The sequence below is a fragment of the Janthinobacterium sp. SUN211 genome, from assembly GCF_030587315.1.
Lineage (GTDB): Bacteria > Pseudomonadota > Gammaproteobacteria > Burkholderiales > Burkholderiaceae_D > Janthinobacterium > Janthinobacterium kumbetense.
This window is the reverse complement of record NZ_JAPWIC010000002.1, coordinates 57,672-115,342: the sequence shown is the minus strand read 5'-3', so window position 1 is coordinate 115,342 and position 57,671 is coordinate 57,672. Positions and strand designations below refer to the sequence as shown.

Below are 57,671 nucleotides of genomic sequence, written 5' to 3'. Positions count from 1 at the left end.
ATACCGACTGGCAGCTGGAAGTACGCGCCAGCGAAGTGGCCGACGATGCCGAGATCTTGCCCAACTACCATATCGAACAGCCGCACCAGCAGATCGCCGCCAAGGGCTATGCGATCACGGGCCTGAAAGACATGTAAACAAAAAAAAGCCAAACCAGCATGTCTGCGGTTTGGCTTTGTTGCATGCGCCGGGCAGTACCGGTCAGTATTCGACCGCCACTTCTTGCGCACCCAGCATTTGCTCCAGCGCCATCTGCAATTCATCCGATGGTGCCACTTTCCATTCGTCCCCGAACTGCAGCACGCAACTGACGCCTTGCGGGCTGACCTTGGCGGCGATCGGCAGACCATCCGCAGCCCGGTGCGGCATGATCACGTCGCTGATGCGCTTCATGTCCAGCGTCGTGGGCAGAGTCAAGCCCAGCTGGCGGCCATACTGCACGCGCGCGGAGATGATGTCGAAGGCGCTCTCGGCCGTGATGCGCAAGCCGCCCGAAAAGCGGTCTTCCGACACCTTGCCCACGACGGCGAGGAATTCATCTTCCTTGAAAATTTTCCGGTTGGAATCGAACAATTCGCCGTACACCGTCACTTCCACCGTGCCGCTCTTGTCGTCGAGCGTGACGATGAGGATCTTGCCGCGCTGCGTCATCTGCGTGCGCAAGCCCGTAATGACGCCCGCCATCATGCGCGGTTCGCGCGACGGCGACAGTTCCGACAGTTTCGTGCGGGCAAAACGGCGTGCCTCGGGCGCATACGAGTCGAACAGGTGGCCGGACAGGTAGAAGCCCAGCGCGATCTTTTCTTCCGTCAGGCGCTGTTTGTCCGTCCATACGGGCACCTTGACGTACTCGGGCGGCGCCACCATGTCGCTGTCGTCGCCGCCGAACAGGCTCACCTGGTTCGCCGCCTTGGCCGCCTGGTCGGCGCACTCCATGGCGAACGCCACGGACGCAAGCAGGATGGCGCGGTCGACCTTCAGGCAATCGAAGGCACCGCTGCGAATCAGGGATTCGATGGTGCGGCGGTTGATTTGCTTTTTATCAACGCGCTTGCAGAAATCGAACAGGCTGGTGAATGGCCCGCCCGCCTCGCGCGCGGCGATGATGGCTTCGATGGCATTCTGGCCCGAGCCCTTCACGGCGCCCAGGCCATAGCGGATCTGCGTGACTTTCTTGCCGCTCACGGATGGCGCCGCGCCGCTCGGCATGAAGCGGTAATCGGATTCGTTGATATCCGGCGGCAACAAGGTCAGCTTGCAGATTTCCAGCGAGTCTTCCACCAGGATCTTGATCTTGTCCGTGTCGTCCATGGCCAGCGACAAGTTGGCGGCCATGAAGGCGGCCGTGTGGTGCGCCTTCAGGTAAGCCGTGTGGTATGACAGCAAGGCGTAGGCGGCGGCGTGCGATTTGTTGAAACCGTAGCCGGCGAACTTTTCCATCAAATCGAAGATCTCGTCGGCCTTTTCCGCCGTCAAGCCATCCTTCGCCGCACCGGCGCGGAAGATCTCGCGGTGCTCGGCCATCTCTTCGGCTTTCTTTTTACCCATGGCGCGGCGCAACATGTCAGCGCCGCCCAGCGAGTAGCCGCCGACGATCTGCGCCATCTGCATCACCTGCTCCTGATACACCATGATGCCGTAGGTTTCGGACAGAATCGATTCCGTACGCGGATCGGGATAATCGAAGCGTTCGCCGTGCTTGCGCTTGCAGAAATCCGGAATCAGGTCCATCGGGCCCGGACGGTACAACGCCACGAGCGCGATAATGTCTTCGAAACGGTCGGGACGCGCATCTTTCAGCATGCCCTGCATGCCGCGCGACTCCAGCTGGAACACGGCCACGGTCTTGGCCTTGGTCAGCAGGTCGTACGATGGCTTGTCGTTCAGCGGCAAGGTGGCCAGATCGAAATTGGCTTGCGCCGGATCAAGCTGCTTGATGTAGCGCACGGCGCGGTCGAGAATCGTCAGCGTGGTCAAGCCCAAAAAGTCGAACTTCACGAGGCCGACGGCTTCCACGTCGTCCTTGTCGTACTGCGACACGACGCCCGAGTCGCCACCCTGCGTGTACAGCGGGCAGAAATCCGTCAGCTTGCCGGGAGCGATCAGCACGCCCCCCGCGTGCATGCCGATATTGCGCGTGATGCCTTCGACTTGCTGCGCCAGGTCCAGCAGCTGCTTGACCTCTTCCTCGTTTTCCAGGCGTTCCTTGAGCAACGGTTCTTCCTCGATGGCGTCGGCGATCGACACGGGTTTGCCGGGCTTGAACGGGATCAGCTTGGAGATGCCGTCGCAGAAGTTGTAGCCGAAATCCATCACGCGGCCCACGTCGCGGATCGCGCCCTTGGCCGCCATGGTACCGAAGGTGGCGATCTGCGAGACAGCCTCCTTGCCGTACAAATCCTTGACGTGCTGGATGACGCGGTCGCGCCCTTCCTGACAAAAGTCAATATCGAAGTCGGGCATCGATACGCGTTCGGGATTCAGGAAGCGCTCGAACAGCAGGTTGTATTGCAATGGATCAAGATCGGTAATCAGCAGCGAATACGCCACCAGCGAACCGGCGCCCGAACCGCGGCCCGGGCCGACGGGCACGCCGTTTTCCTTGGCCCACTGGATAAACTCGGCCACGATCAGGAAGTAGCCGGGGAACTTCATGTTGCAGATCGTGTCCGTCTCGAATTTCAGGCGCGACTCGTAGCGCGGACGCTCCTTTTCGCGCTTTTCCGGATCCGGATACAGCTGCAGCAACCGTTTTTCCAGGCCCGCCTGCGATTCGGCGACGAGGAACTGGTCGATCGTCATGCCGTCCGGCGTGGGGAAGTTCGGCAATTGCGGCTTGCCCAGGGTCAAGGTCAAATTGCAGCGCTTGGCGATTTCCACGGAATTGGCCAGCGCGGCCGGCAAGTCGGCGAACAATTCGGCCATGTCGGCCTGCGACAGGAAGCGCTGGCTGTCGTTAAACCGTTTCACGCGCTTCGCGTTGGCCAGCATTTCGCCTTCGGCGATACAGGTGCGGGCTTCGTGGGCAATAAATTCCTCTGGGGAAATAAATTGCACGGGATGCGTGGCCACCACGGGCAAGCCCAGCTTGGCTGCCAGCGCCACCGCATGACGGACCTGCGCTTCCTGGTTGGCCTGGCCGCCGCGCTGGATTTCAACATAGAAATGACCGGGGAATATCTCGGCCCAGCGCTGCGCATTGCGCTCGGCCAGGGCCAGGTTGCCATTCTCGATGGCCGTGCCAACATCGCCGAAATGCGCGCCGGACAGGACGATCAAGCCATTGGCCGCGCTTTCGCCCGGATACAGCTCATAGGTATTCGTCGCCAGCGCCTGCAGCCATTCGATGCGCAGCTCGGCGCGGCCCTTGTACTGGTTCGTCAGCCAGGCCGTCGACAGCAATTCGCACAGTTGCAGATAGCCCATGCGGTTCTTCGCCAGCAGCAGCAGCCGCGACGGCTTTTCGCGGTTGTCGTCATTCGTGATCCACACGTCGACGCCGACGATGGGCTTGATGCCCTTGCCGCGCGCTTCCTTGTAGAACTTGACCATGCCAAACAGGTTCGACAGGTCGGTGACGGCCAGCGCCACCTGCTTGTCCTTCGCCGCCGCCTTGACCACGTCATCGATGCGCACCAGGCCATCGACGATCGAGTACTCCGAGTGCACGCGCAAATGGACGAAGGCAGGACCGGGCTGCATCGCTTGCTGTGAACCTGCCGGAGCGCCGGCCTCTTGCATTACCATTTCCATCCTGTGTACCGTTTCGTGCAAAATTCAATGGGGTCTATTCTACCGCGTCGCGGCCCCGGACCGGCGGTGCGACCCCCTATTGCGGGCAAGAAATTCCTGCCGTGCACAGCCCGCCGGCACGGCAAAACGTGGCTGGCCGGGTATCCCGCCAGGCCTGTCGGGCTTATAATATCGGCTGTTCAGTCTAAGCCGATCGCCATCATGCAAGCCATCACCCCAGCAACACCCGCCGTTTCCGCCGCCGTCAGTGCGCCCGCCGCCACGTTTGTCAATATCGCCGCGTATAAATTCATTACGCTCGACGATACGGAAGCCATGCGTCCCTTGTATCAGGAGCAATGCCTGGCGCTGGAACTGAAGGGAACGATCCTGCTGACACCGGAAGGCATCAACATGTTCCTGTCGGGCACGCGCGCGCATATCGATGCCTTCCTCGCCTGGGTCCGCAGCGACGCGCGTCTGGCCGATCTGGAATGGAAGGAAAGCTTATCGAACGAACAATCGCACAAGCGCATGCTGGTCAAGCTGAAAAAAGAAATCATCACCATGCGCATGCCGCTGATCAAGCCGGAACTGGGCCGCGCCCCGTCCGTCGACGCGCATACGCTCAAGCGCTGGCTTGACGCCGGCGTCGACGATGCGGGCAAACCTGTGGTCATGATGGAAACGCGCAACGCCTTTGAAGTGGACGTGGGCACGTTCAACAACACGCTTGATTACCGTATCGACAAGTTCACGGAATTCCCGGCCGTGGCTGCCGCGCACAAGGATGAGCTGGAAGGCAAGACCGTCGTCACCTTCTGCACGGGCGGCATCCGCTGCGAAAAGGCGGCCATCCACATGAAGGAAATCGGCTACGACAGCGTGTACCAGCTTGACGGCGGCATCCTGAAATACTTCGAAGAGGTCGGCGGCGAGCACTACACGGGCGACTGCTTCGTCTTCGACTACCGCACGGCGCTGAACCCGAAACTGGAACCGACGGAAACCGTGCAATGTTTCGTCTGCCGCGCCGTCGTCACGCCGCGCCAGCAGCTGGCGCCGGAATATGTGTATGAAGTGTCTTGCCCCCACTGCTACAACAGGCAAGGCAGCTAGTTATTGCCTTGTGTTGCCCGCTGCAATCCTGAAGCGGCGGGCTGACATGCTTAAGCTTTTGTCCTCACTGTCACTGTGAAATCCACCAGCCAGACCCAGATGCGATTTATCCAGGCATTACGCGGTTTGGCGGCGATTATCTCGCAACTCACCACACCACATCGCATGTGCCTGTCGGGTCTGATCATGCCACTTCACAGTGGTTTTTTGCATCCGAGCCCAAGGCCGTCGATCTGTTTTTCATGCAGAGCGGCTTTATCCTGGTGCTCTCCACACAAAACGCCGCCTCGCACTGGACAATACTTTCCAGTTCTGGACTATCGGTTTCTAAGAATATAGCCCATCTATTTCGCGACCACGCTGCTCTTTTGCCTGATAGAAGTCATTGTACGAAAATATATAAAGGCAAGTCTGATTGCAAACTGGAATTACATGCATGGACGGCGGCACAAATCATGCCCTCGCGCATAAGCACTATACGGCCCTGCATATAGTCCTCATGCCAAGCGGCGCAGAAACGACATTCCCCTCACACGGAGGGGAATGGGAAGGGTCTTCAAGTAGAGAAAGACCCGCAGGTAGCCCGGAAAGGCACATCAGCGAATCAACTTGCCGATCGTCATGAAAATGATACGTATGTCCAAGGCTAAGGAGCGCTGGCGCACATACTCTTCATAAAAGCGCAGCTTGACTGGCATGACTTCCTCGATATAAGTGCGCTCCGGATCGGCCGACTCACCCAGCAGGCGATTTTCATCACAATAGGTGATCGAGGCTAGATCCGTGATTCCCGGTTTGACGGAAAGCACCAGTTCGCGCTGCGCATGCGTATACAGCGCCACGTACTTCGGCACTTCCGGCCGCGGCCCGACCAGGCTCATGTCGCCGATGAACACATTGAGCAGTTGCGGCAACTCGTCAAGTTTATAGTGACGCAGCCGGTGGCCGACACCAGTAATACGCGCGTCGCGTCCGATGGTGATCTGCCCCTGCGCTTCCGTGCCGACCGTCATCGTACGGAACTTAAAAATGCGAAACAGGACACCATACTGTCCTACCCGTTCTTGGCGGAAAAACACCGGCCCTGTGGAGTCCACCTTCACCCACACAGCAATCAGCACCAGCAACGGCGCCAGCAGCAGCAAGCCGCACAGCGCCGCGATGACATCGAAAATACGCTTGATTAGCACAGCAACTCGCGCAGCGTGCGGATCACGCGTTCCTGATCCTCGTCCGTCATGGCCGTATACAAAGGCAAACTGACCATCGCATGATAGGCCGCCTCCGCCTCGGGGAACTGTTCCGGCGCAAGATGATACGTATCACGCCAGTAAGGATGACGGTGCAGCGGAATGTAATGGACGCTGGTGCCAATACCGTGATCGGACAGCTTCTGGATCAACTCATTGCGGCCAATCGGCGCCGCAGAGGTCAAGCGCACGACGTACAGGTGCCAGGCATGTTCGCCACCATCGGCAGCCTCTGCCGGCAGCAGCAACGGCATATCTGCCAATCCCTCAAAATAGCGCCGCGCGAGCTGCTGGCGGCGGGCCGAAAACGCATTGATCTTGCGCAACTGGTGAATGCCCATCGCTGACGCGATATCGGTCAGATTGTATTTGTAACCAGGTGCGACCACTTCGTAGGCCCAGGCCGGCGTCTTCGAAACGAAACGATCAAAGGCATCGCGGCTGATACCGTGAATACGCATCATTTTGATGCGGGTGGCGATGTCGGCGTCACGCGTGACGACCATGCCGCCCTCACCTGTGGTCATCGTCTTGTTGGCATAGAAACTGAACACGGTAACGTCACTATCCAGCGTGCCGATCAAGCGTCCTTTATAGCGCGTTGGGAATGCATGCGCAGCATCTTCAACGACACGCAATTTGTGCTCACGCGCCAACGTCAGGATGGCGTCCATATCGCAGGCCAGGCCGGCGTAATGAACCGGCATGATGACTTTCGTGCGTGGTGTAATGGCAGCACGAATCGCCTCCATCGACAGGTTCAGCGTGACCGGGTCGGTATCGACGAAAACCGGATCGGCCCCCATGTAGCGCACCACTTCCGCCGTGGCGGTAAACGTCATGGTCGGCACGATTACTTCATCGCCTGGACCGACGCCGAGCGCCTCCAGGGCCAGGTGCAAACCTGCGGTGGCCGAATTGACAGCGATCGCCTCGACGCCATCGCCGATATAGGCGGCGAAATCCTGTTCGAACTGCTTGGTCTTCGGGCCTGTTGTCACCCAGCCGGAACGCAGGCACTCGACGACTTCCTGGATTTCTTCATCGCCGATTTCAGGTAGGGCGAACGGTAAAAATTTTTGTTCGGTCATATAGGTATCAAAGTCTCTGGCGAAACCGCAGCGCCTTTAAGGGGTGCAGCGATTGTGGTTGGAAATAAAACGAATAAGGATTGTAATGCCATTATTCACGCGCCTCGGCCGACTGGCCGAACGCATGGACGAAGCGCCGTGCCAGCACCGGATAGGTATGGTTTTCCAATACGAATTGCCTACCCCGCTGCCCCATCGCGGTTCGTTCGTCCACGCTAAATTTCAGTAAAGCGTGGATGCCGCGCACGATCTCGCGCGGATCCTCAGGCGCCACGGTCAGGCCGCAACCAGCCTCGCCAACAGGATCATTTCCCGCTTCAACAGCATGCAAAATCGGCCGCGCGGCCATCATATAGTCCATCAATTTGTTCGGAGAAATACCGAAACGGTAAAGCGGCTGCCGATGCCAACCAATATAAGCAATATCGAACCACTCCAGCAAGGCAGGAATCTGCTCCTTCTTGACCGGATCGACGAAAAACACATTACTCAAGTGTTCCGCCGCAGCCCTTTGCCTGAGCGCTTCCTTGTCAGGCCCACCACCGACGAGTACAAACACGACGCGGTCGTCATCGATACACGCGGCCGCATCCAACAACACGTCCATCGCATTCGCCACGCCATGCGTGCCGGCATAACCGACGATGGACAAGCCACGTGCCTTGAAACCGGACAGTAGCTCATAAACGTTGGCCTGCAAACGGGGACTGTCGGCCTGCCATTCGGCCGGATCGATACCATTTGGCACGATATATAAGCGATCAGGCGGCATACCGCGCGACTCCATATACGTCCGCACTTTCGGCAGCATGGAAACGACGGCATCTGCATGGCGATAAGCATATCCCTCCGCCGCCGCCACCATCATGATGAAGGGGTGCCATTTCGACATTCCCCCCAGCTCCATCGGCGACAATGGCCATAGATCATGAACTTCGAACACCAGCTTGGCCTTGGCGCGTTGCGCGATACGCCGCGCCGGCCAGATATCCATGGGATAGGTGCTTGACGCGATCACCACATCGGGCGTAAACGAGGCGTCTATGTCACGGCCCCGCAAAAACAGGTCAGCAACGAAACGCATAATGTTCCAGACACGCTTCAAACCGTTACCAGCATACTGCGGACCGGAAAACCATAGATATTCAATACCATCGATGGTTTCTAGTCGTGTCGTAGCGCCTTCCAGTGCAGGCTGTCTGGCGCGCACATGGGATTGCGCCGAGGCCACGATGCGCACGCGGTGGCCCGCCCGCACCCATTCACGCGCCATATAATAGGGGCGATACTCCATGCCGTAATGAGGACTGCCGGCATAGTGATTGATCAATAATATATTCATGAAAGCGACCTAAAAACTCTTCTTGATCAGGAAATAAGCTGGTTTACAGACAGGGAATAGGGGAGTACCGATGGTTCCTCGGCTGAAATCGCCATATCTCACGTTAATTTAGTGCAATGATTCAGGAAGAATAATCAGCAAGATAGCCTCTCTATACAGTCCATTCCAGTCAAAATTACTGCTCAGTTTTGAGAAATTTCTATACGTGAGTGAATTTATCCCCAATGGTAGTGATGAGAAATTCGGCCTCCAACTGGTTGACCTCAGATTTTCTCCAGCCTTTCTTTAGCTGAAACATGTCTGCGAATTTATGGGTTCAAGACGAAAAAAAACCATTGAAAACAAGTGAGTCTGACAGAATTTATCACTTCCGATATTACGACGAGGCTCGCAAAGTTGCGCACTCCACCTCGATAAATTTCTTAATTTCAACAACAATACGTTCTGCCGCAAAACCATCGCCATAAGGATTATGCGACGATGCCATTTTCGCATAAGCAAGCGGTTCGTCGAGCAGCCTACCAGCCGTACCCTCAATCATATCAGCGCACGTCCCCACCAGTTGCACGGTACCCGCTTCGACTGCCTCCGGTCTTTCAGTCGTTTCCCGCATTACCAGCACCGGCTTGCCCAGCGATGGCGCTTCCTCCTGCACACCACCACTGTCGGTAATGATTAAATAGGAGCGGCTCATAAGATATACAAATGGAAGGTAAGATTGGGGAGGAATCAAATGCACATTATGCAAACCGCCTAGAATCCGATGGACTGGCTCGCTGACATTTGGATTCAAATGCACTGGATAAACAATTTGCACATCTTCGCGCTGGGCTAAACGCAATAATGCCTCGCAAATTTCATCAAAACTGGCACCAAAATTCTCACGTCGGTGACCAGTGACGAGAATCAGTCGTTTATTACTATCGAGGAACGGGAATAGCGCGCTCAAACTCGCATTCAATTCGACGTCAGTGCGTATTTTACGATCAGATTGCAACAGTGCATCAATAACGGTATTTCCCGTGACAAAGATCGAAGCGCCATCAACCCCTTCCGCCAACAAATTAAGGCGCGCCTGCTCGGTCGGGGAAAAATGCAACACACTGACGGCGCCGGCGATCTTGCGGTTCATTTCCTCTGGCCACGGCGAATAGATATTCCTAGTTCGCAATCCGGCCTCGACATGCGCTACCGGTATTTGACGATAGAATGCGGCAAGACTTGTTGCCATCGCGGTTGTAGTATCGCCATGCACCAAAACCAATGAAGGAAGCCAACGTGAAAATACATCTCGCATACCTAGTAATACGCCCGTAGTAACATCGGTCAGATCTTGATTGGGTCGCATCAAATTTAAGTCAAAATCTGGAACAATGGCGAACAATTCTAATACTTGATCCAGCATTTCCCTATGCTGCGCGGTAACGCAAACCCGCACATCAAATGCCGGATCGAGTTTCAGGGCTGCGACCACCGGAGCCATCTTGATTGCTTCAGGACGAGTACCAAAAACCACTAATATTTTTTCCACAGGAACTCCATTAAAAATAGGTGAAGACATATACAGCGGCAGAATATTACACGCAGCATGAGAAAATAATATATTTTATGCGCGATATATCGCCTATAGTAGTCATCAGTCAATCCGACATCTACGCGGCAAACCGTCTCAGCACCAGTAAAAAACAAACAATGGCGATCGTCAGACCGGCACCCAAGCCAAAACCAGAATAAAGGGCAGCCACTGCCAAGATCAAACCAGACAAGAGCAGAATGCGGTTAAGCAATGTGGTTCTTACCACTTGCGTGGTAATACCTGCCGCAAACAGGGAGAAAAAAAGCAAGGCCAAGGCAAACAATACGGAACTGTATTCCGTTGCATGTAATAAGAAACCAGCCAAGACAAAGCCCATACAAATCAAGATGCCAACATAAAAGAAACCGAATACTGATTGCGCATATTTTTTTCCATCAAAAGCGAGCGCTGCATAACGAAACCGCAATGCATACCCCATGATGCCAGCGATCGGATCATACAATATCAATACCGCCTTGCTCAGATCAGTGCCGATAACGAAACCAGTGGAGGATGCGAGTAAAGCCAGTGCTTTAACACGAAACACACCGTATAGCGCCAGGTAATCCAAACCACCAAGGCGCGCTAATAGTGCAACTACCCCTGGCATGGAAAACACAGGAAAATGCCGAACAGATCGGCGTGCAATCAAGAGCAAAAACAATATGATTTGTATCAACACGGGCCTAAGCAACGGCGATAACAATGTGGAATCCACCCAAAAGAAGGCAATACCGAAAATTGCCAATGCACTTATCACGGATCCGGATAACCCCGCCCATGACTCCAGAGTGGCCAATTGTTTGGCGTCTCGACGCTCCTCTGTAACCAATAACAAGATCAGGTAAGGAAAAATTAAGGCCGCACCACCCAAAATCAGCACAGTCGCCAGGTGAAAGTTAAACGTACAACTTACAACCACCACAACGGCAGCCAAAAGAACGCTGGTCGAGAATAACTCACCATCGCCTTCTGGTCTGTGCAATGCGCCAATACGCAACGTAAAAATGGCCATACCAAACAGAAAGTCGACAAAACCTAGCAAATATAGGTCGCGAACAAAACTACTGGCTGGAAGGTAACGCATTGCAACATAAGCGTAAAAAAACGAGCCAAATCCACGCTGAAAAAGCAGCCTTAATATAAGTAACACATCCCTCAAACGTTACTCCATTTTTCAGAGATGAAATCAACATCAAATACAGGAATGGCTGGGGCCGATATCGGTGTCCCTTCAGCCGACTCCAACGCTGCTACCACTGCATGCGGAGCATAAATTGCGTCGATGTACCCACGCCACTCCCCCATCAATGCTGGATTTTGATTACCTATGATCTTAATGCCGACATGAAGGTACTCCCAAATTTTTACTGGCGCGCAAATTTCGGTATTGCGTGAGGTATTCGAATAGCACAAAATGCCGTAACTGACCTCTTGATAAATTCGAAACACAATAGAATGATCAAAATTACCAAGATAGCTAGTTGATTTGAATTTTCTATCGGCGAAGTTTTCATATTCGCCCTTAAGGGTTCCAATTAGTACTAGGTGATACTTATCCTGCTGTTCAAATTCAGCAATAATCGGTGATAGTTCCCGCCCGGTCTGTATCGATCCCGAGTAAATGACAATAATCTTTCCGCGTTTCTGTAAATCGGTCAATGCGAACTGAACCGATTCAGGCAGATTCAATGCCGGTGTGGAAAAAACAGGAATGTTAGGTAAAATTCTGTATTTTCTCTGCAACCTTGCAAAAAGATATCGACGTATGCAAAACTCAGCACGTCCGACTGAAGGAAAAATTACAGAGCCGGAAAAAACAAACGCTGACCATGTGGCGAGACCAAAAAAAACATTACGAACAATATTACGAAAATTATTGTTCGGCAGCTGAAATTCGTATAGTTCGAATGCCCATATCCGCAAACGGGGAAATGGAACTTTAAAAATAAATCGCGCACACCAAAAAGCAATCGGATCATCGACCAATACAATATCGGAATCCCCAGGAATATCGACCAAATATATGATTCCAAATATTGTCGCACGCTTCGTCACAGCATTTTGAAGAGCACCTACCCGGTTCAAAAATGAACTCAGCATAATATGCTTATGCGGATCATTTCTAGTGATCATCTGCATATTTTTTCTCCGATATTGCCATCAAAAAATACCTACCCCAAAAATTAAAGAAAAGAAAAACAAAAAACGTAAAAATTAAATATAAAAAAGCATAGAATACGGCACCGCGGGCGACCAATCCTATGAAAATCATCACCCCGACGAACAAGATAGAGAAATATTCCTCATCACGATATGTATTGAAAATCCAATTCAACAACAAGACAATCAAACCTGGTATAAAAATTCCCGCGACAGAAAAGGAGGCAAAGGAATCACCATACAGGGAAGGATGTGCACTCCCACCTTCTACAAAAATTCCATTATTCTGTATCGTATAATAAGAATACATTGGATTATCCGGTGAAAACGACGTTCCTAAAATTGAGTCCATAGGCATCAGAAACAAACGCTGATATGAGGCTCCAAAACTTATCGAATGCACCTGAAAATATTCAAACACGGTGTGAAACTGATGATACATTTCTCTTTCCACACCAGCGGAAAGGACATCTTTAACCGTCGCAAGTAACTCATCCGGACCAACATTCTGCAAATCACCAAGCCACCGAAAAACCATGACTGACAGGTATAAAAGTGGGAATAGAATACCAGCCCACAAAATTCGTTTATTATTGAGTTTATATTCAAGCCGCGGCAGTAGCAATGTCAGAAACAAGGGCAACATGAATAGTTTAACGCGAATTGCCATAACGAACATAGCGATAAGAATTACGGGCAGCGCCAGTTTTACCTTAAACCCTTCGCGTATCAGTGCAGAACGTAAGGACGCGACAGCTATAATATAAAAAAACATTGCCATATTGCGCAATAGATTATTCCCATCCAGATCGTCCTTAATCTCCACCCAACTATTGAACAAAGCATTGACACCACCGATTCCCTGCACCAAATAAAATAGAGCGAGCAATGCGAATGCGACACTCCAGAAAAACGCAGAAGGCTGAGGTGGAGCAAGTTCACAAGAGAGTTGCCTGTGCCGGACTTTGCTCGTCAATAGTACAAAAAATACGCAGATAAAATTTGCGGCAGAGATAAAGATCAGGCCGTCATCAAATATTCCAAAGGCGATATAACCAGAAAATATCAACCAATTTACGAATAGAAGAGCGAGCAAATACAATTGGGTAAAGTAATTTCCAGCCTGCATGTATCCGTATGCAAGTATGGAAATATTCATGACTAAAAGAAAAATTACGAACGTAAGATCGATCACCAAATACTCCTCAACAACTATTCAAGCTTTTGATGGATCGGCTTGCTCAATTACACTAATCCAGGACCAACACATATCTAACCTGTCAACACATATGTTGGCAGGTCAGATAAAAGTAAATGAAAATGCTAATGGATGCATTCGGCGCTGAGCGAAAGATTCCCATCAAACATCACTGATGTATCTCGGCGCGGATCTGCAATAGACAGGACTAGCCGAGTGCGGCGACGATTACGACTTGTTCCTCCGCGCGCTGATCAGGCCCCATCGGCAGACTCATCACGCGCTGCGCAGCATGCTCGGCATGCGGATAGGCCCCCTTGTCACCGAAGCCGGCATAGGCCGGCTGCAAATGCATAGGCACTGGATAATGTACTGCGGTCGGAATTCCAGCTGCCTTCAAACGTTCCTGAACAGCGTCGCGCGACTCGACGAACACAGTAAACTGACCGTACACACTGGTACGGTCGGCACGCTGGCTGACCGTCTCGACTTTATTTTTCAGCAATTCATTGTAGCGCTGACCAATTTCCAGCCGCTGCGCCACTTCCCATTCAAAACGCTCGAACTTGGCAAGCACCACCGCACATTGCAGCGTGTCCATACGGCCGCCAACACCAATACGCGTGTGCACATAGCGTTTCGACTGACCATGCACCCGAATTTCACGCATGGCTTGGGCAAGCTCATCGTCACTAGTGAAAATAGCGCCGCCGTCGCCATAACAGCCCAAAGGCTTACTCGGGAAAAAGCTCGTGCAGCCTATCGTCGACAGGTTGCAGCTCTTGCGTCCCTTGTAGGTTGCGCCGAAGCTTTGCGCCGCGTCTTCGATGACCACCAGATCATGACGCGCCGCGATGGCATTGATCTCATCCATGTCAGCCGGTTGGCCATACAAGGAAACTGGCATGATGGCGCGCGTGCGTGGCGTGATTGCAGCTTCGATCAGAGCCGCGTTGATATTGCAAGTGTCAGGTTCGATATCGACAAATACAGGCTTGGCCCCCAACAGCACGATCACTTCAGCCGTGGCGATGAAAGAAAATGGTGTGGTGATGATTTCATCACCCGGTTTGACGCCAATGGCCATCAGCGCAATCAATAGCGCTTCGGTACCAGAAGCCACAGTGATACAGTGTTTCGCCCCTGTATATTCCTGCAACTTGCCTTCCAACTCCTTGACTTCCGGCCCCATAATATATTGGCCATGATCGAGAACTGCCTGGATGCGTGCGTTAACCTTGTCACGCAGGGCTACGTATTGCGCCTTGAGATCGATGAATTCCATATTGGCTTTTATGTTAGTTGTTGATTAAGGCGCAAATGCCATCTTGCAATGTATAACGCTCACCGGTGTGCTCGCAAACGGCTTCGCCGTCACCGGCGATAGGCAGCGCCAACCGTTCGCCGAAACGGCTCATCCAGCCGACCTGACGCGCCGGCACGCCCACCATCAGGGCGAAGTCCGGCACGTCACGATTGATTACGGCGCCGGCGCCGACAAAAGCGTAGGCACCCACTGTACTGCCACAAACAATGGTGCAATTGGCGCCCAGCGTGGCGCCGCGCTTGACCAGCGTCTTGCGGTATTCATCCTTGCGGGTTACCGCAGAGCGCGGGTTGTAGACATTCGTAAATACCATGCTGGGGCCACAAAACACATCGTCCTCGATGGTCACGGCATCGTACACGGAGACATTGTTCTGTATCTTGACGTTATTACCAATGACAACGTCATTGCCGACAAAAACGTTTTGCCCCAAAGAACAGCCTGCGCCGATGCGTGCGCCACCGCAAACATGAACGAAATGCCAGACGCGGGTAGCGTCCCCAAGCGTCGCACCAGTGTCCACGATTGCACTGGAATGTACTGTGGCCGCCATCTTAATACTCCAAGGGCAGTGCGACACGCTTGCCATCACGCGCTGAAAGGTAGGTAGCGATCAGCACTTCCATCGATTTCAAGCCTTCACGGCCGTCCGTCTCAGGTTCGGCTTCGCCACGCAAGACCTTGATGACATTGTCGTAATACAACGGATGGCCAAAACCATACACCGACGTGGTTTGATAACTGGCTTCCTTGACCTTCTCGTCATCCGGGTGCGGCTCGGAAAACTCCCAATGCTGCACTTCGTTGACGGCAACGCCGCCGATACGTACTGTGCCTTTTTCGCCCAGGATGGTGATGCTACCTTCCAGATTGCGGGGGTAGGTCAGCATGGTCACGTTCATCGAACCGAGCGCGCCATTACGCCAGCGCAAACTGATGACGCCGGTATCCTCGACCTCGATGTCACGCTCCAGCGTGGCGGTGTAGGCATGCAGACTCTCGACGGGGCCGATGACCCAGTCGATCAGGTCGACATAGTGGCTGGCCTGATTCATGAAGGCGCCACCGTCGTATTCCCAGGTACCACGCCATTTCGCGCTGTCATAATATTCCTGAGGGCGGGTCCAAAAAACGTTCAGGTTCACCATGTAAATACGGCCAAAACGTTTTTCCTCGACGGCCTTCTTAAGCAACTGCAAGGTCGCATTGCGGCGATTTTGTTTCACAACAAACAAGCGCACGTTGGCGGCATCACAGGCTTCGACCATGCGCTTGGCATCATCCCAGCGGGTTGCCATCGGCTTTTCGGTGATAACGCTGTAGCCAGCCTCGGCAATCTGGATCGCCTGCTCCGGATGCATGCCAGACGGTGTCGTCAGAATAAACGCGTCAGCCTGGCAATGCGCGAGCATCTCGGTCAGACTGGTATAAGGCGTGGCGCCCGTACTAGCGGCAGCTTCGGCCAGCGCTTGCGGACTAATGTCACACACGCCGACGAGTTCGCAACGGTCAGCATGCTGCTGGATCGCACCGAAATGATTCTTGGCAATGCGTCCGCAGCCGACCAGGGCAAAGCGGATCTTGCGGTCAGTGACCGGAGGTGGAAAATGGCGCATTCAATAATCTTTCGGAATTAGGCTTTGACAACATTGGATGCCGGCGTCAGGTAGACACCACGCGTATCGACGATCAATTTCGCGTGCTCCTGAATCAAGGCATAATCAAAGGCACGGTGATCGGTGGCCAGCAGCACCACATCATAGGACGCGATTGTGGCGGCGGTCAGTGCAACACTGGACAAGTCAAAATGGTGTTCGCGCATCTTCGGGAAGACCGGCACGTGCGGATCCGAGTAAGCGATATCGGCGCCCTTGTCGCGCAGGATCTCCATCAATTCCACCGATGGCGACTCGCGCATATCGTCCACGTTCTTCTTGTAAGCAATACCCAGGACCAGCACCTTGCTGCCCTTGATCGAACGCGAGCGATCATTGAGGGCATCGGCCAGCTTGCTGATGACCCAATGCGGCATGTCGCTGTTAATCTCGCCCGCCAGTTCAATGAATCGGGTATGCAGACCATATTGACGTGCTTTCCACGTCAGGTAGAACGGGTCGATCGGGATGCAGTGACCACCCAGGCCGGGGCCGGGATAATAGGCCGTAAAGCCGAAGGGTTTGGTGGCTGCGGCACGAATGACTTCATGAATGTCGATATCCATCTTGTCGGCTATGATTTTCATTTCATTGACCAAACCGATATTGACGGCACGGTGTATGTTTTCCAGCAACTTGGTCAACTCGGCCGCGCGCGTCGAGCTGACCGGCACAACAGTATCGATGGCGGGGCTGTAAAGCGCAATGCCAGCCTGCTGGCAGGCCTCTGTGGTGCCGCCGCAAATCTTCGGAATGGTACGGGTTTCGAAATGTTGGTTACCCGGATCTTCGCGCTCGGGCGAGAACACCAGAAATACATCTTCGCCGACCGTGAAACCGCCAGCCTCGATACGCGGCTTGAGCTCCTCATCGGTGGTTCCAGGGTAGGTGGTGCTTTCCAGTGAAACGATCTGACCTGCACGCATATGCGGCACCAGCGCTTCTGTTGTATTCAGGACATAGCTCAGGTCTGGCTCACGGTAATCGTTCAGCGGAGTGGGCACGCAGATAATCAACGCATCAGCCTCGGTGGCGCGCGAAAAATCAGTGGTAGCCTCGAAACCCTTGGCACGCGCCTCACTGATGGATTCGGCGGAGATATGCTCGATGTAACTGATCCCTTGATTCAGCTTATCGACCTTGACCATATCAATATCGATACCCAGCACTTTGAAACCGACATCGGCATAACGCAGCATCAAAGGCAGACCAACATAGCCCAAACCCACAATGCCGATAACCGCATTGCCATTTTCGAATTTCGAAATAAGTTGATTTAGAAACTTCTTGTTTTTGCTATCGTTCATTTTTAGGTTTAAATTCTTAGATAATTACAACAATTACACCACCCGAAAAAACGAAACGGACACGTGCCGCACGTTAGGACATCAAGAAAGAAAGATGATATAAAGAAAGAGGAGAGCCAGATTGTAAAAGGGTGGTCCAGTATAACGACTCCGAGCCTATCTGGATAGACCTCGAGGCGGAAAAGGGCGGCAACACAGGGGCGCGCCATGGACTAATGTGACGCTTTTACTACTGTAGACAGGAAAATTCAGGTCCCATTTGGTCACATAAAGTTACACTTTTTTATGGTAACACAAGCATTTCTGCATCCGCGCACGCCTGATGATCATTGCAGAACCGCCCCCGGCACGCTATCATCACAGCTCGAAAATATCTGCCGCGCGCAGCTCCCCCTACAGATGTATCAGGCCTATAGATTCACGGCACCACCAAGATCGAGGCCACAGAGCAGTTGCACCATCGCCATGCGCGCACGGACTCGATACCCCAATCCGCCAGTCGGCAAATGAGTCTCCATTCATTATATATATGAAAGCACATGAAATTGTTCGGGTCGATTACCTGCAAATTGACTACCCGGCGACTCATCAGTGAGTAAAATGAAAATATTTCTTGATTTATCCAGATTCCAAAAACAAATTATCGCCATAACGGCAGATTTTTTCTTATTACCTTTAACTTTTTGTTTGGCAATTATCCTCAGGTATGACGTCATCAATACTGACGTTTACCGCAGTTACTTATGGCTCATAATTGCAGCCCCCCTGGTTTCAATCCCTATTTTCATCCGTCTCGGCTTGTATCGGGCCGTGATACGTTTCATTGACCAAAAGATCGTCTACGTCGTCATTCTTGGCGTCACCTTGTCGGTTGCCAGCCTGGTGGCGCTGGCCGCGTTCGTCACTCACATGGCGGGACTTTCGCGCGGCGTCTTCGGTATTTACTGGATTAGCGCAATTACTTACGTCGTGGCCAGTCGCTTTCTGACCCGCGGCTTTCTATTGCACGTAAAAGGCCCTAAACAGGCCGTACGCGTAGCCATTTATGGCGCCGGCAAGGCAGGATCCCAACTGGCAAGTGTTCTGCGTGGCGGCCGTGAGTACCTTCCGGTTGCCATTATCGACGACAAAACCGAACTGCAAGGCGCCTCGATTGCCGGCATCCGTGTTTACCCGCCCTCGAGCCTGCCCAAATTGATCGGAAAACTGAACATCAGCGAAGTCCTGCTGGCCATGCCATCGATACCGAAGAGCCAGCAGAAACACATCCTCGACAAAATCGAACCCCTCAAGGTCAAGATCAAGGTGACACCACCTGTTGCCAGCCTCGTCAACGGTGAGCTTCGCCTGCAGGACGTACGCGACATTGAGATAGAGGACTTGCTGGGACGTGATCAGGTGGCTCCGGACACAGATCTGGTCGCCACTTGCATCACCGGAAAATCAGTATTGGTGACTGGTGCGGGCGGATCGATCGGTTCCGAACTGTGCCGTCAGATCATCCGCCTGCGCCCCTCCAGACTCATACTTCTGGAAATGTCCGAGTTTGCACTGTACTCAATCAAGCAGGAATTGAAGGGTCTCAAGCACGCGCAAGGGCTGGAACTCGAGTTGGTGCCCTTTCTTGGCTCCGTACTGGATACGGAAAAGTGCGCGATGATCTTGCGCACTTTCCAGGTCGAAACCGTATATCACGCGGCAGCCTATAAACATGTGCCATTGGTCGAGCACAATCCGATTGAAGGCGTGCGCAACAATGTCTTTGGCACCTTAAGTATTGCACGCGCGGCGATGGACGCTGGCGTCAAGTGCTTCGTCCTGATTTCAACAGACAAGGCCGTACGTCCGACGAATGTGATGGGTTCGACAAAACGCCTGGCGGAACTGATTTTGCAGGCATTTGCACAGGAACGCGGCAAGACGCGTTTTTGCATGGTGCGCTTTGGCAACGTACTAGGATCATCCGGCTCGGTTGTGCCACTCTTCCGCAAACAGATCATGGCAGGTGGCCCCATTACCCTGACGCATCCCGAGATCACACGCTATTTCATGACCATTCCTGAAGCGGCGCAATTAGTGCTGCAAGCTGGCGCCATGGGAGAAGGCGGTGACGTCTTCGTGCTTGACATGGGTGAACCCGTCAAGATCGTGGATCTGGCCGAACGCATGGTGCATCTGAGCGGGCTGGAAGTAAAGAGCAAGTCGGCCCCGGACGGCATCGAAATCGTCCATGTCGGCCTGCGGCCCGGTGAGAAGCTGTACGAAGAACTACTCATCGGCGACAATGTCGAAGGCACCGAGCACCCGCTGATCATGCGCGCGCAGGAATCTGAAATTCCGCACGCCGAATTACAGCTACTGCTGCGCGAACTCGACGATGCCTGCGCGCGTTTCGCCTATGAAGATGTGCGCATGGTACTACTGAAGGCGGTGAAGGAATATGCACCACAATGCGGCATTGAAGATTTAATCTGGTCCGAAAAAAACAAGACGCAGGCGCCATACTGATGGCGGAGCAAGCCCGATAGAAGCAGCAAGCCACCACTGCCTGGTGAGTGGCCGCACTGGCTCCTTTTTGCATTCTATTCATCCACACACAATTTGAGAAACCATATGGAAACGCAGGAAAAAATCACTCAACGTACTACCAAGCAGGATGGCGCGGTGACTTCCCGAAGCGACCCTCTGAGCACGCTGTGGCATGCGCGTCGCATGATTGTCGGCTTGACCGTGGCCAGCATCGCACTGGGCGTGAGCAGCACACTGTATTTGGCCAAGTACAAGAGTGAAGGCTTTTTGCAATTTGGCGGCCCTATTCCCTTGCAAGCAGAAAAAACAGCGAAGACAAAAGACGCTAAGGAAGCCGCCTTCGGCATTCAGCTCAGCGACTACAAGCGCTATTCGGCAGCATTTGGCAGTCGCGGTCGCTTCGATGACTTTGTGCAGGCCGCCAAGCTCGACAATACTCCCGGCATCACTGGTCTGCGCAAGAATATCACCAGCGAAAAAAACTTGAATACCATCATCGAGCCAATTTTCCCCTTCACCAAACTTGATGCCAAGGACTTGATGGAGCAGCCGAAGGAAAGCAGCAATAATGTGATCGGTTTGCGCATCAGCTATGACGCCAGCACCCCGGAAGAGGCACAACGTATCGTCGCCCTGCTGGGCCGTTACACCATGGACACGATTGTTTATCTGATCTACACAGATTCGCTGCGCTTCAAGCATCTGGAGATTACCGCAAAAATCACCAAACTTGACAATGACATCATTGCCAGCAAGCAGAAACTGGCGGAGTACGGCAGGCGTATCAAGGACCTCAAGCAGATCGTCGCCCGCTACCCCAAGGCCGACGTGCAAAACACATCGCAAGTCGTCACAGTGACGGATGAAAATTCGCGCTACCTGTCGCCCGTGACGCAACTGATGACTGCGGAGGTCGAAGCCAGCACCGCGGAAGAAGTCATTTACCAGGCTAAGCGGGAACAGCAACAATATCTGCTGTTACGTGATTACTACGATATCGCCAAAGCGGCACTCGACGCCAACAAGTCAGGCGAGGCGGTGCTGCGCGCACTGGAAGCGAGCAAGGAACAGGCATTCAAAACCAAGGACTTGAATGACGAACTGATCAAAGAGGTGTACAACAAAATCACAGTCGACAATCAAAACTCTATCAATCTGTATCTGGAAAAGAGCCGCTTCATCGCCGGCCCGAGTTTGCCCGAAAATCGCACCACCCGCCTGTCCACAGCCTTGATGGCCAGCGCATTGCTTGGACTCTTCCTCGGCTGCCTGCTTGCACTGGGGCGGCAATGGTGGTTAGCGAACCGCGAGCAGTTAGCTGACTAAGAATGTGATACCGGCAGCATGGTATTCATCTGTCGCAAGATTACCCAGTCCGGCCTGCCGGACTGGCAAACAGGCCCCCTCTAGCGCTGCTTGATTAAAAGCCGGTGCTGCCCCCATTTTTCCCGCCGCTCAGCACCATTCGGTGCATGCCAAAATGCAAAACGCGCCATCGCATTGGCATGAAAATGCCTGATGCGATGGCGCGCGAGTCGATACCGCTGCTAGGAAAATCATGACGTCGCCACGTCTTCAACATATCGTGGCGTCGGAACGTTTTTTGGCAACTGCATGGCACGCCATGCAAACGCTGCTTGCTGGCAGTTCTTATTATTGTTTCAACAAGCCACCCAGCAACGCGGCCACCTTCTGCTTCGGCTTGGTCGCGGCAGGCGCCATGCTGGCGGCAGCCGGGGCTGCTGCCTTGGCGGGCTCATATGGCTTCAGGAACCAGGGATCGGCCTTTTCGCGGCGGGCGCCGGGACCAAAGGCGGGACGCGCACCGCGCTCGACGGAGCGGCTGTCGCGACTCTCGCCCGCATGGCGGCTCTCGGGTGTGCGCGCAGGACGCGCCTCGCCGCCTTCGCTGCGGCGCGGCGGACGGCGCTCGCTGTCGCTGCTGCGGGCAGGAGCCGGATTGAAGCCCGTCAATTCACCGCGCTTGATGCTTTGCTTGATGAGTTTCTCGATATCGGCCAGCAAGCGCTCGTCTTTATCCGAGTAGATCGAAATGGCGTCGCCCGAGGCGCCGGCGCGGCCCGTGCGGCCGATACGGTGCACATAGTCTTCCGCGTTGTACGGCAAGTCGAAGTTGATGACGCAAGGCAAGTCGGAAATATCCAGGCCGCGCGCCGCCACGTCGGTGGCCACCAGCACGTCGATCTCGCCCTTCTTGAACGCTTCCAGCGCCGCCATGCGTTCCTGCTGGCTCTTGTCGCCATGAATCGCCGTGGCGCTCATGCCTTCCTGTTCCAGCACGCGGGCCAGGCGCGAGGCGCCGATCTTGGTATTCGAGAATACGATGACCTGCTTCAGGTCGCGCTGGCGCAGCAGATGGGCGACCAGGGCATGCTTCTGGTCTTCCGTCACCTTGTACACCACTTGCGTGACCTTGTCGGCCGTCTGGTTGCTGCGCGCCACTTCGATCGTCAGCGGATCGTTGAGGAACGTGGCAGCCAGCTTCTTGATTTCTGGCGAGAACGTGGCCGAGAACATCAGGTTCTGGCGCTGTTTCGGCAGCAAGTTGATGATGCGTTGCAAGTCCGGCAAGAAGCCCATGTCCAGCATGCGGTCGGCTTCATCCATGACCAGCATCTGCACCTGACTCAGGCTGATGTTCTTTTGCTCGATATGGTCGAGCAAGCGGCCCGGCGTGGCGATGACGATTTCCACGCCACCGCGCAGGATGACGGTTTGCGGCTTCATGTCCATGCCGCCGAAGACGACGGTCGAACGCAGCGGCGTATGCTTGGCGTAGGCCTTGACGTTTTCGGCCACCTGCACCGCCAGTTCACGCGTTGGCGTGAGGATCAGCGCGCGCACCGGGTGGCGCGCCGGCGACATGCTGCTGCTGGCATGCGCCATCAGCAACTGGATGATCGGCAAAGAGAAACCCGCTGTCTTGCCGGTACCCGTCTGCGCGGCACCCATCACATCGCGGCCTTGCAGCACCACGGGGATCGCTTGTTCCTGGATCGGTGTCGGATGGGTGTAACCCTGGTCGGTCAGTGCGCGCTGGATTTCAGGCGCGAGGCCAAAGTCGGCAAAAGTCAGGCTGGGAGCAGCGGATGCGGCAGGTGCTGGTGCAGGCATAGCGGCGGCGGGCGCCGCTTCAGGGGCAATCGCCGGGCTGGGCGTAGGAGTCGATTCGGTTTCAGACATAAATTTTCTGGTGTGCCTCCGCACTGCGGAAGCCATGCTTTCTCAATAAACAACATTTCGGGGCACAGGCAGCTCCGTCTTGCAAGCCATGGATCATTGTTCTTGCGGCACCTCCGTGCTCCGGGACATGCTGTAGGGCGTATGCGGGAGCGTCGAAGAGATGTGCTGCGATGGCGGCGGAGATCGCGCCGGCGGAACATCGCGCGCAGAAGATACAATATCAGTGCTGTAAACGATACCCTAATTCACCGCAACTGTACACGGAAACCGTGATTTTTGAGCAAAAAGCGTTCCAGCAAAGGCCCGCCGGGATGCCGTATGATGGCAACTTCAATGCCAGCTCCGATGCCTCTTCCGCCGCCCCCTGCCCTCACCATGCCCACCCCGCCTCTGCCCCACGATCCGCCACCGCAAGCGCCCAGCAAACCGGGCAATGACGAGTGCTGCCACAGCGGCTGCACCTTTTGCATTCTGGAAATGTACCAGGAAGACCTGGCCGCCTACGAAGAGGCCCTGAGGGCGTGGCAACAGCGCCAGCAAGCCGTAGCAGCCCCCGCCACCCAGGGCGTCAGGAAAGCGCGCAAGCGCGCTTAATTTCTTACTTAATTAAAAGCTTTCCCACTCATCCACTGGCGCAGTACGTCGCGCCGTGCTGGCCAATTGACGCGGCGCCGCTGCCGGCGCCACGGCTGCCGGTGCCTTGACGGCGGCGGGCGCGCGCGGCCCGGTTGCAAAGGTGCTGGCCGCGTCGAGCTTGAAGATGCTGACCACGGCGCTCAGGCTGGCGGCCTGCTCCTGCATCGATTCGGCCGCTGCCGCCGCCTCTTCCACCAGGGCCGCATTTTGCTGCGTCACCTGATCCATCTGGGCAATGGCCTGGTTCACCTGCTCGATACCGGCGCTCTGTTCGCTGCTGGCGGCCGTGATCTCGCTCATGATGTCCGTCACGCGGGTGATGCTGGCAACGATGTCATCCATCGTGCGGCCCGCCTGGTCCACCAGTTTCGATCCCGCCTCGACTTTCTCGACCGAATCGCCGATGAGGACCTTGATATCCTTGGCCGCGGCGGCCGAGCGTTGCGCGAGGTTGCGCACTTCCGTGGCGACGACGGCAAAGCCGCGCCCCTGTTCGCCCGCGCGCGCCGCCTCGACGGCCGCATTCAGGGCCAGGATATTGGTTTGGAAAGCAATACCGTCGATGACGGCGATGATGTCGACGATCTTGCGCGATGAAGCATTGATCGACGCCATCGTGCCCACCACTTCGCCGACCACCTTGCCGCCCTCGATGGCGATGCTCGACGAGGTCAGCGCCATGGTGTTGGCCTGGCGCGCATTGTCCGCATTCTGCTTCACGGTCGACGTCAGCTCTTCCATCGACGAGGCTGTTTCTTCCAGCGAACTGGCCTGCTCTTCCGTACGCGACGACAAATCCTGGTTGCCGGCGGCAATCTGGCTCGACGCCGTGGCGATGGTATCGGTGCCGCTGCGTACCTGGCCCACCAGCGTCTGCAGGCTGGCATTCATGTCTTTCAGGGCCTGCATCAATTGCCCCGTTTCGTCTTGCGATTGCACAACGATATGCGCCGTCAAATCGCCGGCCGCCACTTGGCGCGCCACACCGACGGCCGCGATCAGCGGACGCGCCACGCTGCGCGCCACCCACAGCGCCAGCAGCATGCCGATGACGACGATGCCCACCAGCAAGCCAATCAGGCTGGCGCGCGAGGCCGCATAGGTTGCGTCGGCGCTGGCGCTCGAGCGCACGCCGCCATCCGTATTGATCGACACCAGTTTATCGAGGACCGTCATCATGTCCGTCATGACTTGGGCAGACGGCCCCACGGCCAGCGCGCGCGCCTCTTCCTTTTTCATCTCGCGCGACAGGCTCAGCATGGTTGCGTGCAGGCGCATGAATTCATCGTTGAGCGCCAGAAAGCGCTCGAACACTTCCTTCTCGCCCGATTCCGAAATCAGGCTGCGGTACTTGTCGCCGTCCACCTTCAGCTTGGCCTGCGTTTCCGTCATGCGCGTTTCATTCTGCGCCATGTCGGCATCCTGTGCGGCCAGCATGTGCGCCAGTTCCCAGCGGCGGAAATCGCTGACGTCGCTGCGCATGGACATGGCCGCCAGCACGCTGGGCATCCAATTATCAGACAGATCCGTCGACGCGGTATTGATGCGCGCCATGGAAAAGATCGCCGATACGCCCAGCGCGGCCGTCAACAGCAGCACGGCACCAAACGACAAGATCAGCTTGGTGGCAATTTTCAAATCAAAAAACCATTTCATGCGTTGCTTTCCTTCATAAACGGGTAAACGGGACAAGACCGCGGGACAAGACAGCCGCGCGCTGGCAAAGGCACGGCGCGCGCAGTGAGGGCAGGCTGCGGGAAAGGGAGCAGTGGTGGAGAGCAAGTGCAGCAACTCATACCGGCACAAACCAAATTTCCGCAGTGCAACATTTTATCACCGTCGCACCAGACGCAGAGTGGTTTGATCGCGGCATACGGCCAAAGTTCGCGGATAGCGTGGCGTATTTTTGCCCAAGTGCGGCTGTTTCCACAGGGAAAAAAGCAGGAACAGGCGTAGGAGTCGGATGACACGAGGCAATGTTCCTAGCCTACATAAGCGCGTCGGCTCATCCGATGCCCGTCCACAGCCCCCGGTTCTATAGTGGATACAAGATTCAGCACAACGCTAGCAAGCCAGAAAAGCAGCGCCATCCAACAAAATCAGAAGACGAGGCCCTACCATGTACAAAGCTTATAGCAACCTGACACCAGCAACGAATACCCACGCCGCCGTCCAGCACAACTGGCAAGCCGCTCCCGCCACGCCCATGATCAGCATCACGGGCGCGCAACAGAACGAATTGCTGCGCGCCTTGTCGCGCGCCGATCTGGAGCGCCTGTTTTGCCAACTGGAATTGGTCGCCCTGCCTGCCGGCAAGCACCTGTTCGACTGTGGCGGCAAGATTGAATACACGTACTTCCCCACCAACGCCATCGTTTCCCTGCTGTATGTGATGGAAGACGGCGCCACCACCGAGATCGCCGTCATCGGCCGCGAAGGCGTGGCCGGCGTGGTGCTGTACGAAGCCGAGCGCGCCACCTGCACGGCCATCGTGCAAACGGCCGGCTACGGTTACCGCCTGAAAACAGCCTTCCTGCGGGAAGTGTTCAATGAAGGCGGCGCGCTGGCGCAATTGCTGATGCGCTATACCAGCGCCATGTTTGCGCAAATGGCACAGAACGTGGTGGGCGGCCGTCATTGCAGCATCGAGCAAAAGCTGTGCCGCTGGCTGCTCGACCGCCTCGACCGTTCGCTGTCGAACGAGCTGAAGGTGACGCAAGACACCATGGCCAACATGCTGGGCGTGCGCCGCGAAAGCGTCACCGTCACGGCCCGCAAGCTGCAGGACGAAGGCTTGATCCAGTACCGCCGCGGTACGGTCGAAGTGCTCGACCGCGAGGGCCTGGAAGCGGCCGCAGGCAATTGCTACAAGGCAGCCCGCGCCGGTTTCGAACAATTCCGCAGCGGCATCAGCGCACACAACTAGGCTGAGGAAGTAAACAAATGCAGGGGGTTGCGGCAGGAAAGCAACACCTCGCACCGCCAGACTTGCCTTACAGCATTCCAGACTCTATCATCCTTGAAAAATTACCAATTAGAAACTTTAGTTTCAAATTGGAACATTTATCGCTTGGTTTGACTAACAACTGGAGTCCGTAAGCATGAAACAGCAACACTTGATCGCCGCCCTGCTAGCCGGCATGTTCTGCGCAAGCCAAGCCCAGGCAGAAATGGCCATCGCGTCCGACCTGGGCACGACTGGCGTCGGCGCGCACCTGAGCGTGCCACTGCAATCGAATCTGAATGCCCGTTTTGGCGTCGGCTTCCTGAACTACTCCTACGACTCCAGCACCGATGATGTCGACTACAAGCTGAAACTCAAGCTGCGCACCGTCGACGCCCTGCTCGACTACTTCCCCATGGACGGCGTCTTCCGCGTCAGCGCCGGCGTCGTGTACAACGGCAATAAAATCGATGCCAAAGGCAAGCCGAACAAAAACGGCAGCTACACACTGAACGGCAACACCTATACGGCAGCCAGCGCAGGCCAGCTGGACGGCACCATCGATTTCCGCAAGGTCGCGCCCTACATCGGCATCGGCTGGGGCAATCCGGTAAAGGAAGCGGGCTGGGGCATTTCCAGCGACATCGGTGTCTTGTTCCAGGGTTCGCCGAAAACCTCGCTGCGCAATACCGGCTGCGACCCATTGGTATGCGCCGCCCTGAAAACGGACGTTGCTGCTGAAAACGAAAAACTGGCCGACAAGGTCAAGGATTTCAAGGCTTACCCAGTGCTACGCATCAGCGCCAGCTACCGCTTCTAAGCACGCCGCCAGACACGAAGCCGTCAGGCAAAATACAAGGCACGCTACGGCGTGCCTTTTTCATGTCCTGGGCACCGGACAAGTACCGCAGGCCAGCTAATCAGCCGCAACAGTGGCAGCCGGCCACCAGCCCGGCCTGACATCGTCAAACGCGTGATAGTCGGGCGCAAAGGCCGCCCGGGCAGGATCATCAAAACTGCCCACCAGTAAGGCCACCGTCGGCGCATCGTCGATGGCGCCGATGGAACTGCCGCAGGCGGCGCAAAAGGCCCGGCTGGAATACTCGGAAGAACGGTATGTTGCCGGTGCACCGGCCGCCCCCGTCCAGTGCACTTGATCGCGCGCAAACTCCACCCATGCCACCGTCGGCGCGCCCGTATGCTGCTGGCAATTGCGGCAGGAACAGCTGTGCGGATTGCTGCCCTCGCCTGTCGCTTCAAAGCGTACCGCGCCACATAAACAGCCGCCTGTTTGCACCACATTCTCCATCGCGTCTCCTCGTTTGCACCGTTGCGTGCCCTGCCAGCAGATACGTACCCGGTACAATATTGCCATAATCCCCCCTGGCGCAGCCCAAAGTACGCGGCGCCGGCACTATGAAAGAATAAATGGAAGACATCAATTGCGAAGGCTTGCCGCACATCCGCGTACTGGCAGGCGAAAACACCAGCGGTCCCGTGTATGAAACCCTGCCGGCGCGCCAGATCGACGAGCACGTCTACGAACTGCTGGCCTCGCCCGGCCTGACCCTGAACCTGGCACGCGGCGACATCGTCAACATCGCCGACCCGCTCGCCCCCGCCGAAGTACTGAAGCGCGGCGGCAACTTCTGCATCCATATCTACGACGCCGACGACGTGTCGCAAGAGGCAGTGGACCAGCTCGAACGCGACGTGCAAAGCCAGCTGGGCGGCACCCTGGATGGCCAGTACAAGGGCAACCTCACCTTCAGCGTGCCAGGACACCACGGCATCTACAACGTCAACGGTCCCTTTGACGCCTTCCGCGAAGCGACGGGCGTGGAATGGTACTTCGCCAATATCTACGTCAACCTCGATGACGACGATGATGAAACCTTGCTCAACTGGTGGGTGGATAGCTAATCGCCACTCAAGAATCGGACTGCGGCCCGTCCTCGCCACCCGCCAGCGCCCCATGTGGCCGGCACCAGACGAACTTGCCTGTCACTGGCTGGTACAGCAAGGGGCCTTCATCAGAAATGGCCAGCAAGCAAGGCCAGCATGCGGCAAGCGCGGCGGGTGTCAGCGCATAGGCGCGCGCCCGGCTGGCCATGAACAGGACGGGGGCCGCCCCGGCAGCGTGAAAGTGGGAAGCGAGAAACGCGGCCACGCGTCCCGATTGCGCCGGGTGCTCGCTGGAAACAGAGTCAAACTCGGCCAGCCAGTCCGGCCCCGATACCGTTGGCTGCAGGCGGTGTCCATCGCGCAACTGCATCGGGTGCGTTTCATCGGGCTGGGCCGACACATGGCGCGTCCATAACTGCGCCGCGGCGTGGGGCGTCAGCGCTTGCACTTGCGCCCGCATCTGTGCCGATACGGAAAAATCGGCATCGAAGAACGGCCAGTCCGCTTCAGGCTGCAGCGGCCGGCCAGCATCGTCCTCCAAGACTCCTAGGATTGACATATCTCAAGGTAGCGGCCCAGCACCTTGTCCATGCCCTGCTCGATGCACTCGACCACCAGCGCGTGGCCGATCGACACTTCCAGGATGCCGGGAATGTCCAGGAAGCGCGCCAGGTTGTGCAAATCCAGGTCATGCCCGGCATTCACGCCCAGACCCAGCGCCTGCGCCCGCCGCGCCGCCTGCAGATAGGTATCGAATACGGCATCGCCATGCTCGCTGCCATGGCTTTCGGCAAACCGCTCCGTGTACAGCTCGACCCGCGCCGCGCCCACTTCGCGCGCCCATTCCAGCGCCGGGTAGTCGGCATCGACAAACAGGCTGACGCGGATGCCCAGGTCATTCAATTCCGCAATGACGGGACGCAGCAGCGCTGCGTGCTGTTCGATGTCCCAGCCGTGATCGGACGTCAATTGCCCCGGCATGTCCGGCACCAGGGTGCATTGCGCCGGGCGCGCGCTTTTCACTATTTCCAGAAATTCCGCCGTCGGATACCCCTCCACATTCAGCTCGCGCCCCCGCTCCGCGCACAGGCGCTGCAACGGGGCAACATCGTCGTAGCGCGCATGGCGCTGGTCAGGGCGCGGATGCAAGGTGATGCCGGCGGCGCCCAGGTCGAGAAAGCGCGCGGAAAATGCGAGCAGATCCGGGAAGTTGCGGCCGCGCGAATTGCGCAGCAAGGCGATTTTATTGACGTTAACGGAGAGCTGGGTCATGTGCGGAAATGGAATGAAGGTAACAGGTGTGGCAGCGATTGTAGCGGATCGCCCGCGCAGGGCACGACCAACCGAACTCAGCGCTACGTGCTACGATGCAAAACAAGTTCCACGCTTTCAACAACACGCCATGAAATACAAATTATTCCTGTTTGACCTTGACGATACCCTGCTCGATTTCAGGGCGTCCGAAAAACGCTCGTTCCTGCACACCATGCACGAACTGGGCTTGCGCGACGGCATCGACGGCTTGTTTTCCCAATACCAGGCGATCAACGTCGACCTGTGGAAACGTTTCGAAACGGGTGACGTGAGCAAGGATTTCCTGAAGGTGGAGCGCTTCCGCAAGACGTTTGCACTGAACGACATCGCCATCGACCCGGAACTGGCCAGCCGGCTGTATCTGGATTCCCTGCCGGACACGGTCGTGCTCATCGATGGCGCCAAACAAGTGTGCGAAACCTTGTCGCGTATCGGCGAAGTGGGCATCATCACCAACGGCGTCGAGTCCATCCAGAACCGCCGCATCGCCGCCTCCGGCCTGGGCGACTACATTTCCTTCGTCGCCACCTCCGAAGCGTGCGGCCACGCCAAGCCGGACGTGCGTTTCTTCGAATACGCGGCCAACATGGCGCGCGCCTTCAGCAAGGATACGACCATCATCATCGGCGACCGGCTGGACGCCGACATCCTGGGCGCCAACCGCTACGGCATCGACAGCTGCTGGTTCAACCCGGACAGCATGGCCAATACGTCGGCCGCCATCCCTACCTATGAAGTGGCCAGCCTGCAAGACATCGTGCCGGCGCTGGACGTGATGCAGATCAACTTGAAACAGGCTTGATCTTCAACAAAGGCTGCACCTGAAATACGCCGGCAGCGGCACGAAAACACGCCGCAGTTCGCGTACCATCAGGATTCGTCCATCCTGATGCCTGCCCATGCCTTCCTACACCATCCTGCTCGCCATCGCGGCCTTGCTCCTGCTCTTTGCCATGCTGGCCGTGCGCGGAAACACGAAGTCCCGTGCGCCGCTGCGGCTGCACAGAAAACCCGTCATGACGGCGCGCGAGCAGCAGATGTACCACCTGCTGCAAACGGCATTGCCGGAATGCACGGTGCTGGCGCAAGTGGCGTTTTCCGCGCTGGTGACGGCGAAGGGATGGGCGAACAGAAACCGTTTCGACCGCAAGGTGGCCGATTTTGTTTTGTGCAGCCAGCAACTGAACGTCATCGCCGTGATCGAGCTCGACGACAGCAGCCACAACGGCCGCGAGCGCCAGGACAGGGAACGCGACGCCATGCTCAGGTTGGCCGGCTACGTCACCTTGCGCTATGCCAACTTCCCCACGCAGCAGGCGCTGCGCGCCGATGTCGAGCAACTGCTGCTGAAAAAAACCGGCGTCGTATCGGCCTGATGACACCATCCAAACATCAATCGCGCGTCAGCACTTCCAGCAACTCAATCTCGAAGATCAAATTGGAGTTTGGCGGAATCAAGCCCACCTGCCGCTCGCCATACGCCAGCGCCGCCGGCACCCACAGCTTGCGCGTGCCGCCCACCTGCATGCCCTGCAAACCCAGAATCCAGCCCTGAATCACCTTGTTATTGCTCAACACGCAGCGAAATGGCTCGCCCCGCTTGTGCGACGAATCAAACTCCGTCCCATCTTCCAGCCAGCCCCGATAGTGCGCCGTAATCAGCGCACCGCGCGCCGCCGCCTTGCCGTCACCCACCACAATATCGTCCATCTTCACTTCAGCCGTCATCTCATTTCATCCTTGATAAATCGCAATGCCGCGATTGTACGACAGCACGAAAAAAGCCCCGGCAGTGGCCCGCCGGGGCTTCATCATGTTAGTTATGATTGACGATTGATAAAATGGGATAGCAGAGGTACTGCGAATGCATAGCGGCCATGTCTATTTTTAAAAATTAAGCCCGCCCCTACTAACGAAACCAACATCTGATTGACATGACTACTAGAGAATGATTTTTCCTCAGTTTCCTTCGAGACCTCCACAATTTCCTGCACCGAAAATTCATTTTCCGCATTCGGCAATTGTGCAATCAGTCGCATAAGGTCTCGTTGCCGGTCTGTCGCCCTGGCCCAACGTCCTGCAAAAAAATCCGTATCGAGCTTCGCAACAATCGATAGAAATCTAGATTCGTCGACATTTTCTTTTCGCAAAACCAAATCAAATGACTCTCGACAAATAAATTGAATAAAATAAGGATATCCTCCTGAAACCTCACAAATTCTTTCAATCCCATTTTCGGTAAATTTTGCAGGAAAGTTTTCAATAGGCTTTGTAATGGCATCACGACAATCCTGCACTTCCAGTCGATTTAGCGTCACAACATGAAACATTCTCTCTGCATAAGTCCGTGCCTCAACCAGCTTTGGAAAGAGAGTAGGCAGCCCAGTTAGCAAAAGCATATATGGGATGCCTTTACGTTGAATCGATTGAAATAAATCTAGGAGCATAGAGAGCGGATATTGTTCTTTAGCCGCATGATCAGTTAAATTTTGTGCCTCATCGTAGGCAAATATTACCCCTCTAGAATCAGAATTCTGTATAGCGACCCAAGAAAGCTCTAGCACCGCCTTCAGTTTATCTACGATAAGGCCTGGTGTCGTATCATATATATTTTTCAGAAAATGAAAATCAAGTGTGCGAATAATTGTCGTAGACTGCTGCATGAACCCCGGCCCAGCCGGCAACTTATCTTTATAAGTAAAACCTGATGTCACAACGGCTAGGTCTGCAAGCAGCCGCGTCGCAAGATTATCTTCAGATATTGAAGCGGACTCGGAGAGGTCGGTTCCAACCCAGTACCATTTATTCATTGCTGCCGGCTTCCTGAGTTCGTCAAGAAATACCGTCTTCCCAACTCCACGCAACCCAGTAAGAACAATATTAGTCAAAATTTGATCTTGCTTGAAATATTGCTCCACATCAGCTTGCTCTTTCTCGCGACCGGCAACGTATGGGGGACGATGCCCAGCACCGGGTCGATATGGGTTGACAACAACTTCAGTAGGAACACTCATTTTGACCTCCAAAAGGTAACTTTATAAATTTAGTACAATAAATAAATTTAATCAAGGTCAGAAAGAAAAATAAGAAAAATCCGAGAACTGTCTTCTTGAAAAGCCTACACAGAGGGTGACAGGGTCAAGTCCGCCATTCAGACACAAGCTCAACAATAAACACATTGAACAACGATGATGACCTGTAGCATACTTAATTGCAAACACAAGGTCGAACGGCAGGCAAAGTGCGCAGCGCCTCTTACGCGCTCCGTACCGCTATAAAGATGAAGTTAGTGGCAATGCCGGCTAGCATGCCCGAATCACAAAACCATGAGGTGATTGTCTCGCGCATAAAAAAGCCCCGACAGTCACCCGCCGGGGCTTGATCTATTGCTGCTAAATTCTGGTGGGCCTCCCGTGAGTCGAACACGGCACCAACGGATTATGAGTCCGCTGCTCTAACCAAGCATGAGCTAGAGGCCCAGGGGACTGCGGCGTGGCGGCGCTGTTGATGCCCGCCTCGCGCGGCCGTTTTGGAAACGGACACGCGAGGATAGGGGTATCAGGGGCGCACGTCAAGCCCTATTGGCTTCTAGTTGCCTTCCAAGAAGCTTTTCAGCTTGTCGGAGCGCGATGGGTGGCGCAGCTTGCGCAGCGCCTTGGCTTCGATCTGGCGGATGCGCTCGCGCGTCACGTCAAATTGCTTGCCCACTTCTTCCAAGGTGTGGTCGGTGGACATCTCGATGCCGAAACGCATGCGCAGCACTTTCGCTTCGCGTGGCGTCAGGGAATCGAGCACGTCCTTGACCACGCCCCGCATGGATGCGTGCAGGGCCGCGTCGGCCGGCGCCAGGGTGTTGTTGTCCTCGATGAAGTCGCCCAGATGGGAATCGTCGTCGTCGCCGATCGGCGTTTCCATCGAGATCGGTTCCTTGGCGATTTTCATGATCTTGCGGATCTTGTCCTCGGGCATCTCCATCTTGATCGCCAGGGTGGCCGGATCGGGTTCCGCGCCCGTTTCCTGCAGGATTTGGCGGGAAATCCGGTTCATCTTGTTGATCGTCTCGATCATGTGCACGGGAATGCGGATCGTGCGCGCCTGGTCGGCGATCGAGCGCGTGATGGCCTGGCGGATCCACCACGTCGCATACGTGGAGAACTTGTAGCCGCGGCGGTACTCGAACTTGTCGACGGCCTTCATCAGGCCAATATTGCCTTCCTGAATCAAATCGAGGAATTGCAGGCCGCGGTTCGTGTATTTCTTGGCGATCGAAATGACCAGGCGCAAGTTGGCCTCCGTCATTTCGCGCTTGGCCTTGCGCGCCTTCATTTCACCGGCCGCCATCTGGCGGTTGATGTTGCGCAAGTCCGGCAGCGGCAGCACGACCCTCGCCTGCAGGTCGATCAGGCGTTGCTGCAGTTCCTTGACGGTCGGAATGTTACGGCCCAAGATGGCGCTGTACGCGTGTCCTGCGTTGACTTCGCCATCGACCCAGTCGAGGTTGGTTTCATTGCCCGGGAAGACCTTGATGAAGTGGGCGCGCGGCATGCCGCAGCGGTTCACGGCCACGTCGAGGATTTGCTTTTCGATATGGCGCACTTCGTCGACCTGGCCGCGCAGGGTGTCGCACAGCTTTTCCACCACCTTGGCCGTGAAGCGGATGCCCAGCAATTCTTGCGAAATGGCTTCCTGCGCCTTGGCGTACGGTTTCGAGTTGTAGCCTTCTTTTTCGAAGGCGCGGCGCATCTTGTCGAACTGCTGCGAAATGACGGCGAATTTTTCCAGCGCCGTGCGTTTCAGGGTTTCCAGCTGTTCCGCGGAGAAACCGGCGGCGCCCGACGCGCTCGCTTCTTCTTCCTCTTCTTCTTCCTCTTCTTCCGCTTCGCCTTCTTCCTCGTCTTCCTCGACGGGAGCGACGACGACAGGGGCGGCGGCGACCGGCTCGTTTTCATCGACGAGACCGTCGACGATTTCGTCGATCTTGATCTCTTCGTTGGCGATGCGGTCGGCGGCGGCGATGATTTCGGCGATCGTCACGGGACAGGCGGAAATGGCCTGGATCATGTCTTTCAAGCCATCTTCGATGCGTTTGGCGATCTCGATCTCGCCTTCGCGCGTCAGCAGCTCGACCGAGCCCATTTCGCGCATATACATGCGCACGGGGTCGGTGGTGCGGCCGAAATCGGAATCGACGGTCGACAATGCGGCCTCGGCCGCAGCTTCCGCCTCGTCATCGCTGGTGACGACGGCAACGTTATCGGACAGCAACAACGTTTCCGCATCGGGCGCGTGCTCGTAGACGGCGATACCCATGTCATTGAAGGTACCGATGATGCCTTCGATGGCCTCCGGATCGACTATGTTTTCGGGCAAGTGATCGTTGATTTCCGCGTACGTGAGGAAACCGCGTTCCTTGCCGAACTTGATCAGGGTCTTGAGTTTCTGGCGCCGGCGCTCGAGTTCTTCCTCGCTCGCTTCCGTATCGGACGAGAACGCGTCCTTCAGCAGCGCGCGCTCTTTCGCCTTGCGGTCCTTGGCCTTGGCCTTGTCGACGGCCTTCAGTTCGGCCCGCTCGACGGCGTTCAGGGCGGCGACTTCATCATTTTCTGGCTGGAATTCTTTTGGCTTGCGGCCGCGGCGGCCTGGCACTTTTACCGACGGCAAGACATAACCGGACGTATCGATGGCTGCCAGGGTGGCAGCGTCGGTGGTCTGGCTGACCACGGGCGCGCTGGTAACGCGCGCTTCTGGCCGGTCGAGCGCCTTTTCGGCTTTCGTGGTAACTTTAGTGGGCTTTGCAGCCGCTTTGGATTCGGGTTTCTTGATTGGCACAGGCGCTTTCGATTACACAACGACTTGCTTTACGGTGGATTAGGATAAAGTTTGCTGCCAGTTCCCTGTCTACCTGCGGGAACCACCATCTTCGAACCTGCCGACTACGCAAATTCGACACTGTTACGTTACTTACACCTCATCGGCCACGATCCGCGGGAAGCGCAGCAATTCCTGTCCACCGGCTGTTGCCAGCCGCCTCGGCAAAAATTCCTGCATCGACCGCGTTGGGAGCGAGAGCCTGGCGCGGCTTGCCAGCGTCTGCGAGCCTTGCCCGCAACGCCGAAAACGCCAGTTGGCCCTGGCTGCCGACACGATCCACCGCGCCGATCAAGAGCCTAACTTACTGAAAACAAATACTATTTACGAAACAGAACTAGCTTGCCAAAGCACACAATACTTAGCATTTAATTATAGCACGCGAAAAATGTTTTTCCAGTGCGCGCCATACCCTCAAGGCAAGGTTAGCGATTCACCAACTCGGCATCGCGCTCGCGCTCCAGCGCCCCCTGCTCCTGCATGATTTCGCGGTAGCGTACACCAATTTTCTCGGATGGCAAACCCGACGCAAACAATTGCTGCAATTCCGCCTTCAAGGCATTCAATTTGATCTCGCGGATGGTGCTCACCAGCCACGACAATTCACTGTCGTAATCGGATTCCGTACCGGCCGCGATCTCGCCGATGATCTCATCGTACTCGCTGCCCAGCTCCTTCAACTGCTGCGCCAGCGCGGCAAAACTGCCGTGCTCGCCCAGCGCCTGGCCCACAGCCACCAGTTGCCCCAGGCTGTGCGCCGCATCCGGCCCCAGGTGCTGGAAGGCGGCCAGGGCGGCCTCGTCGATGCGCATGGTCAGCGGCGGATGCGCCACCAGCATGCGCATGATCTTCAATTCCAGGCCGACAGGCACGGGGCGGCCCGATTTCGGCGGCGCGCGATGCGCCACGGCAACGGGTTTCGCCAGCTCAAACAGAGCTTCGATCTCGGCCGGCGTGGACTGCGTCAGCTGCGCCAGTCCCCGCACGATCTGCAGGCGCAAGGACGACGGCGCCATCAGCTGCAGCAGCGGCTTGGCGTCGAACTGCACGCGGGCGCGCCCTTCCGGCTCCGACAGATCATGCTCGCCCGACACTTCTTTCAGCAAAAATTGCGACAGCGGCATGGCTTCATGCACTTGCTGTTCAAAACCTTCGGCGCCGAATTCGCGGATGTAACTGTCCGGATCGTGTTCCGACGGCAAGAACAGGAATTTGATAGTTTTATTGTCCGACACGTGGGCCAGGCTCGCTTCCAGCGCGCGGCGCGCGGCGCGGCGGCCGGCCTTGTCGCCGTCGAAGCTGAAAATCACGTTATCCGTCTGGCGCAGCAGTTTTTGCACGTGGGTGGGCGTGCACGCCGTGCCCAGGGTGGCCACCGCTTGCGGGAAACCCATTTGCGCCAAGGCAACGACGTCCATATAGCCTTCCGTCACCAGCACATAGCCGGCGTCACGGATGGCCTGGCGCGCCTCGAACAAGCCATACAGTTCGAAACCCTTGGAAAACAAGGGGGTTTCCGGCGAGTTCAGGTATTTCGGTTCGCCATGGTCGAGCACGCGGCCGCCAAAGGCGATGACCTGCCCCTTGGTATTGCGAATCGGAAACATGATGCGCTCACGGAAACGGTCGTAACGCTTGCGGTTGTTGCCCTCTTCATCGACCTTGTCGATCACCAGGCCCGCTTCGGCCAAGGCGACCACATCGTAGTCGGGGAAGACGGAGCGCAGGTTGTCCCAGCCGCCGGGCGCGAAACCCATGCCGAAGCGAGCGGCCACTTCGCCCGTCAAGCCCCGGTTTTTGAGGTAGGCGATGGCTTCCGGTGCGTGGCGCAATTGCCCGCGATAATAATCGCACGCCTGCGTCATGGCGTCGGACAGGGCCAGGCTTTGCGCCTGGATCTGCGCGCGCTGGGCTGGCGGGATCTTGTCGTCCGCTTCCGGCACGACCATGCCCACGTTCTGCGCCAGGTCCTTGACGGCGTCGACAAAGCCCATGCCCGAGTACTCGATCAGGAAGCCGATCGAGGTGCCATGCGCGCCACAGCCGAAGCAGTGATAGAACTGCTTGGTGGGGCTGACGGTAAAGCTGGGCGATTTTTCACTGTGGAACGGGCACAAGCCCATGAAATTGGCGCCACCTTTTTTCAGTTGCACATAGCGCCCCACGACATCGACGATATCGACGCGGTTGAGCAAATCGGAAATGAAGGATTGAGGTATCACTGGCTAGGGCGGGTCTTGTTATAGGTCAGACTATACTACCGCACGCGGCCTGAGGTTGAGCCAGGTCAACGTGTGGGCTGTTAACAGGCTGCCAGCGCGACGGCTGGCAGCCCTTGCTACTATTGTATGCTTACGCTGCCGGCGTCAAGGCTTTCTTGACCAGGGCGGACACCACCGTCATGTCGGCGCGGCCAGCCAGCTTCGGCTTGACGATGGCCATGACCTTGCCCATGTCTTGCGGACCGGCGGCGCCCGAGGCGGCCACGGCGGCAGCCACTTCGGCCGCCACTTCTTCTTCCGACAGGCCGGCAGGCATGTAGCCGATCAGGTGCACCAGTTCGGCTTTTTCAATGTCGGCCAGGTCGGCACGGCCACCGGCTTCGAACTGGGTGATCGAATCCTTGCGCTGCTTGATCATCTTTTCCACGATGGCCGTCACGTGGGCATCCGTCAATTCGATGCGCTCGTCGACTTCCTTGCGCTTGATTTCCGCCAGCAACAGGCGAATCGTGCCCAGCTTGCCCGCTTCCTTGGCGCGCATGGCGTTTTTCATGTCTTCGGTAATTTGTTCTTTCAAGCTCATGGCAATCCTCGTGTTGGTAAGTAGGGCTCGATGCTGATCTGTGTACTCCAAGCAGGCAGCCACAAAAGCGAAAACCCGCTGCGGCGAACCGGAGCGGGTATGCGACTCATCTGAAGTATCACTTCAGGCGAATCAAAACAAAACCCGTGGCGAACAATGCGCCGAACTACCCGGGTTGGTTCTGACTGAACAGTCTTAGAATAATTTTTTCGGCAGTTGTTGGCTGCGGATGCGTTTGTAATGACGCTTGACAGCAGCTGCCAGCTTGCGCTTGCGCTCAGCTGTTGGCTTTTCGTAGAATTCGCGTGCGCGCAATTCGGTCAGCAGACCCGTTTTTTCGATGGTGCGTTTGAAGCGACGCATTGCGACTTCGAACGGCTCGTTTTCTTTAAGGCGAATAGTGGTCATGTAAAATTCAAACCGTTGAGGTGGTGTATAGGAAGAGATAGATAGTAGCAGCTTTTATTCGGAAAGGGAAGCCCCTCCCCCACTTGCGTGCGGCATGCAGCCTGCGGTCGCTGCCGGAATGTGGCGTAAACCACGCACCGGGGTCGGCGCACCGGGCGCCAGAACCCCATCCTACAGACTTGCTTACTGCAAGGCAATACCTGCCGCCACGCCGGAAGCCCAGGCCCACTGGAAGTTGTAACCGCCCAGCCAGCCCGTCACATCGACCGATTCACCGATGAAATACAGGCCCGGCACCTTATTCGCCATCATGGTCTGCTGCGACAGTTCGCGCGTGTCGATGCCGCCGCGCGTCACTTCCGCCTTGCGGTAGCCTTCGGAACCGTTCGGCACGATGGACCAGGCATTGATGGCCTGGCCCAGCTTGCGCAGCTGCGCGTCGGGCATGTCGGCGATGCGCGCATCCGGCGCCAGGCCGTTGACGGCCAGCAAGCAGTCCGCCAGGCGCTGCGGCAGCCATTGCGCGACGATATTGCCCAGCTGCTTCTTCAAGGTGCCCTTGCCTTCAATCAAGGTCTGCGCCACGTCCACTTCCGGCAACAGGTTGACGACGATGGGCTCGCCCGGCAGCCAGTAGCTGGAAATCTGCAGAATCGCCGGGCCCGACAAGCCGCGGTGGGTGAACAGCAAATCTTCGCGGAAACGCGCACCCGTTGCCTTGCGGCCTTTCAAGCTGCCCGTTTCCACATCCACTTCCAGCGCGATGCCGGACAGTTCCGCGAACGGCGCCCAGCTGGCCGGGTCGAACGTCAGCGGCACCAGGGCCGGACGGGGTTCGACCATCATCAAATCGAATTGCTTGGCGATGCGGTAGGCGAAATCCGTGGCGCCGATCTTCGGGATCGACAGTCCGCCCGTGGCGATGACGATGCTGGCCGTCTCGATGTCGCCGCTATCCGTCTGCAGCACGAAGCCGCCATCTTCCTGCTGCACAACATTGTCGATCTTGCACGGCATGCGCCAATGCACGCCGCCAGCGGCGCACTCGTCCTTGAGCATGTCGATGATCTGCTCGGCCGATTCATTGCAGAATTGCTGGCCCTTGTGCTTTTCGTGGTAGCCGATCCGGTATTTTTTCACCAGCGCGAGGAAATCCTGCGGCGTGTAGCGCGACAGCGCGCTCTTGCAGAAATGCGGGTTTTCCGAGAGGAAATTTTGTGGCGTGGCGTTAATATTGGTGAAATTGCACCGTCCACCGCCCGAGATGCGGATCTTTTCGGCCAGCTTGGCCGCGTGATCGATCAACACCACGCGCTTGCCTTGCTGGGCGGCAACAGCCGCACACATCATGCCGGCCGCGCCCGCGCCGATCACTGCCACATCAAATTGTTTTGCCATAAGAATTCCGGTCACCGCTGATTACAAAGACGCCATTGTAAACTGCGGCGGCGCGGCTAGCGCGGCCGTGCTGCAATCTGCCGCGACGCCATCAGGCATTGCTCCACCTGCTCGGCGATCGACGGCGGCACGGGTACCTCGCCGCGCAGCACGGCGGCGATCCAGGCGGCCGTGGTGGCTGCATCGCGCTCGGCCGGCAAGTGCGGCAACTCTTCTACCAGCAACTGTTTTTCCACCAGCACCGTGCGTTCGCTCCCGTGAAACCAGTCGATCTGCTGCGCCTTGTTGGCATTGGCCACCGTTTCGCCTTCCGTGCCGCGCATCAGGAAAGCGTCGCCGCGCGCAGGATCTGATGCTGTCAGGAAATATTCACCGAGCATTTCCAGGTATTCCGGGTGCGTGTACGACACCAGGCGCAGGGCGGGACCGGCGAACGGCTGCATGATTTTCACCAGGGTGTGCGTGGAATTGCGCACGCCCAGCACGCGCCGCAGGGACAGCATGTGCGCCAGACGCGGCGCCAGCGCAGCGATGGGCAGGAAGGCGGCTTCCCCGCGCGCTATGGCGGCCTCGGCCTGCGCATGGTCCGGCGAGGCGGGCACGCCCAGCGCGGCCAGCACTTCGGCCGTCGTGATGCGGCCCGGGTCGCCCGTCACGCCATGCACGAGCACGGGCGCCCCCGCGCGCGCCAGCAGCAGCGCCAGCAAGGCCGTCAGGTTGGCCATCTTGCGGGCGCCGTTGTAGCTGGGAATGATGATGGGCGCGAATTCGCCGGCCGGCGCGGCCAGCGGGACGAATGACGCTTCGGCCGCGTCGAGGAAGCCGGCGATCTCGTCCACGGACTCGCCTTTGATGCGCATGGACAACAAAATACCGCCCAATTCCAGGTCCGACACGCGGCCCTCGAGCATGGCGCGGTACAGGGCGCGGGCGTCATCGCGCGTCATGCTGCGCGCGCCGTTCTTGCCGCGCCCTATTTCCTTGATGAAACGTGCTGCGGGGAATGGCTCGCCGGCCACATCGGTATGGGGGATGGAAACAGTCGTCATGGCGCCAGTTTACACGGATTCTCCCCCTTGCAGACGGGCTGGAAGCCGCCATGGACGCCAATGCAACAGTCTTTCAAGCTATTTCTTGGATGGAACTGCATCCAAACGCGCCACCGCTGCGTATAAGACTGCACAGGAGGAGTCATCATGGAACACGCAAGCAAACAGGAAACGGCCTTCGTCGGCATCGAAACGAGCAAGCTGCTGCTGAAAGCCGTGCTGCTCTCGGGCGGCGAAGTGCTGTGCAAGGTGCTGGAAAACGACGTGGCCGGCTACCGCTGGCTGCGCAGCTGGCTGCAAAGGAACGACGTGTCCGTCATGGGCTTGCGCGTCTGCATGCGCGTGAACGAGCCGCACAGCGAGGCGGCCGCCAGCGCGCTGGCCGGCATGGGCATGCTGGTCTGCGATGCCGATCCCGGCCGGCTGGAAGCGTATGCGCGCGGCTGCGGCCTGCCCGGCGGCGCGGTGCGCGGCGCCGTGGTGCTGGCCAAGTATTGCGCGGCGGCACGCCCCGTCCCCTGGACGCCGCCTTCACCCGCCTACGTGGAGCTGCGCCAGTGGCTGCGCCGCCTGCAAGCCGTGCGGCAGCTGCGCCAGCAGGAAATGGCGCGCCTGGAAACCCATTTCCATGCGGGCCAGATTGCGCTGCATCAATTGCTGCGCCAGCAGATCGCCTGCCTCGATACGCAGATACGCCAGCACGAAAGCGCCATACTTGCGCATGTACGGCGCCATCCCGGCCTGTCCCGGCCGCCCGAGCTGGCCGGCAACTACCCGCGCATCGCCCGCTACAGCGTTGGCGCCAGCCTGGCCGGCGGTCATTGAGCGCCCGGAAGCAAGGGGCCGGCGGCGTGCCGGCCCTGCCATAAAAACAACTCAGCCATTCCCGTTTTGGCCCCATCCCCGCCGCCAGGCCGCATTTCCGCTACACTATTGCCTCTTAAAGAACGCAATAGCGAAAGCCGAGCCAGAATCATGAATACGCCAGACATCGAAAATATCAACGTCACCTCTTTCGCGCCCATGCCGACACCGGCCGAACTGCACGCCAAGCTGCCCCTGTCGGAAAGCGCCTTCGACACCGTCAGCCGCGGCCGCGAAGCGCTGCGCAACATCATCGACCGCAAGGACCAGCGCCTGTTCGTCGTCGTCGGCCCGTGCTCGATCCACGACCCCGTCGCCGGCCTCGATTACGCGCGCCGCCTGAAAGCGCTGCAAGAGGAAGTCAAGGACACGATGCTGCTGGTGATGCGCGTGTATTTCGAAAAACCGCGTACCACCACGGGCTGGAAGGGCTATATCAACGACCCGTACATGGACGACTCGTTCAAGGTCAACGAAGGCATGGAAAAGGCGCGCCAGTTCCTGCTCGACGTGTGCGAACTGGGCCTGCCCACCGCCACCGAAGCGCTGGACCCCATCTCGCCGCAATACCTGGGCGACCTGATCGCCTGGACGGCCATCGGCGCGCGCACCACGGAATCGCAGACGCACCGCGAAATGTCGTCCGGCCTGTCGACGCCCGTCGGCTTCAAGAACGGCACCGATGGCGACATCAGCATCGCCGTCAACGCCATCCTGTCGTCGGCGCACCCGCACTCCTTCCTGGGCATTAACGGCGAAGGCAATGTGGCCATCGTGCGCACGCGCGGCAACGCCTACGGCCACGTCGTGCTGCGCGGCGGCGACGGCCGCCCGAACTACGATTCCGTGTCGATCGCCATCGCCGAACAGGCGCTGGCCAAGGCCAAGCTGCCCGCCAACCTGGTGGTCGACTGCTCGCACGCGAACAGCTACAAGAAGCCGGAACTGCAGCCGCTGGTGATGGCCGACGTGGTCAACCAGATCCGCCAGGGCAACCGCTCGCTGGTGGGCGTGATGATCGAATCGAACATCGTCGGCGGCAACCAGAAGATCCCGCAAGACCTGTCGCAACTGACCTACGGCTGCTCCGTCACCGACGGCTGCATCGACTGGGACACGACGGCGACCATGCTGCGCGACGCGCATGCGCACTTGTTGAACCGCCCGGCGTAAGCCTCTCGCGGAGACCAAAAACGGCGCCCTGTGCGCCGTTTTTTTTCACACTGCCATCTGCACATGCGGCAGCACGGCGAACGATCCCGCCAGCGCCTGTTCCGCCTTGCTGGCCGGGATATTGAGTTCATTGACGTCCAGGTAGATGCGCCCGTCCAGGATGCGCACGGCGTACGTGCGCGCCATGCCCTGCACCGGCGCCACCAGGCGCCCCGAATCGAGCTCGATGATCCAGCTGTTCTTCGGTCCCATCAGGTTTTTCTCCATCAGCACCCCGTGCGCCAGCGGGCCTCCCAGGCAAGGCACCGTGTCGAGCAGCGCGTACACCGTGTCATCCAGGGCGCGAAACAGCGCCACGCCCGGTAAATCCTGCCAGGCCAGGCCCCGCTGCACCATGCGCGCACCCGCCGGCGGCATGTCCTTCAGGCGGCAAATCATTTTCCATTGTTCCGACATCGCTAGCTCCCTTGAGAAAGGCACACGCCTGTCTAAGCAAGAGCGGTGCCAGTGCCGCACGGGCAAAAAATGGCCAACATGCAGGGGGAAACCCCGCCGCCGCGCACTGCGCAAGTGCACACTGCCGCCGAAATGGTGCGCCCGCCGCACGGTGGACCAGCCGGCTTTCCTTTACAATGGCGGATTACTCCTCCCTATTTAGCACCTTCATGATTGTTCTTGGCGTCGAATCCTCCTGTGACGAAACCGGCCTGGCCTTGTACGACACGCAACGCGGCCTGCTGTCGCACGCCCTCTACTCGCAAGTAGCCATGCACGAGCAATATGGGGGCGTGGTGCCGGAACTGGCGTCACGCGACCATATCCGCCGCGCCATCCCGCTGCTCGAAGAAACCCTGGCCAAGGCCGGCATCACCCTGCCCGAGATCGACGCCATCGCCTATACGCAGGGGCCCGGCCTGGCCGGCGCGCTGCTGGTGGGTTCCTCCGTAGCCTGCAGCCTGGGCCTGGCCATCAACAAGCCGGTGCTGGGCATCCACCACCTGGAAGGCCATCTGCTGTCGCCATTGCTGGCGTCGGAACCGCCGGAATTTCCCTTCATCGCCCTGCTGGTCTCGGGCGGCCATACGCAGCTGATGCGCGTCGATGGCGTGGGCCAGTACACGATGCTGGGCGAAACGCTCGATGATGCGGCCGGCGAAGCGTTCGACAAGTCGGCCAAGCTGCTGGGACTGGGCTATCCGGGCGGCCCCGCCATTTCGCGTCTGGCCGAATTCGGCGACCCGCTGGCCTATAAACTGCCGCGCCCCATGCTGCACTCGAAGGATTTCAATTTCAGTTTCTCCGGTTTGAAGACAGCCGTGCTGACCGTGGTCAAGAATCATGAAGAAAAAGTCATCGCGAATATCTGCGAACAGGACAAGGCGAATATCGCGCGCGGCTTCGTCGACGCCATCGTCGACGTGCTGACGGCCAAATGCGTGGCGGCCCTCAAGCACACGGGCTTGAAACGCCTGGTGATCGCCGGCGGCGTGGGCGCCAACGCGCAATTGCGCGCCTCGCTCAACGCGGCGGCCGCCAAGAAGCGCTTCAAGGTGTATTACCCGGAGCTGGAATTCTGTACCGATAACGGCGCCATGATCGCCTTTGCCGGCGCCATGCGCCTGCAAATCAACCCGCAGGCGGCCAAGCACGATTACTCGTTCAACGTGCGCCCGCGCTGGCCGCTGGACGAAATCCGCGAAGTCTGATCACTCCAGCAGGAAGTTGCGCGCACCCGCCAGGGCCGCGCCTTCCGCCACCGTTTCATCCTTCAAGCCCACGCCCGACAGCTGCCGGCTGAACGCCTGCGACAGCAGATAATGCAGCCGGTACGCCGCCGGCGCATACGCCAGCCCTTCCGGGCGCACGTTCGAGATGCAGTTGCGGCGCTCGTCCAGCAAGCCTGTTTTTGGCGCCCACGTCAGGTACAGGCCCAGACTGTCCGGGGAACTGAGGCCCGGCCGCTCGCCGATCAGCACCAGCACGGCGCGCGCCTTCAGCAACTCCCCTATTTCGTCGCCGATGGCCACCCGTCCCTGCGCCACGATGTGCAGCGGCGACAGCGTCCACGCTTCCAGCGCCAGCCGTTCGCGCAAGGCGGCCAGGAAGGGCGCCGCGTGGCGCTGCACGGCCAGCGCCGACAGGCCATCGGCCGCCACCAGCGCCAGGTCGACTCCCGTGGCACAGGCGGCCAGCCGCACGCGTGAAGCGTCGTCGAGGCGGCGCCCCAGGTCGGGGCGTTGCAGATAGTCGGCGCGCGTGGCGGCGGCGCTGTGCAGCTGCACGCTGGCCAGCCCCTGTTCTGTCAGCGTCTGCGCCAGGGCACCGCCATCGAGCGCCAGGTGCACGGCGTCGCGCGCCTGCGCGTGGGCCAGCTGGAACGCCAGCTGCGCGCTGGTCGGCACGCTCACGCCGCAGCGCCCCAGCGCGATGCGCGCCGCCGTATGCGCGCGCAGCGCCTGCCACGGGCTTTTCTCGTCCATGTATCTCCCTAGCCGTCCAGGCGCAGCAGGGCCGCCTGGAAGGCGGGCGCCAGCGCCGTGTGCAAAAGGCCCTGCGCATCCGTAATCCGCATGCGCGCCAGCCAGGCCGCGAATTCGGGCGCCGGACGCAGGCCCAGCACGCGGCGCGCATACAGGGCGTCGTGGAACGAGGTGCTCTGGTAGCCCAGCATGATGTCGTCCGCGCCCGGCACGCCCATGATGAAATTGCAGCCGGCCACGCCCAGCATGGTCAGCAAGGCATCCATGTCGTCCTGGTCCGCTTCCGCGTGGTTGGTGTAGCACACGTCGCAGCCCATGGGCAGCCCAAGCAGCTTGGCGCAGAAATGGTCTTCCAGCCCCGCGCGCATGATCTGCTTGCCGTCGTACAGGTATTCGGGGCCGATGAAGCCCACCACGGAATTGACCAGCAGCGGCTGGAAGGCGCGCGCCACCGCATACGCGCGCGCTTCGCACGTTTGCTGGTCCATGCCGTGGTGGGCGCCGGCCGACAGGGCGCTGCCCTGCCCCGTCTCGAAATACATGACGTTGTTGCCCACCGTGCCGCGCCCCAGCGACAGGGCCGCCGTCTGGCCCTCGGCCAGCAGGGACAGGTCGATGCCGAAGCTGCGGTTGGCCGCCTGCGTGCCCGCCACCGACTGGAATACCAGGTCGACGGGTGCGCCGCGGCGTATCGCCTCGAGCGTATTGGTGATGTGGGTGAGCACGCACGACTGTGCGGGAATCTGATATTGATCAATGACGGCGTCGAGCAGGTGCAGCAGCGCGACCACCTGCGCCACATTGTCGGTGGCCGGATTGATGCCGATCACGGCGTCGCCGCTGCCCAGCAGCAGGCCATCGAGGATGGAGGCGGCAATGCCCGTGGCGTCGTCCGTCGGATGATTCGGCTGCAGCCGCGTGGACAGGCGGCCTTCCAGGCCCAGGGTATTGCGAAAGGCCGTGACGACCTTGCACTTGCGGGCCACCAGCACCAGGTCCTGCAGGCGCATGATTTTTGAGACGGCCGCCGCCATTTCCGGCGTGATGCCGGCGGCGACCTGGGACAGCGTTGGCGTATCCGTCGCGTCGTCGAGCAGCCAGTCGCGGAAATCGCCCACGCACAGGTGGGAAATCGGCGCCAGGGCGGCGCGCTCGTGGCTGTCGATGATCAGGCGCGTGACTTCATCGTCTTCATACGGCACCAGCGCCTCATTGAGAAAGGTCAACAAGGGCATGTCCGCCAGCGCCAGCTGCGCCGCCACCCGTTCACGCGCGCTGGCTGCCGCCACGCCGGCCAGCACATCGCCCGAACGGGGCGGCGTGGCCTTCGCCAGCAGCTCCTTCAGGCTGGCGAAGGCATAGGTATGGCTGTCTATCGTATGGCTGAAACGGGGCATGGTTCGGTTCCTCCCATCCCCATCTTACGCCAACTTATAAACTGCGCAGCGCCCCTTCCAGCTGTGGGTAGCGGAAGGCAAAGCCTTCTCCGAGCAGCCGGCGCGGCGCGACCCGCTGGCCTTCCACCAGCAAGTCGGCCTGCTCGCCCAGCATGGCGCGCATGACGAAGGCCGGCGTGGGCAGGAAGCTGGGGCGGTGCAGCACGGCGCCCGCCACTTGGGCGAAGCGGCGCTGTTCAATCGCTTCCGGCGCGCAGAAGTTGTAGGCGCCGCTCACTGCGTGGTCTTCGCTGCGGCGCGCCAGGTGGGCGATGCCGCGGATCACGTCGCGCACGTGCACCCACGTGACCCACTGCTTGCCGCTGCCCAGCGGGCCGCCCACGCCGAAGCGGATCGGCAGCAGCATCTGCGGCAGCGAACCCTGGTGGCCGAAGACGAGGCCAAAGCGCATGCAGCCCACCTGCACGCCAAATGCCTCCGCCTGGCGCGCGGCCGCTTCCCATTCCTGGCACAGCTGCGACATGAAGATGGCTTGCGGCGCGCTCTCCTCCGTCAGTTCCGTCGCGTCGCCCTGCGGCTGCACGCCGTAATAGCCGATGGCCGATGCCGACAGCAGTACGCGCGGCTTGTGCTGCGCGCGGGCGATCCACGCCACCAGTTCCTGCGTCAGCGCCACCCGGCTGCGGCGCAGCGCCGCCTTGCGCTCCTCCGTCCAGCGCCGCCCGACGATGCGCGCGCCGGCCAGGTTGACCACCATGTCGATGCGCTGCGCATCCGCCAATGTGTCCAGCGAGTCGATGCAGCGCACCTGGCCATCGAAGGTCCAGGCGGCCTGTTTCGGCTGGCGCGTCAGCACCGTCACCGCGTGGCCATCGGCCAGCAAGGCGCTGACCAGTTGCTGGCCGATGAAACCCGTGGCGCCCGTCACCAGCACGGACTGCGGCGCGGCGGCAAAGCGCAGGTGCTCTTCCTGCTCTTGCTTTTCCTGCACCTTGCGCCGGCCCAGCTGCCACACGGCATACGCGTCGCGCAGGCCGGACAAGCCCACGCCCACGCCGCACAGGGCGAGGAAGACGCTGAGCCAGCCATACGGCTGCCACACGAGGGCCGTCGGCAACGTGGCCCACTCGCTGCTGTTCAGGGCCAGCAAGGCGATGAAGGCGCCCGCGTTAATCGCCAGCACCGTGTGCGTGACCCGCTCCGTGGCGGGCAAGAGGCGGGTCTGGTCTTCCACGACGAAATCCCACAGGGTCAGCACGATTTCCACGCCAAAGACGATGACCAGCACCCAGGCCCAGGCGCCATGCCACTCCCAGGCGGCCAGGCCCACGAACAGCAGGCTGTAGATCAGGGCGCGCGTGGCATGGATGGTCAATTCCAGCCTTGCGGAGGCCTTTTGCGGCAGCGCCTCCGTGATTTCATGGTGGTAGATGGTGTCGAAGGCGCCCAGGCAGCCTTGCGCCGCCATCAGTTGCAGGGCCAGCAGATGCGTATTCATGGTGTTTCCTTCATTTCCGGTGCGGCGGACTCGCGGAACACGCCCGCCTGGGTGAACGTGGTGCCGAACAGCGCGTGGCGAATCTCGATGCGGATGTTGAACTGCTGCGGCGTCTCGTTGCGGTGGCACAGATAGGTCTTGCCGGGCGTGAGCACGCCGGGCAGCGGCATGCGCCAGCCGAACAGGTCCCAAAAATAGCCGTCGCTGGTGAAGTGCAGGTTGCCATCCTCGACGTGGAGCAGCAGCTTCATGCCCAGCCCCATGCCCACGTATTCGAGCACTTCGCCCTTTGCGCTTTCGGCCATGTAGGAGGTGAAGCGGATCGGCGCGCGCCCGTGCAGGCGGTAGGTGCGCTGCTTGAAGATGAAGGGGCAGCCGGGGCGCGAATAGACTTCGATATCCACGGGGAAGTCGTGGTCATCATGGGGAATCAGGGCGCCATCGATGAAGGGGCGCGTCAGCCAGCCGAGGCATTTCCCAAGGCGCGAGCTGCTGAGTTCACTGAGTTCACCCCGGTAGTACAGGGGCTGGCCCGGCGCGGGATTTTTCTCGAAGCGGTGGCGGATGTCCGGGTGCAGGGTCAGCCACTGCTCGCCCATCACCTTCCTGAACAGTTCTCCTTCCGAGGGGCCGTTCATGATTCCCCGCGCTTGCCCGGTTTGTCTTCCGGGCTGAGGAACTTGGCCACCTTGCCGCCCATCGACAGCATGCGCTGCAGGGTCGCCGGCGGCAGGTTCTTATAGTCGCTGTAGGTGCTGCTGAGCATTTCCAGAAACGCCAGCACTTCACCCATGCGCTCGAGCGTCGCCGGCGGTATCGCCGCATCGTGCTCGCCCTCGATCGCGCATTCGCGCAGCACCGTCAGGGTGGGGTCGATCTCGCGCCGCTTGCGCTCTTCCATGATGACGCGGAAGATTTCCCACACATCCTGCAGGGCGACGAAATGGTCGCGCCGGTCCCCCATCACGTGCGTGATGCGCGCCAGGCCCCAGCTTTGCAATTCCTTCAGGCTGTTGCTGACGTTGGACCTGGCCACATTCAGGCTGGCCGCGATGTCTTCCGCCGTCAAGGGTTCGTTGGCCAGGAACAGCAGCGCGTGGATTTGCGCCACGGTGCGGTTGACGCCCCAGCGCGTGCCCATTTCCCCCCAATGGAGAATGTATTTTTGCGTGGTCGGACTCAGAACGCCTACCATAATCTACTCCGCGTCGCGCTTTGCGGTCTGCGATGCTCACTGTGCTCAAGCACAGCTGCGCTTCTCGGCCACAAATCACTGCCGCTCGCTACGATTCTGTTAGGCGTTCTTGATTTCATGATTTTCTCTTATTTCTGTCGTTACAGAAATGTAAGACGGAACAGAAACCGAGTCAAGCACGATTCGTTACAGGTCCCTGCCGGCGGGTGGCTGGCCCATGGCGCGCAGGAATTGCTGCTGCGACGCGTGCAGCTGGCCATAACCGAGTTCGCGGTACACGAGACCGTGGCGCGGCGCCAGTTCGGCCAGGATGCGCGCCAGCGCCGGGTAGTGGCGGTGGTTCCAGGTGGGGAACAAGTGGTGCGTCAGGTGCAGGTTCAAGCCACCGAGCCAGTAACCGAGCCAACGCAGGCGGCGCGGCTGCGGCGTCCAGTCGCAAGACGTGTAAAACGTGTGCTGGTACCAGTCGTGCGGCAGCGTACCGTCCGCGCCCGGCTGGAAAAACTCGACTTCGGCCCAGTGCGTGCCCAGGATCAGCGCCACCAGCGCGCACGAGGCGATCATCTGGCCCACGAAATACGCGCCCAGCACCACGCCCCAGCCGATGCCGTGCTGCTGCAGCACCCACATGGGCAGCGCCAGCACCAGCGCCACATGGCCCAGCTTCCAGCCCAGGAACGACAGCCAGCCGCGCCAGCCCTGCAGCCGGCTGTGCGCCGCCACGGGCGTCTTGCCGAAGCGGTCCAGCCAGTCGCCATACCAGTTCAAATAGGGCAGCGACAGGGCCGCCACCACGGGCCAGTACAGGTATTGATAGCGGTACTGCGGCGACCAGCGTTGGAATGGCGTCTGGCGCAAAAACGGATTCGGTTCCGTGTCGAGGTCATAGCCTTCCACGTTGGCATACGTGTGATGGAAATGCACGTGGCGGATGGTCCAGAAATCCGTGTCCACGCCCACGGGCAAGCCCACCAGGCGGATCAGCACGCGGTTCCAGGCTCCCTGGCGGAAGATGGCGCTATGGGCCGCATCGTGCAGGGTATTCATGGCCAAGGTCATGGCCGCGACCAGGCAAGCCACGTAGCTGGCGACAAACGGCCAGGTGCTTTCGGCGCGCAGCGCCAGCGCATACAGCCCCACCGTCAGCGCGGCCAGGAACACGGTTTTCGCATGCAGGCGCGCGTCGCCGAAGCGGTGTTTTCCTTCGTCCGCCAGGTAGGCGTCGGCGCGCGCGCGCAATTCGCGGCGGAAGGCGGAATCGCGTGCGGGCTGGAAGCGCAGCGGCGGCAGCGAAGGTACAGGCTGCGTCACGCGCGCGTCCCCGCCGCTGCCGGCCACCACAGGCGGCGCGCGCCGTCGAGGCCATGCGCCAGCAGCGCGGCCAGGAAAACCATGCCCCACGCATCGCGCGCGCCATACCAGCCCAGATACAGGGCCGGCATGGCCAGCGCGATGGCGACCCAGGCGATGGCGCCCCAGCGTCTCGCATCCGACAGGCCGCCCAGCGCCAGGGTGCCGCCGAAGATCAGCGCGAACAGGATGGCTTGCTGCGCGCCCGCCAGCAGCGCTTCATGGTTGACGTAATAGATCACCAGGCCAAACAGGATCACGCCGCCGGTGCCGATGAACAGCTCGGGCACGTGGAAAGTGCCGCGCGACTGCCAGTGGGGGAAACGCGCGCGCAGCCACTTGAACAGTTTGCCATTGCTGGCCAACAGCGGGTTATGCGTGGGTGTCATGCCCTTCACGCCATAGCGCATTTCCACGCCCTCGAGTTCAGGCTGGAAGCTGCCGAACAGTTTGTCCCAGATCAACAGCGTGCCGCCGAAATTGCGGTTGATGTAGCGTTTATCCGTGCCGTGGTGCACGCGGTGGTGCGACGGCGTGACCATGAAGCTATCCAGGATGCCGGACTTGTTCACCAGCGCATTGTGGTTGTAGAACTGCACCGTGTAATGCAGGGACGAGACGACGAGGAAGATTTCCAGCGGCACGCCCAGCACGGCCAGGATGGCGATGAAGGGGAAATTCGTCAGCGACGAATACCAGGAATTGCGCACGCCCAGCGACAGGTTGAAATGCTCGCCCTGGTGGTGCACCACGTGCACGGCCCACAGCAGGGGGATTTTATGGTGCAGCCGGTGCATCCAGTAAAAGCACAAATCCCAGGCAAAGAAGGCGAACACCCATTGCGCCGCCACGGGCCACTGGTCGACGAGGTGCAGGTTCGCATGGCGCAGCAGCAGGGCGAACGCCGCCACTTCCACCCCGCGGAACACCCACATCAGGATATGGCCGGAATTGAGGTTGAAGATCACGTCCTTCCACGGCACGGGCGTCTTGCGCACCCATTTGAGGATCAGCAGTTCGGCCAGCACGAAGGCCAGCATGATCAAAAACGACAGGGCAAAGGGATTCATCATGATGCGGTTTTTATGGAAACGGCGCGGCGGGCAGCCAAGGATACCTGCATTTTCGCCAGGATGCCGCCAGCGACGCCAACAAACAGGCCGGCGGCCAGGTCGATGCTCACGTGCCGGCGCAGGGCGATGATGGCGTAGCAGATGGACACGCCCAGCACCACGGCCAGCGCGGAACGCAGCAGGTGGCGCCTGCCGCACAAGGCCCACACGCACAGCAATGTCAGGGCGCCGTGCAGCGACGGCAGGCAGTTTTGCGCGGAGTCGGCCGCCTGCAGCAGGCGCAGCGCCTGCGTGCTCCAGGCACTGCCCTCGCCCACGGGCGGATACGCGAGCGTGGTCGGGTACAGCAGGAAGACCATGCCGCAGGCCAGCGCGGAAAGCGCCATGGCGCGCGCCAGCCAGCGCACCTTCGCCGCATCGGCCGCCAGGTAGGCGTAGGGGATCAGGATGAAGAAGGACAGGTACAGCCAGATGGCGGCATCCGTGTAGGGGATGGCGCGGTCGATGGCCGTTTCCGGCAGCAACACGCCCTGCCCTTGCAGCAGGTCGCTGGAAAAATACACGAGGCCGACGCTGCCCCAGCCGGCCAGCAGGTGCAGCAGGCGGCCGCGTACGGTCATGGAAGAAGGATTCATGCGCTTGCGAGGCGCCGGATGCGGCGCCGTTTCATGGTGGGGTCAAAGGGAGGCAGTTCGCCGCTCACCGTCCAGGCGAGGCCGTCGACGGCCACGCCGAGGCCCTGCAGCACCGCTGCCAGGTGCGCGCGCAGGGCGGCCAGGCCGGCGGCGTCGAGGGCCGCGTGCAGCTGCAGGGCAGATTCGCCTTGCTGCACCAGGCGGTAATCGGCGTCCGGCGGCAAGGCTTGCGCAAACGCGCGCGTCAATACGTCGGCAAACACGGCGACGGGGGCGCCGCCGTTCGCCGATGGCACGGATGGCAAGAACAGCATGTCGTCGCAGCGCCCTTCGATGCCGTCGATGGCGCGCGTGGCGCGGCCGCACGGACATGGCGTGGTGCGCGCGAGCAGGATGTCGTCCAGGCGGTAGCGCACGATGGGCTGCGTGATGCGCGTGAAGTCCGTAATCACGGGCACGAAGCGCCTCTGTTCAGCGTCCAGCCACTGCGGCTCGATGTGCACGTACTCTTCGTTCAAGTGCAGCACGCCATGCTCGCAGCTGCTGGCGAGGAAACCCTCGGTGGCCTGGTAGATCTCATGCACGGCGCCAAACGCCTGCACGATCAGCGCGCGGTCCTGCGCTTCGAGCACTTCGGCCACCGAGATGACTTTTTTCGGCGCCAGCGCCAGGCTGCCGTCGATGACGCGCAAGGCCAGCTGGCGCAGCACCTGGGCCGGCGCGACGATGACGGAAGGTTGATATTGCGCAAGCCGCGCGCACAGGCTGTCGAACGGTTCGAACAAATCGTAGAAGGCAAAGGTCAGCCACGGCGAGCGCACGGCCGTGTACAGATTGCTGTTCGCGCGCAGGAACAGCGCCACCCGCTCGCCGGAAAACAGGCCGTCGGGCAGCGCCTTGGCCAGCATCACGCCCGCCCATTGCGCCTTTTCGCGGGGGCTGACGGTAAACACGGCGCGCCGCGACGAGGTGCCCGACGACAGGCCCACCGTGATGTCGCCCACGGCGGGGGTAAAATCGCGGCTCTGTTCGGCCGCCATGGCCGCGTCCATCGCCTGCGCCAGCGTGATGCCTTGCGTGTTCATGGCGTCGAAATGCTCGAGCATCAGCGCCTTGTTCATCGTCGGCCACTGCGCCAGGGGCAGATCGCGGAACGGCGCAAAGTAGGTGCTGCGCGCGCACAGCACCTCGGTGAAGCGCGCCAGTTGCTTGTGCTGGTAGGCGCCCAGCTGCGCGCGGCTTGTGAACCGCAGGCGGCGCGTGCGCCAGTACGACAATAACAGCCAGAAAAGACGCTTCACGGGCGGCCCGCCACAGGAACATAGTCCGCCGTGTCTTCATGCGTGATGCGGATGTGCGCATTGCCCGACTGGTGCAGCTGGTGCAGCCGGTTCAGGGTGGCGTAGTACGGCGCGCGCTTGTGCTGGATGAGGAACGACAGTTCGGACGGTCCGCGCAGCTGCTGAAAGCTTTCCGGTACCCAGGCCGCGTCCGACGCCAGCAGGGTCCAGCCACTATCCTGCAGCACGAAGGCGCCCAGATGGCCGATGGCGTGGCCAGGCAGGTCGACGATGTAGATTTCGCCCGTGCCGCTGACGTCGCGCCCGTGCGTGAATGGCAGCAGGGCCGCCGGCAAGGCCGTCTCGGGCACGCTTTCCACGAAATCCAGGCGGTCGGCTATGTCATTCGGCAGCAGTTCGGGCACGAAGGCCTGGCGCACGGCGGCCACGCCGGACAGTCCCCGCACGGCGTCCCAGCCCGTTTGGGAGGCCATCAGCCGCGCGCGGGGAAAGTCGCGCAGGCCCGCGATATGGTCGGCGTGGAAGTGCGACAGCAGCAAGGTGTGGATATCGCCGGGCGCCACGCCATGCGCGCGCAACTGCCCCTGCAACGATTCACTCTCATCGAAGGAAATCGGCGTCACCCACGCATACATGCGGTACACGCCCTTCGACGTGGCGGCGCGGAAGTGCTCGGCGTAGCCCGTGTCCCACAGGTACAGGCCCGCGCGCGTTTCGATCAGGTAGGCGCGCGAGGGAAAGCAGCGGCTGGCCAGCCCGCTGCCTTTCAAGACCATGCACGAAGGATGGGTGCAGTGGCCGACGCGAAACGCGGTGATGCTAGCCATTGCGCTCCTTGCCCACCTTGTGCGCCGCCGCTTCCTGGCGCATCCACTGCGCCGTCAGGGCGATGCCTTCCTGCAGGCTGACGATGGGACGGTAGCCCAGCACCTTGCGCGCCTTGGCATTATCGAGCGTCATGTCGAAACTGAGCGCGCCGATGCTGTAGGGCGTGAGCGACGGTTCGCGGCGGGTAAAGCGCGAGGCGAACTGCATCAGGCGCGCGACCAGCGCCAGCACGCGGTAAGGCACGCTGACGATATCGAACGGCTGCTGCAGATGGTCGCAGAACAGGGTGCGCAAGATGTCGCACAGGCGCGCCGGTTCGCCATTCGTGATGTTGAAGGCGGCGCCGGAAGCGATGGTCTTGTGCACGGTGGCCAGCCACATCGCGTGCACGACATTGTCGACATAGGTGATGTCGATGGTGGCCGCGCCGCCGTTGGGCAGGGGCAGCTTGCCGCCGCGCTCCTGCAGCACCCGCGCCAGGCGCGGGATCAGGACCTGGTCGTGCGGGCCGAAGATGGCGCGCGGGCGCAGGATCACACACGTCATGCCGCGGTGGCGGTCGACGCAATCCTGCACCAGTTTTTCCGCCATCGCCTTGCTGCGTGCATACGCGTTGACGAAGGCATCGGGGCGGAAGGTTTCCGGCACGTCGAGGTGGTTGCGGTAGTCGAAATAGATGGCCGGGGTGGAGATGTGCACGAAGCGCGCCACGTGCAGGCTGGCCGCCGCGCGCAGCAATTGGCCCGTGGCCGTGACGTTGGCGGCGATGAAGTCGCGTTCCGGCCCCCACGGCGACGACAGCGCGGCGCAGTGCCAGACGGTGTCCATGCCGCGCACCAGTTCATCGACCTGGCGTGGCGATGCCTGTGCCAGGTCGAGCGCGACGAATTGCGCGCCCATGCGTTCCAGTTCGCGGCCGACGGCGGCGTTGCGGCCCGTGGCGCGCACTTCCACGCCCTGCGCCAGCAGGGTGCGCACGGCATTGCGCCCCAAGCCGCCCGTCGCTCCCGTGACCAGTATCCGCCTCATCACACCACCTTCACAGGTCAAGAATCATGCCGCCGATGGTCAAACCCGCGGCCGTGCCCATCATCAGCAAACGCTGGCCTGCCACGGCCCGCCCCGTCATCACCGCCTCGTGCAGGGCGGTGGGCAAGGACGCGGCCACCTGGTTGCCATGCGTTTCAAAGATCTTGATGATTTTAGCATCGGGAACGTCGAGGATGCGCGCCGCATGCGCGAGCCCCAGCGGGCTGGCCTGGTGCGGCACCACCACGTCGACTTTTTCCAGTCCCGCGCCCGATTCCTGCATTAGTTCCGTCAGGAAATCCGGCATCACCTTGACGGCCAGGCGGAACACGGCCTTGCCATCCATGCGGAACAGGTAATCGCCCGGTTCGCAGCCGTTGCGCGGGTTGCGCTCGGTGCCGCCGCCGCGGATTTCGCAGTAGCGCCGCCCTTCCGGATACGTGCCCATCTTGTAGGCGCGGATGCCGGCGCTGCCATCGCCGCGCTCGACGATGACGGCGGCGGCGCCGTCGCCAAAGATCATCGACGCTTCCGGTTCGCTCCAGTCGACGCCGCGCGAGGCGAGGTCGGACGAAACGATGGCGATGCGTCGGTAGGCGCTGCCCGCCAGCATGGACGCGGCCACGCGGAAGGCGGCCATGAAGCTGAGGCAGCTGGCGTTGACGTCGAAGCTTTGCGTGCCTGGCGGCAATCCCGCATGTTCGGCCACGAAGCAAGCCGTATTCGGCAACGCTTGCTCGGGCACGCCGTTGGCGCAGATCAACAAGTCGATGTCGGCCGGACGCAGGCTGGCATTCTTCAGCGCGTCGAGCAGGGCGGCGGCGCCCAGCTGGCTTTGCGATTCATCGGGCGCGGCGACAAAGCGCGACAGCACGCCGCTCTTGCGCAGGGTATAGCCAGCCGGATGGCCCAATGTCTGGTCCAGGCTGGCGGAAGTCACACTCTGCGACGGCACGGCCTTGCCCGTCGCGATCAGGCGAACTGGAATCATGTTGGCCTTAACAAAATAAAATAAATACGGTTGATGA

51 protein-coding genes and 1 tRNA gene (1 of these 52 only partly in view) are annotated in these 57,671 nt (G+C 59.1%); 13 read left to right on the top strand and 39 right to left on the bottom strand.

The annotated features are described in order from the left end of the window. A protein-coding gene (locus O3301_RS06245; protein WP_092713976.1) for a DUF6139 family protein crosses the window boundary here: on the top strand, nucleotides 1–137 show its 3' portion. Its footprint begins 94 nt before the window's first position; only the last 137 of its 231 coding nucleotides appear in the window; its start codon lies beyond the left edge, outside the window; the stop codon is at nucleotides 135–137. A 64-nt stretch (nucleotides 138–201) separates the two neighbouring features. Here the strand turns inward: O3301_RS06245 and dnaE are convergent, their stop codons facing one another. After that, entirely contained in the window at nucleotides 202–3,741 is a 3,540-nt protein-coding gene (dnaE, locus tag O3301_RS06240) for a DNA polymerase III subunit alpha (protein ID WP_289898813.1), read from the bottom strand. 213 nt (nucleotides 3,742–3,954) lie between these two features. Here dnaE and O3301_RS06235 point away from each other — a divergent pair, with 213 nt between their 5' ends. Further along, nucleotides 3,955–4,851 (top strand): sulfurtransferase, encoded by an 897-nt coding sequence (locus O3301_RS06235; RefSeq protein WP_305055902.1) that lies wholly within the window; start codon nucleotides 3,955–3,957, stop codon nucleotides 4,849–4,851. Nucleotides 4,852–5,447: 596 nt separating this feature from the next. On the opposite strand, the gene O3301_RS06230 is transcribed toward O3301_RS06235, so the two are convergent. The 11 genes from O3301_RS06230 to O3301_RS06180 form a co-directional block, all read right to left on the bottom strand. Continuing rightward, a complete protein-coding gene (locus O3301_RS06230) occupies nucleotides 5,448–6,041 on the bottom strand; it encodes a sugar transferase (protein ID WP_305055901.1) in 594 nt (197 codons plus the stop codon). After that, nucleotides 6,035–7,192: a DegT/DnrJ/EryC1/StrS aminotransferase family protein gene (locus O3301_RS06225; RefSeq protein ID WP_305055900.1), complete on the bottom strand. Its 1,158-nt coding sequence runs from the start codon at nucleotides 7,190–7,192 to the stop codon at nucleotides 6,035–6,037. The genes O3301_RS06230 and O3301_RS06225 overlap by 7 nt, the downstream gene beginning before the upstream one ends. Nucleotides 7,193–7,283: 91 nt before the next feature. Next, nucleotides 7,284–8,534: a glycosyltransferase family 4 protein gene (locus tag O3301_RS06220; protein WP_305055899.1), complete on the bottom strand. Its 1,251-nt coding sequence runs from the start codon at nucleotides 8,532–8,534 to the stop codon at nucleotides 7,284–7,286. Nucleotides 8,535–8,910: 376 nt separating this feature from the next. Continuing rightward, entirely contained in the window at nucleotides 8,911–10,065 is a 1,155-nt protein-coding gene (gene wecB / locus O3301_RS06215; RefSeq protein ID WP_305055898.1) for a non-hydrolyzing UDP-N-acetylglucosamine 2-epimerase, read from the bottom strand. Nucleotides 10,066–10,186: 121 nt separating this feature from the next. Next, the gene (locus tag O3301_RS06210; protein ID WP_305055897.1) at nucleotides 10,187–11,272 is read right to left on the bottom strand and encodes a hypothetical protein; all 1,086 of its coding nucleotides are present in this window, start codon (nucleotides 11,270–11,272) and stop codon (nucleotides 10,187–10,189) included. Beyond that, on the bottom strand, nucleotides 11,269–12,252 hold the full coding sequence (locus O3301_RS06205) for a hypothetical protein (protein ID WP_305055896.1): 984 nt from the start codon (nucleotides 12,250–12,252) through the stop codon (nucleotides 11,269–11,271). Before O3301_RS06205 ends, O3301_RS06210 begins: the two co-directional genes overlap by 4 nt. Then, nucleotides 12,236–13,468 (bottom strand): hypothetical protein, encoded by a 1,233-nt coding sequence (locus O3301_RS06200; RefSeq protein WP_305055895.1) that lies wholly within the window; start codon nucleotides 13,466–13,468, stop codon nucleotides 12,236–12,238. The genes O3301_RS06205 and O3301_RS06200 overlap by 17 nt, the downstream gene beginning before the upstream one ends. 211 nt (nucleotides 13,469–13,679) lie before the next feature. Next, nucleotides 13,680–14,756: a DegT/DnrJ/EryC1/StrS aminotransferase family protein gene (locus O3301_RS06195; RefSeq protein ID WP_305055894.1), complete on the bottom strand. Its 1,077-nt coding sequence runs from the start codon at nucleotides 14,754–14,756 to the stop codon at nucleotides 13,680–13,682. 13 nt (nucleotides 14,757–14,769) lie between these two features. Beyond that, entirely contained in the window at nucleotides 14,770–15,351 is a 582-nt protein-coding gene (locus O3301_RS06190; RefSeq protein WP_305055893.1) for an acyltransferase, read from the bottom strand. A 1-nt stretch (nucleotide 15,352) separates the two neighbouring features. After that, entirely contained in the window at nucleotides 15,353–16,414 is a 1,062-nt protein-coding gene (locus O3301_RS06185; RefSeq protein WP_289917098.1) for a Gfo/Idh/MocA family protein, read from the bottom strand. 17 nt (nucleotides 16,415–16,431) lie between these two features. Then, complete coding sequence (locus O3301_RS06180) at nucleotides 16,432–17,760, bottom strand: nucleotide sugar dehydrogenase (protein WP_305055892.1); 1,329 nt, start codon at nucleotides 17,758–17,760, stop codon at nucleotides 16,432–16,434. Between the two features lie 600 nt (nucleotides 17,761–18,360). Between O3301_RS06180 and O3301_RS06175 the strand changes: the two genes are divergently transcribed. Beyond that, the gene (locus tag O3301_RS06175) at nucleotides 18,361–20,268 is read left to right on the top strand and encodes a nucleoside-diphosphate sugar epimerase/dehydratase (RefSeq protein WP_305055891.1); all 1,908 of its coding nucleotides are present in this window, start codon (nucleotides 18,361–18,363) and stop codon (nucleotides 20,266–20,268) included. A gap of 105 nt (nucleotides 20,269–20,373) precedes the next feature. After that, entirely contained in the window at nucleotides 20,374–21,615 is a 1,242-nt protein-coding gene (locus O3301_RS06170) for a lipopolysaccharide biosynthesis protein (protein ID WP_305055890.1), read from the top strand. Between the two features lie 327 nt (nucleotides 21,616–21,942). Here O3301_RS06170 and O3301_RS06165 read toward each other — a convergent pair whose 3' ends face one another. Then, the gene (locus O3301_RS06165) at nucleotides 21,943–23,493 is read right to left on the bottom strand and encodes a DEAD/DEAH box helicase (protein ID WP_305055889.1); all 1,551 of its coding nucleotides are present in this window, start codon (nucleotides 23,491–23,493) and stop codon (nucleotides 21,943–21,945) included. Nucleotides 23,494–23,868: 375 nt separating this feature from the next. On the opposite strand from O3301_RS06165, the gene O3301_RS06160 reads away from it, so the two are divergent. Then, complete coding sequence (locus tag O3301_RS06160) at nucleotides 23,869–24,087, top strand: oxidoreductase-like domain-containing protein (protein ID WP_289917107.1); 219 nt, start codon at nucleotides 23,869–23,871, stop codon at nucleotides 24,085–24,087. A 12-nt stretch (nucleotides 24,088–24,099) separates the two neighbouring features. Here the strand turns inward: O3301_RS06160 and O3301_RS06155 are convergent, their stop codons facing one another. Beyond that, nucleotides 24,100–25,785 (bottom strand): methyl-accepting chemotaxis protein, encoded by a 1,686-nt coding sequence (locus O3301_RS06155; protein WP_305055888.1) that lies wholly within the window; start codon nucleotides 25,783–25,785, stop codon nucleotides 24,100–24,102. A 550-nt stretch (nucleotides 25,786–26,335) separates the two neighbouring features. On the opposite strand from O3301_RS06155, the gene O3301_RS06150 reads away from it, so the two are divergent. Together O3301_RS06150 and O3301_RS06145 are read left to right on the top strand one after the other, a co-directional pair. After that, a complete protein-coding gene (locus O3301_RS06150; protein ID WP_035828139.1) occupies nucleotides 26,336–27,055 on the top strand; it encodes a Crp/Fnr family transcriptional regulator in 720 nt (239 codons plus the stop codon). 175 nt (nucleotides 27,056–27,230) lie between these two features. Further along, on the top strand, nucleotides 27,231–27,893 hold the full coding sequence (locus O3301_RS06145; RefSeq protein ID WP_305055887.1) for a hypothetical protein: 663 nt from the start codon (nucleotides 27,231–27,233) through the stop codon (nucleotides 27,891–27,893). Between the two features lie 96 nt (nucleotides 27,894–27,989). Here O3301_RS06145 and O3301_RS06140 read toward each other — a convergent pair whose 3' ends face one another. Then, nucleotides 27,990–28,382, bottom strand: a complete 393-nt coding sequence (locus O3301_RS06140; protein ID WP_305055886.1) for a GFA family protein — start codon at nucleotides 28,380–28,382, stop codon at nucleotides 27,990–27,992. A 119-nt stretch (nucleotides 28,383–28,501) separates the two neighbouring features. On the opposite strand from O3301_RS06140, the gene O3301_RS06135 reads away from it, so the two are divergent. After that, nucleotides 28,502–28,996, top strand: coding sequence for a DUF4265 domain-containing protein (locus O3301_RS06135; protein ID WP_305055885.1), 495 nt, complete (start codon nucleotides 28,502–28,504; stop codon nucleotides 28,994–28,996). A gap of 7 nt (nucleotides 28,997–29,003) precedes the next feature. Here the strand turns inward: O3301_RS06135 and O3301_RS06130 are convergent, their stop codons facing one another. Together O3301_RS06130 and O3301_RS06125 are read right to left on the bottom strand one after the other, a co-directional pair. Then, a complete protein-coding gene (locus O3301_RS06130; protein WP_305055884.1) occupies nucleotides 29,004–29,519 on the bottom strand; it encodes a DUF2947 family protein in 516 nt (171 codons plus the stop codon). A 5-nt stretch (nucleotides 29,520–29,524) separates the two neighbouring features. Continuing rightward, nucleotides 29,525–30,250 (bottom strand): pyridoxine 5'-phosphate synthase, encoded by a 726-nt coding sequence (locus O3301_RS06125; protein ID WP_251351727.1) that lies wholly within the window; start codon nucleotides 30,248–30,250, stop codon nucleotides 29,525–29,527. Nucleotides 30,251–30,380: 130 nt separating this feature from the next. Between O3301_RS06125 and O3301_RS06120 the strand changes: the two genes are divergently transcribed. Continuing rightward, nucleotides 30,381–31,094 (top strand): YjjG family noncanonical pyrimidine nucleotidase, encoded by a 714-nt coding sequence (locus tag O3301_RS06120; RefSeq protein ID WP_289911383.1) that lies wholly within the window; start codon nucleotides 30,381–30,383, stop codon nucleotides 31,092–31,094. A 97-nt stretch (nucleotides 31,095–31,191) separates the two neighbouring features. Continuing rightward, complete coding sequence (locus O3301_RS06115; protein WP_305055883.1) at nucleotides 31,192–31,668, top strand: DUF2726 domain-containing protein; 477 nt, start codon at nucleotides 31,192–31,194, stop codon at nucleotides 31,666–31,668. 16 nt (nucleotides 31,669–31,684) lie between these two features. Here O3301_RS06115 and O3301_RS06110 read toward each other — a convergent pair whose 3' ends face one another. From O3301_RS06110 to ybiB, 9 genes are all read right to left on the bottom strand, one after another. After that, on the bottom strand, nucleotides 31,685–32,020 hold the full coding sequence (locus tag O3301_RS06110) for an FKBP-type peptidyl-prolyl cis-trans isomerase (RefSeq protein ID WP_289903668.1): 336 nt from the start codon (nucleotides 32,018–32,020) through the stop codon (nucleotides 31,685–31,687). 92 nt (nucleotides 32,021–32,112) lie between these two features. Next, nucleotides 32,113–33,306 (bottom strand): AAA family ATPase, encoded by a 1,194-nt coding sequence (locus tag O3301_RS06105; RefSeq protein ID WP_305053075.1) that lies wholly within the window; start codon nucleotides 33,304–33,306, stop codon nucleotides 32,113–32,115. 386 nt (nucleotides 33,307–33,692) lie between these two features. Continuing rightward, nucleotides 33,693–33,771, bottom strand: a tRNA-Ile gene (locus tag O3301_RS06100). Between the two features lie 109 nt (nucleotides 33,772–33,880). Continuing rightward, complete coding sequence (gene rpoD, locus O3301_RS06095; protein ID WP_305055882.1) at nucleotides 33,881–36,121, bottom strand: RNA polymerase sigma factor RpoD; 2,241 nt, start codon at nucleotides 36,119–36,121, stop codon at nucleotides 33,881–33,883. Nucleotides 36,122–36,585: 464 nt separating this feature from the next. Next, the gene (gene dnaG / locus O3301_RS06090) at nucleotides 36,586–38,382 is read right to left on the bottom strand and encodes a DNA primase (protein ID WP_099666643.1); all 1,797 of its coding nucleotides are present in this window, start codon (nucleotides 38,380–38,382) and stop codon (nucleotides 36,586–36,588) included. Between the two features lie 130 nt (nucleotides 38,383–38,512). Beyond that, nucleotides 38,513–38,965 (bottom strand): GatB/YqeY domain-containing protein, encoded by a 453-nt coding sequence (locus tag O3301_RS06085; protein WP_076567823.1) that lies wholly within the window; start codon nucleotides 38,963–38,965, stop codon nucleotides 38,513–38,515. A gap of 195 nt (nucleotides 38,966–39,160) precedes the next feature. Continuing rightward, on the bottom strand, nucleotides 39,161–39,373 hold the full coding sequence (gene rpsU, locus O3301_RS06080; protein WP_008451879.1) for a 30S ribosomal protein S21: 213 nt from the start codon (nucleotides 39,371–39,373) through the stop codon (nucleotides 39,161–39,163). Between the two features lie 183 nt (nucleotides 39,374–39,556). Then, nucleotides 39,557–40,771, bottom strand: coding sequence for an NAD(P)/FAD-dependent oxidoreductase (locus O3301_RS06075; RefSeq protein WP_289898840.1), 1,215 nt, complete (start codon nucleotides 40,769–40,771; stop codon nucleotides 39,557–39,559). Between the two features lie 56 nt (nucleotides 40,772–40,827). Then, the gene (gene ybiB, locus O3301_RS06070) at nucleotides 40,828–41,820 is read right to left on the bottom strand and encodes a DNA-binding protein YbiB (RefSeq protein ID WP_305055881.1); all 993 of its coding nucleotides are present in this window, start codon (nucleotides 41,818–41,820) and stop codon (nucleotides 40,828–40,830) included. A gap of 147 nt (nucleotides 41,821–41,967) precedes the next feature. Here ybiB and O3301_RS06065 point away from each other — a divergent pair, with 147 nt between their 5' ends. Together O3301_RS06065 and O3301_RS06060 are read left to right on the top strand one after the other, a co-directional pair. Next, nucleotides 41,968–42,645 carry a hypothetical protein gene (locus tag O3301_RS06065; RefSeq protein WP_305055880.1) on the top strand — a complete coding sequence of 226 codons (678 nt, stop codon included), beginning with the start codon at nucleotides 41,968–41,970 and terminating at the stop codon, nucleotides 42,643–42,645. A 150-nt stretch (nucleotides 42,646–42,795) separates the two neighbouring features. Further along, on the top strand, nucleotides 42,796–43,857 hold the full coding sequence (locus tag O3301_RS06060) for a 3-deoxy-7-phosphoheptulonate synthase (RefSeq protein WP_099666639.1): 1,062 nt from the start codon (nucleotides 42,796–42,798) through the stop codon (nucleotides 43,855–43,857). A gap of 45 nt (nucleotides 43,858–43,902) precedes the next feature. Here the strand turns inward: O3301_RS06060 and O3301_RS06055 are convergent, their stop codons facing one another. Continuing rightward, on the bottom strand, nucleotides 43,903–44,313 hold the full coding sequence (locus O3301_RS06055; protein ID WP_099666638.1) for a nitrite reductase (NAD(P)H) small subunit: 411 nt from the start codon (nucleotides 44,311–44,313) through the stop codon (nucleotides 43,903–43,905). A gap of 209 nt (nucleotides 44,314–44,522) precedes the next feature. On the opposite strand from O3301_RS06055, the gene tsaD reads away from it, so the two are divergent. Further along, nucleotides 44,523–45,563, top strand: coding sequence for a tRNA (adenosine(37)-N6)-threonylcarbamoyltransferase complex transferase subunit TsaD (gene tsaD / locus O3301_RS06050; RefSeq protein WP_099666637.1), 1,041 nt, complete (start codon nucleotides 44,523–44,525; stop codon nucleotides 45,561–45,563). On the opposite strand, the gene eutC is transcribed toward tsaD, so the two are convergent. The 12 genes from eutC to O3301_RS05990 all read right to left on the bottom strand — a co-directional run bounded on the left by eutC (nucleotide 45,564) and on the right by O3301_RS05990 (nucleotide 57,634). Then, complete coding sequence (gene eutC / locus O3301_RS06045) at nucleotides 45,564–46,337, bottom strand: ethanolamine ammonia-lyase subunit EutC (RefSeq protein WP_305055879.1); 774 nt, start codon at nucleotides 46,335–46,337, stop codon at nucleotides 45,564–45,566. Between the two features lie 8 nt (nucleotides 46,338–46,345). Then, on the bottom strand, nucleotides 46,346–47,734 hold the full coding sequence (locus O3301_RS06040) for an ethanolamine ammonia-lyase subunit EutB (RefSeq protein WP_305055878.1): 1,389 nt from the start codon (nucleotides 47,732–47,734) through the stop codon (nucleotides 46,346–46,348). A gap of 34 nt (nucleotides 47,735–47,768) precedes the next feature. After that, complete coding sequence (locus tag O3301_RS06035; protein WP_305055877.1) at nucleotides 47,769–49,232, bottom strand: TIGR01777 family oxidoreductase; 1,464 nt, start codon at nucleotides 49,230–49,232, stop codon at nucleotides 47,769–47,771. After that, a complete protein-coding gene (locus tag O3301_RS06030) occupies nucleotides 49,229–49,870 on the bottom strand; it encodes a DUF4166 domain-containing protein (protein WP_305055876.1) in 642 nt (213 codons plus the stop codon). Before O3301_RS06030 ends, O3301_RS06035 begins: the two co-directional genes overlap by 4 nt. Beyond that, the gene (locus O3301_RS06025) at nucleotides 49,867–50,427 is read right to left on the bottom strand and encodes a GbsR/MarR family transcriptional regulator (protein ID WP_257218865.1); all 561 of its coding nucleotides are present in this window, start codon (nucleotides 50,425–50,427) and stop codon (nucleotides 49,867–49,869) included. The genes O3301_RS06030 and O3301_RS06025 overlap by 4 nt, the downstream gene beginning before the upstream one ends. A gap of 186 nt (nucleotides 50,428–50,613) precedes the next feature. Continuing rightward, nucleotides 50,614–51,738: an acyl-CoA desaturase gene (locus O3301_RS06020; protein ID WP_305055875.1), complete on the bottom strand. Its 1,125-nt coding sequence runs from the start codon at nucleotides 51,736–51,738 to the stop codon at nucleotides 50,614–50,616. Further along, a complete protein-coding gene (locus O3301_RS06015) occupies nucleotides 51,735–52,850 on the bottom strand; it encodes a sterol desaturase family protein (protein WP_305055874.1) in 1,116 nt (371 codons plus the stop codon). The genes O3301_RS06020 and O3301_RS06015 overlap by 4 nt, the downstream gene beginning before the upstream one ends. Next, nucleotides 52,847–53,470: a phosphatase PAP2 family protein gene (locus tag O3301_RS06010; RefSeq protein WP_305055873.1), complete on the bottom strand. Its 624-nt coding sequence runs from the start codon at nucleotides 53,468–53,470 to the stop codon at nucleotides 52,847–52,849. The genes O3301_RS06015 and O3301_RS06010 overlap by 4 nt, the downstream gene beginning before the upstream one ends. A gap of 11 nt (nucleotides 53,471–53,481) precedes the next feature. Then, a complete protein-coding gene (locus tag O3301_RS06005; RefSeq protein ID WP_305055872.1) occupies nucleotides 53,482–54,786 on the bottom strand; it encodes a F390 synthetase-related protein in 1,305 nt (434 codons plus the stop codon). Then, on the bottom strand, nucleotides 54,783–55,613 hold the full coding sequence (locus O3301_RS06000; RefSeq protein WP_305055871.1) for an MBL fold metallo-hydrolase: 831 nt from the start codon (nucleotides 55,611–55,613) through the stop codon (nucleotides 54,783–54,785). Before O3301_RS06000 ends, O3301_RS06005 begins: the two co-directional genes overlap by 4 nt. Further along, nucleotides 55,606–56,643 (bottom strand): NAD(P)-dependent oxidoreductase, encoded by a 1,038-nt coding sequence (locus O3301_RS05995; protein ID WP_305055870.1) that lies wholly within the window; start codon nucleotides 56,641–56,643, stop codon nucleotides 55,606–55,608. The genes O3301_RS06000 and O3301_RS05995 overlap by 8 nt, the downstream gene beginning before the upstream one ends. Nucleotides 56,644–56,653: 10 nt before the next feature. Continuing rightward, nucleotides 56,654–57,634, bottom strand: a complete 981-nt coding sequence (locus tag O3301_RS05990; RefSeq protein ID WP_305055869.1) for a 3-oxoacyl-[acyl-carrier-protein] synthase III C-terminal domain-containing protein — start codon at nucleotides 57,632–57,634, stop codon at nucleotides 56,654–56,656. Between the last annotated feature and the right edge of the window lie 37 nt (nucleotides 57,635–57,671).

Coding starts and splice junctions, on each gene's coding strand:
- dnaE (WP_289898813.1), bottom strand. CDS start 3,741: ATGCAAGAGGCCGGCGCTCCGGCAGGTTCACAGCAAGCGATGCAGCCC.
- O3301_RS06235 (WP_305055902.1), top strand. CDS start 3,955: ATGCAAGCCATCACCCCAGCAACACCCGCCGTTTCCGCCGCCGTCAGT.
- O3301_RS06225 (WP_305055900.1), bottom strand. CDS start 7,192: ATGACCGAACAAAAATTTTTACCGTTCGCCCTACCTGAAATCGGCGAT.
- O3301_RS06220 (WP_305055899.1), bottom strand. CDS start 8,534: ATGAATATATTATTGATCAATCACTATGCCGGCAGTCCTCATTACGGC.
- O3301_RS06205 (WP_305055896.1), bottom strand. CDS start 12,252: ATGCAGATGATCACTAGAAATGATCCGCATAAGCATATTATGCTGAGT.
- O3301_RS06195 (WP_305055894.1), bottom strand. CDS start 14,756: ATGGAATTCATCGATCTCAAGGCGCAATACGTAGCCCTGCGTGACAAG.
- O3301_RS06190 (WP_305055893.1), bottom strand. CDS start 15,351: ATGGCGGCCACAGTACATTCCAGTGCAATCGTGGACACTGGTGCGACG.
- O3301_RS06185 (WP_289917098.1), bottom strand. CDS start 16,414: ATGCGCCATTTTCCACCTCCGGTCACTGACCGCAAGATCCGCTTTGCC.
- O3301_RS06180 (WP_305055892.1), bottom strand. CDS start 17,760: ATGAACGATAGCAAAAACAAGAAGTTTCTAAATCAACTTATTTCGAAA.
- O3301_RS06175 (WP_305055891.1), top strand. CDS start 18,361: ATGAAAATATTTCTTGATTTATCCAGATTCCAAAAACAAATTATCGCC.
- O3301_RS06170 (WP_305055890.1), top strand. CDS start 20,374: ATGGAAACGCAGGAAAAAATCACTCAACGTACTACCAAGCAGGATGGC.
- O3301_RS06165 (WP_305055889.1), bottom strand. CDS start 23,493: ATGTCTGAAACCGAATCGACTCCTACGCCCAGCCCGGCGATTGCCCCT.
- O3301_RS06160 (WP_289917107.1), top strand. CDS start 23,869: ATGCCCACCCCGCCTCTGCCCCACGATCCGCCACCGCAAGCGCCCAGC.
- O3301_RS06155 (WP_305055888.1), bottom strand. CDS start 25,785: ATGAAATGGTTTTTTGATTTGAAAATTGCCACCAAGCTGATCTTGTCG.
- O3301_RS06150 (WP_035828139.1), top strand. CDS start 26,336: ATGATCAGCATCACGGGCGCGCAACAGAACGAATTGCTGCGCGCCTTG.
- O3301_RS06145 (WP_305055887.1), top strand. CDS start 27,231: ATGAAACAGCAACACTTGATCGCCGCCCTGCTAGCCGGCATGTTCTGC.
- O3301_RS06140 (WP_305055886.1), bottom strand. CDS start 28,382: ATGGAGAATGTGGTGCAAACAGGCGGCTGTTTATGTGGCGCGGTACGC.
- O3301_RS06135 (WP_305055885.1), top strand. CDS start 28,502: ATGGAAGACATCAATTGCGAAGGCTTGCCGCACATCCGCGTACTGGCA.
- O3301_RS06125 (WP_251351727.1), bottom strand. CDS start 30,250: ATGACCCAGCTCTCCGTTAACGTCAATAAAATCGCCTTGCTGCGCAAT.
- O3301_RS06120 (WP_289911383.1), top strand. CDS start 30,381: ATGAAATACAAATTATTCCTGTTTGACCTTGACGATACCCTGCTCGAT.
- O3301_RS06115 (WP_305055883.1), top strand. CDS start 31,192: ATGCCTTCCTACACCATCCTGCTCGCCATCGCGGCCTTGCTCCTGCTC.
- O3301_RS06110 (WP_289903668.1), bottom strand. CDS start 32,020: ATGACGGCTGAAGTGAAGATGGACGATATTGTGGTGGGTGACGGCAAG.
- O3301_RS06105 (WP_305053075.1), bottom strand. CDS start 33,306: ATGAGTGTTCCTACTGAAGTTGTTGTCAACCCATATCGACCCGGTGCT.
- O3301_RS06085 (WP_076567823.1), bottom strand. CDS start 38,965: ATGAGCTTGAAAGAACAAATTACCGAAGACATGAAAAACGCCATGCGC.
- rpsU (WP_008451879.1), bottom strand. CDS start 39,373: ATGACCACTATTCGCCTTAAAGAAAACGAGCCGTTCGAAGTCGCAATG.
- O3301_RS06075 (WP_289898840.1), bottom strand. CDS start 40,771: ATGGCAAAACAATTTGATGTGGCAGTGATCGGCGCGGGCGCGGCCGGC.
- ybiB (WP_305055881.1), bottom strand. CDS start 41,820: ATGACGACTGTTTCCATCCCCCATACCGATGTGGCCGGCGAGCCATTC.
- O3301_RS06065 (WP_305055880.1), top strand. CDS start 41,968: ATGGAACACGCAAGCAAACAGGAAACGGCCTTCGTCGGCATCGAAACG.
- O3301_RS06060 (WP_099666639.1), top strand. CDS start 42,796: ATGAATACGCCAGACATCGAAAATATCAACGTCACCTCTTTCGCGCCC.
- O3301_RS06055 (WP_099666638.1), bottom strand. CDS start 44,313: ATGTCGGAACAATGGAAAATGATTTGCCGCCTGAAGGACATGCCGCCG.
- tsaD (WP_099666637.1), top strand. CDS start 44,523: ATGATTGTTCTTGGCGTCGAATCCTCCTGTGACGAAACCGGCCTGGCC.
- eutC (WP_305055879.1), bottom strand. CDS start 46,337: ATGGACGAGAAAAGCCCGTGGCAGGCGCTGCGCGCGCATACGGCGGCG.
- O3301_RS06040 (WP_305055878.1), bottom strand. CDS start 47,734: ATGCCCCGTTTCAGCCATACGATAGACAGCCATACCTATGCCTTCGCC.
- O3301_RS06035 (WP_305055877.1), bottom strand. CDS start 49,232: ATGAATACGCATCTGCTGGCCCTGCAACTGATGGCGGCGCAAGGCTGC.
- O3301_RS06030 (WP_305055876.1), bottom strand. CDS start 49,870: ATGAACGGCCCCTCGGAAGGAGAACTGTTCAGGAAGGTGATGGGCGAG.
- O3301_RS06025 (WP_257218865.1), bottom strand. CDS start 50,427: ATGGTAGGCGTTCTGAGTCCGACCACGCAAAAATACATTCTCCATTGG.
- O3301_RS06015 (WP_305055874.1), bottom strand. CDS start 52,850: ATGATGAATCCCTTTGCCCTGTCGTTTTTGATCATGCTGGCCTTCGTG.
- O3301_RS06010 (WP_305055873.1), bottom strand. CDS start 53,470: ATGACCGTACGCGGCCGCCTGCTGCACCTGCTGGCCGGCTGGGGCAGC.
- O3301_RS06000 (WP_305055871.1), bottom strand. CDS start 55,613: ATGGCTAGCATCACCGCGTTTCGCGTCGGCCACTGCACCCATCCTTCG.
- O3301_RS05995 (WP_305055870.1), bottom strand. CDS start 56,643: ATGAGGCGGATACTGGTCACGGGAGCGACGGGCGGCTTGGGGCGCAAT.
- O3301_RS05990 (WP_305055869.1), bottom strand. CDS start 57,634: ATGATTCCAGTTCGCCTGATCGCGACGGGCAAGGCCGTGCCGTCGCAG.